The organism is Kluyvera genomosp. 3 (assembly GCF_011765685.1).
Classification (GTDB): Bacteria; Pseudomonadota; Gammaproteobacteria; order Enterobacterales; family Enterobacteriaceae; genus Kluyvera; species Kluyvera georgiana_A.
Genome location: NZ_CP050321.1, coordinates 844,729 through 902,399 on the forward strand (window position 1 = coordinate 844,729; position 57,671 = coordinate 902,399).

Here is a 57,671-nt window from a genome sequence, read left to right on the forward strand (position 1 = left end):
CACAAAGAAGATAGGATCGTAGCCGAAGCCGCCCTGGCCTGCGGGCGCGCGGGTAATCACCCCCGGCCAGGTGCCGTGGCACACCAGCGGCGTGGGGTCTTCGGCGTGGCGCATATACACCAGCACGCAGTGGAACTGCGCCTGACGCTGGTCGTCCGGCACGTCTTTTAAGGTTTCCAGCAGCTTTTCCAGGTTCTGTTGGTCGCTGGCGTCGAGGCCGGAGTAGCGCGCGGAGTAGATCCCCGGCGCGCCGCCGAGAACGTCAACCGCCAGACCGGAATCATCGGCGATGGCCGGTAAGCCGGTCACTTGTGCGGCGTGGCGCGCTTTGAGAATCGCGTTTTCAATAAAGGTCAGCCCGGTCTCCTCGGCTGACTCTACGCCAAGCTCGGTCTGGGCGACGATATCAAGACCAAAATCGCCGAGCAGCGAAGCAAGCTCGCGCACTTTACCGGCGTTACCGGTCGCGAGGACAACTTTTTGCATGGGATATCCTAAAGTTTCAGGGCGTCGACGCCCGATGGGATCTGTTGCGGATGAATAATTTTAACCTGTTTATGCCGCCCCAGTTCACCTTTCTCGATGATGACCTGGCTTTTGGCGACCTTAAACTGCTTGGCGAGATATTTCACCAGATGGGCATTCGCCTGCCCATCAACGGGCGGGGCGGTGATGGCGACTTTTAGTTCGTCGCCATGTACCCCAACAATCGCATCCCGGCTGGCCTTTGGCTGAATATACAGCCGCAGTACCAGCCCGTCATCGCAGGGAGTGACGGCACTCATAGCGCCATCCACAGTCCTGGCAGCAGCATGTTACCGGTGGCTTGCAGCACTTCGGCGATGCCCATATTGATGACATACAGCAGCAGCACCAGCACCATCGGAGAAAAATCGATTCCCCCCATGGACGGCAGCAGCCGGCGGATAGGGCGCAGCAGCGGCTCGGCGAGCTGCATCAGCACGAACTCAACCGGGCTACGACCCTGGCTGACCCAGCTCATGATCGCCATCAGCAGCAGCACCCAGAAGATTAGCAGGCCGATGGTCTTGAGCAGAATCAGCACCGCAGAGATCCAGATAATCGGCTGGAAGGTGATGACCATAAACAGCACGATGGCTTTCACCACGCACAGAATAAAGGCCAGCAGCAGCGAAGCGCTGTCCAACGGGCCCATCGGCGGAATGACGCGACGCAGCGGGCCGACGATCGGTTGCGTGATCTTCACCACGAACTGTGAGAACGGGTTGTAAAAATCGCAGCGCGCCCACTGCATCCAGACGCGCAGCAGTAGCACCATTGTATACAGTTCAATCACTGTAGAGAGCAGGAAGGTCAACGTCTTCATGGCGTTCCTTGGGGTTCCTTATTTTTTTGTGTAATCACGCGCACCAAAAATCGCGGTGCCAATGCGTACCATTGTACTACCTGCCGCAACAGCGGCTTCCATGTCGTCAGACATGCCCAGAGATAGCGTGTCTACGGTCGGGTAGTCTGCTTTCAGTCGCGCGAATGCTACAGCCATTTCGCGGGCAACGGCAAACTGCCGGTCGTACTCTTTTTCCGGCGCGGGAATCGCCATCAGGCCGCGCAGGCAGACATTCGGCAGGGCGGCAATGTCGGCCGCCAGCGCGTCAAGCTCCGCCAACGGAATGCCTGATTTGCTCTGCTCATCGCTGATGTTGATTTGAATCAGCACGTTGAGCGGCGGCAAGTTGGCTGGACGCTGCTCGCTTAAGCGAACGGCAATTTTCAGCCGGTCTATGGTGTGGCACCAGTCGAAGTGCTCGGCAACCAGACGACTTTTATTGGACTGCAGTGGGCCAATAAAGTGCCATTGCAACGAGGTGATTCCCTGCTCGCGAAAGTGGAGAATTTTCTCTACCCCTTCCTGAACGTAGTTTTCACCAAATGCGGTCTGGCCCGCAGCAACGGCTTCTTCGACGGCGCTCGCAGGTTTTGTTTTACTCACTGCAAGCAGCGTTACTTCTTCTGAATCCCGGCCGCAACGCGCTGCTGCCGCTGAGATTTTCTCCCTGACCTGTGCCAGGTTATGCGCAATATCGTTCATATGGGCTGGTGGGTCTATGGATATACAAGAAATCGTGGCGCTTAGTGTAAAGCATAATGTCTCGGATCTACACCTGTGTAGCAGCGCAAACGCGCGCTGGCGCAGGGAGGGTAAGCTGGAAATTGCGCCGTTTACTGCCCCGGATCCCGAAGTATTGATGGCCAGTTGGCTGAGTGAGAGTCAGCAGCAGGCGTGGCAACGACATCGGCAGCTTGATTTTTCCGTCTCGCTTCCCGGCTGTCCACGATTACGTGCCAGTGCGTTTGCCCACAGCCAGGGGACATCGTTGGTACTACGCATTCTGCCCACACAGTGTCCGACGCTGGCTGAACTGCATACGCCGGTGGCGCTGGCTGAGATGTTAAACGAAGAAAGCGGATTGATTCTGGTGACCGGGGCAACGGGTAGCGGTAAATCGACCACGCTGGCGGCGATGGTCGACCACCTCAATCATCATCTGGCGGGGCATATTCTGACGCTGGAAGATCCGGTTGAGTTTCTGCATGCCAGCGAAGGTTGCCTGATTCAGCAACGGGAAGTCGGGCAGCATACAGCCTCTTTCGCGGAGGCGCTGCGGGTGGCGTTACGTCAGGATCCGGACGTCATTCTGCTTGGCGAGCTGCGCGATAGCGAGACGATTCGCCTGGCGCTGACGGCGGCAGAGACCGGCCATCTGGTGCTGGCGACGCTGCATACGCGCGGCGCCGCGCAGGCGATCGAACGTTTGGTTGATGTGTTTCCTGCTCAGGAGAAGGAGCCGGTTCGCAACCAGCTTGCCAGCAGTCTCTGCGCGGTGCTGGCGCAGAAGCTACAGCCTGGCAGTCGGGGTGGGCGAGTGGCGCTGTTTGAAATGCTGATCAACACGCCTGCCGTCAGCAACCTTATTCGCGAGGGTAAAACGCATCAGATTGCTGGAGTGATGCAGACTGGGCTGCAAAGCGGAATGCAGACCTTCAGCCAGAGCTACCAGCAGCGAGTGAACGCCGGGATGCTATAAAAAGGAAAAACGTATAGTTATTCGCCAGCATGATCGTCTGGCGAGCGCCATTGAGAAACAATGAATTCGGCTATCACATAATTGAAGGCAAAAATGTGATGGCCGTTTTATTTTAATGTTCATCGCTGGGATAATAATCAATTTCTCTTTTTGTTTTGTAAATTTAATTATTGTCGCTGTTGCGGGGATGTACTTATTTGTAATTTCTGAGTGATTTTCAAAGGGCGGAAACAAAACTTCCTACGACGTTTATTCTAATATGGTATGAGTCATTACGCCATAGGTATGAGAGCTTTGTAATTAGTTAATTACATTGTGTTGCGTAGGCTTACAAAAAAAGGTTGATATTCTTTTGACACTTCCAAGGTCTTCGTTCTATCCTATTTATGTAATTAGGACTAATCTTATGAAATAAAGTTTCACTTGTCGGTTAGTTCTTATTATTAATGGTATTAGGTTTGCCTTTGCTTTGACTTATTAAATCACCATGATGGTGGATATAGACTATGGAGAGTTTCAAAATGTTTGAAGTAACTGAGAGTGTATCTAATTCCCGGAAGATTATCTTAATCACCCACCCGTCAGTACAAGCAAACGCGTTTGCAAACTATCTTACTGAATTACTTTCAGTTTCTGTCGATGTACATAATATCAACAAACCGCTGATGCAGCGCCTTAGCAAGGGCACTGTGGTATTGTTCGATATTGCTGTTTCCAACAAAAAACTGAACGGCATCTGGCGTGATATTATCCGCACGCAGTTTGATTCCCCTCGCTTGTTAATTATTAACAGTGCGCAGAAGTATGAATTATACGAAATGGCGCAGTGGCCAGCACTGTATGGCGTGTTCCGTCATGACGACGAAGAATCGCGCTTAATTGAGGGCGTCAAAGCGGTCTTAAACGGCGAGCAGACGGCTGAATTGAGCGTGATGCACCCAGCAATGTATGCCGTTGAACATACTCCGGAAAATCACGATAGCGTGCCGTTGACGGAACGTGAATGTGAAATTCTGAATGAATTACGTCACGGTGCGACCAATATGGATATTGCCCGTGCGTTGTTCATCAGTGAAAATACCGTTCGCACGCACCTGTATAACGTATTCCGCAAACTGAGCGTGAAGAATAGAACGCAGGCGGTAAGCTGGGCGAACGAGAATCTGCGCCACTAATCGGCGAGCGATTTCTTCTGGCGTGTTCCCGGGAAATGATTCCCGGGGCTGCCTATGGCTAGTAACCCTGCTCGAAATAACTTTCCAGAATCACCACGGCTGAGGCGGAGTCGACGCTGCCTTTGTTCAACGCTCTGAATCCCCCATGTTCAAACAGCCCGGCGCGAGCCTCAACGGTGCTCAGACGTTCATCATGCAGCGTAATTGGCACGCCAAAACGGCCGTGAATTTTATTAGCAAAATTACGCGCGCGCGCGGTCAACGGTTGCTCGGTACCGTCCATATTCAGCGGGAGACCGACGATGACCGTTTCAGGCTGCCACTCTTTAAGCAGACGGGCAATGACGTTCCAGTCTGGGGTACCGTCCTGCGCCTTGATGGCGGCCAGTGGCCGGGCAGTGCCGGTAATACGTTGGCCAATCGCCACGCCGATGCTGCGCGTGCCAAAATCGAAAGCCAGCAGTGTTCCACTCATTATGCGTGCCCCGCAGCGCCTGACATGGTCAGGATATTAATGCCAATCAGCTTTGCCGCTTCTTTCCAGCGTTCACCAATCGGGGTTTTAAACAGGATATTGAAATCGGCTGGCGCGGTGAGCCAGGCATTATCGAGGATCTCCTGCTCCAGCTGCCCCTTTTCCCAGGAAGCATAGCCCAGCGCGACCAGCACTTCAGACGGTTGGCGCTCGGTACCGAGGGTTTCCAGCACATCACGTGAGGTGGTGACGATCGTATTGTCGGAGATGCGGATGCTGGAAGAGAACGACGCCGGCGGCGTGTGCAGGATAAACCCGCGATCTTCTGCCAGTGGGCCGCCCAGCATGACGGGCTTATCCAGGCGAATCGACGGATCGCGAGGTTCCGGGGCAATCTTCAGTTTTTCGAGGATCCCTTCAACCTGCAAATTTTCCAGAGGTTTATTAATAATAATGCCCATTGCTCCGTCGTCGTTGTATTCGCAGATGTAAACCACGGAACGGCGGAAGATGGGATCCTGGAGGGTTGGCATAGCAATAAGAAAATGATGCTGTAAATTCATTATCAGAGGTTCTTGTCCTGTTTCAAAAAGCAGCAATGCCCAGTATGAGGGGAAAGTGCACGGCTGTCACCTGGCTTGCCTTGCTGAACGCCAGGTTGGCGGCGGGTTCCCTCCCGCCGTATTAAAGCAACGTACTATTTTTGCAGACGTTTTTCGATCGCATCCATCAGCATGCCGGTGATGGAAATCGGATATTCCGCTTCGATTTCACGCACGCAGGTCGGGCTGGTGACGTTAATTTCCGTCAGGCGATCGCCAATGATGTCCAGACCAACGAAGATAAGGCCTTTGGCTTTCAGCGTCGGGCCGACTTTACGGGCGATAGCCCAGTCGCTTTCGCTGAGCGGACGCGGTTCGCCACGACCACCGGCGGCCAGGTTGCCGCGCGTTTCACCACCCTGCGGAATACGGGCCAGGCAGTAAGGCACCGGCTCGCCGTCGATGACCAGCACGCGCTTATCGCCGTCTTTGATGGCCGGCAGGTAGTTCTGCGCCATGCAGTAGCGGCTGCCCAGTTCGGTCAGGGTCTCGGCGATAACGCCAATGTTCGGATCGCCTTCCTTCACGCGGAAGATCGACGCGCCGCCCATGCCGTCCAGAGGCTTCATGATGATGTCGCCGTGTTTTTCCCAGAAGGCTTTCAGCTGGGCTTTGTTGCGAGTGACCAGCGTTTCCGGGGTCAGGTCGGAGAACCACGCGGTGAACAGCTTCTCGTTACAGTCGCGCAGGCTCTGCGGCTTGTTGACGATAAGCGTCCCTTTCTCTTCCGCGCGTTCCAGAATGTAGGTGGCGTAGATAAATTCGGTGTCGAACGGCGGATCTTTACGCATCAGGATAACGTCGAGGTCAGCGAGTTTAATATCCTGCTCGCTGCCGAACTCGTACCATTTGTCGTAATTCTGCTCAACGCTCAGCAGACGTGTACGGGCGTGGGATTCACCGTTGATCAGGTAAAGATCGTTCATCTCCATATAGTGGAGTTCATAGCCGCGACGCTGTGCTTCCAGCAGCATAGCGAAGCTGGTGTCTTTCTTGATGTTGATGCTTGCGATGGGATCCATCACGATGCCGAGCTTGATCATTATTGTTCTCCTTTAACCCAAGTCACCAAAGCGCACCTGCAGTGCGGTGATGGCGGTGAGTGCGGTAGTCTCTGTGCGCAAAACGCGAGGCCCCAACAGAATATCAGTAAACTGGTAGCGTGCGGTCATGGCAATTTCATCCGCCGACAGGCCGCCTTCCGGGCCAATCAGCAGACGTACGCGTTCCACCGGTAGCGGCAGCGTGTTGATGCTGGCGCTGGCGCGCGGGTGCAGGTTGAGCTTTAGCGCATCATCCTGCTCGGCGCACCAGTCTTCTACGTCCATTGCCGGGCGAATCTCCGGAACCTGATTGCGACCGCACTGCTCGCAGGCGGCAATCGCGATTTTTTGCCACTGCTGAATCTTCTTATTCAGACGCTCGGCATCCAGTTTAACGCCGCAGCGCTCGGAAAAAAGTGGCGTAATGAGGCTTACACCCAGTTCTATCGATTTCTGGATAGTGAATTCCATTTTATCGCCGCGCGACATCACCTGGCCGAGGTGAATATGGATGGGAGATTCTCGGTCGTCGAGGGCGCTGCTCTGGATTTCAACCGTCACGTTCTTTTTACCGGCGTCGGTGATCACGGCATCAAAGACGTGGTTGCTGCCATCAAATAGCTGGATGGCCTGGCCTTTACCCATGCGCAAAACGCGCCCGACGTGATTCGCCGCATCTTCGCATAGGGCAACCTGCGTGCCGACGGTGAGTGATTCTGGGTGATAGATGCGAGGGATGCGCATAGTCTGAATTCCATCTGTGGCTAAGCCCTCTCCGCCGGGGAGAGGGCAGGGCAAAATAACAATTGCCGCTAGTGTAGGTTAGCTCTTTTGCGCCTGGCAAGCCTGCAGCACATATGGATTATGGTTGCCCTGAATTTTAGCGATGCGCTGGTCGCGTTCGCACTCCCATTGGCTAACGGGATACATTTTGTTCCAGGCGTTGAACAGCTGAGTTTGCTGGCGGGAAAGGGTCAGCTGATAGCGGTCGCGCATATAGAAGTAGATGCGCGCGATGGCGCCGCGTGAACGTTCTGGCGGCTCGGCGACTTTCTCTTTAAAGTCGACCTTCATGGCGCACTGGCCATACTGACCTTCGCCGCCGTTCCACTGCCCGTACATAAAGTTGCCGCGATCGCCGTTCACCTCGCCGACGGCGGGCTGCAGGTTATGCATATCGCTCTCCATCTTGCGGTATTCCGGATCTTTGGCGCAGTTTTTCCGTCCGCCATCCTGCCAGCACTGGCGCTGATGGCCGAACTGCCACGCCGGAACGACGTGTTCCCACTCGACGCGGCTGGCGCGGTTTTCATTTTTACGCACTTTATAACCGCAGGATTCCAGATCGATAACACCCTTCTTACCCTGCCAGTTAATTTTACAGCCGCAGTAGAAATCGCCGGGCACGTCGCTATTGACTTTTACGCCCGCGCTTTTCGCCTGGGAAAAGCTGTTAATACCCTCGGCTAAGGCCTGACCGGAGAGTGCTGCCGCCACAAACGCCACGGCAAAAGACAAATTACGGTACATCACGAACTCCATCTCAAAACGAGCCCGCAACGTAGCGAATGTGGTTGTCAGATGCAATCAGTCAGGTCAGAAAACTTCCAGATATTTCCGTTAGTTACATTTCGGCAACTAATGGTTCGCCGCAGTGGACGCAGCGATAGGTGGCCTCACCGCGCACCACACGGTTATGGCGGCGGACGGTGAGCTGATGCTGCTGGCAGCGGCAGCGATAGGGGAAGGTATTTTTACGTACCGATTCCAGCTCGAACTGATGGGTGCGCCGCGCGGGTACGCCGAGCACGCTTTCCATCATCCATTTCCACTCTTTACCGTGCGGCGCGACGCGGCCAAAGTGTTTCCACACCAGCAGATGCGCCAGTTCGTGCGGCACCACTTCATCAATAAACGCCTGCTGGTTTTCCTGTAACAGCACGGGATTGAGCCGAATTTCATACTGCTGTAGCCAGGCGGTTCCCGCAGAAGTGCCGCGCTGCTGATAGACCAGCTTCGGTTCAGGGTAGTTACGCCCCAGCGCCAGGTTAGCCTGAGCGAGTTTTTCCCGCAGGCTGCGCATGACATTTTGCTGGATGGCGATAGGAATTCGAGGGGTTTTCATAACGGCTGAGAATAAAACGTGACGCGGGGAGGTGCAAGAAGAAGCTTCCTCCCTGGCGGGAGGAAGCGGGTGAAGGTTAGTCGCGGGCGCCAATTTCACGCAGTGGACGACCTTGCATCAGGTTACGTTCAATATGTTCCAGAGAGACGTTTTTGGTTTCCGGAATTAGCCACAGGGTCAGGAAGATGAACAGTACGTTCAGACCACCGTAAACCCAGAAGGTGTTGGCGCTACCCAGCGAGTTCAGCATGGTCAGGAAGGTTGCGCCGACGATCATGTTCGCAATCCAGTTGGTGGCGGTAGAGCAGGTGATACCGAAATCGCGGCCTTTCAGCGGCTGGATTTCAGAGCACAGCACCCAAATCAGCGGACCGGCGCTCATGGCGAAACCAACGATAAACATCAGCAGCATCAGCACGGCGAAGTACTGGGCAACGGCGGAGTGGATACCGATATGCATCATGGAGCCCAGCACGCCCATGCCCACGGCCATCACGATAAAGCCGAGGATAAGGGTAGGTTTACGACCCCAGCGGTCAACCAGGCCAATCGCGATAAAGGTCGCCAGCACGTTGGTCAGGCCAACGATAACGGTACCCCACATCTGCTCGGTGGTGTTGGTGTAGCCGGCCAGTTCAAAGATTTTCGGCGCGTAGTACATGATGACGTTCATACCGGTGAACTGTTGCATCACCTGCAGCAGCACGCCGAGGAACACCGCGCGACGGAAGTTGCTGTTCTCTTTAAACAGCGCCCAGCCGCTCTGCTTCACCTTCAGGCTTTCGCGGATTTCATCCAGCTCACGTTTGGCTTCGGCGCTGGTATCACGCAGACGCATCAGTACACGTTCGGCATCGTTAAAGCGACGTTTCGCCGCGAACCAGCGTGGGCTGTCCGGCAGGAAGATAACGCCAATCAGCAGTAGCACCGCAGGGATGATGATGACACCCAGCATCCAGCGCCATGCGCCGCTGTAGCTGAAGGCGGTATCGGACAGGTACGCGCCGAGAATACCGATAGTAATCATCAGCTGGTACATGGAAATCATGCTGCCGCGGATTTTTTCCGGCGCAATTTCAGACAGATACAGCGGGGCGGTGTAGGAGGCCACACCCACTGCCAGACCGAGCAGTACGCGGGAAATCAGCAGTACTTCAACGTTCGGCGCCGCGGCGGAGAACAGGGAACCGGCGACAAACAGGATCGCACCGATCATCAGGCTTTTCTTACGGCCCAGCTTGAAGGAGAGCCAGCCGCTGCCGACGGCACCGACGGCGGCACCGAACATCATCGAGCTAACCACCCATTCCTGCGTATGGGCACTGAGTTGGAAATCGGTCGTAATAAACGGTAGGGCACCGGCAATAACGCCGATATCAAGGCCGAACAGCAGTCCGGCCAGTGCCGCCAGAAAACAGACAAAGAAGGTCATTGTCTTGTTCGAGCGCCCCTGTTTTTTATTGTTAGGCATGATGCTCTCCATTGAGTCATTGATTCTATCGATGCTTAGGGTAGGAGACTACGTAGTAAAAAAATGTGATAACAATCACGACTGTGTAATCGGTTACACTAGCATTCGTGTTATGTATGAGTTAAATAACAATTAAATCATATATATGCGTTTATTTTAGTCGGTGATAAAAAAACGATAATGAGATTTTACTGAAACATAACGCAGTAAGGTGAAATGCTGTTTCAATCACGCTATGAAAGGCTTGTCGAATGGAACGCACCAATGTGTAATCGCTTTCATGAAAGTGTTTTGAAATGTAAATTGATACGCAGAGAGGATGAATAGCAGGCATAAAAAAGCCAGCGCGAGGCTGGCTTTTATCGAAGGGAGGGGCGCTTATTTCAGGCCAGCCGCTTCGCGCAGCTGAGCTGCTTTGTCGGTTTTTTCCCATGGGAAAGTTTCGCGACCGAAGTGACCGTAAGCTGCTGTCTCTTTGTAGATCGGGTGCAGCAGATCCAGCATCTGGATCAGGCCGTAAGGACGCAGGTCGAAGAATTCGCGTACCAGACCAATCAGTTGCTCAGCCGGTACTTTCTCAGTCCCGAAAGTTTCCACCATGATGGAGGTCGGTTCAGCCACGCCGATAGCGTAGGAAACCTGAATTTCGCAACGGTCAGCCAGGCCAGCGGCAACGATGTTTTTCGCTACATAACGCGCAGCATACGCCGCAGAACGGTCAACTTTTGATGGATCTTTACCGGAGAACGCGCCGCCGCCGTGACGAGCCATGCCGCCGTAGGTATCCACGATGATCTTACGACCGGTCAGGCCACAGTCGCCCATTGGGCCGCCGATAACGAAACGACCGGTTGGGTTGATAAAGAATTTGGTCGACGCGTTCAGCCATTCGGTCGGCAGAACCGGCTTGATGATCTCTTCCATCACCGCTTCCTGCAGCGATTTTTGATCGATGCTTTCTGAATGCTGAGTAGACAGAACGACAGCATCAATACCGACGATTTTGCCATCGTCGTACTGGAAGGTGACCTGGCTTTTCGCGTCCGGACGCAGCCACGGCAGGGTGCCGTTTTTACGCACTTCAGCCTGACGCTGCACCAGACGGTGGGCGTAGGTGATTGGCGCAGGCATCAGCACGTCGGTTTCGTTGGTTGCATAGCCAAACATCAGGCCCTGGTCGCCCGCGCCCTGTTCCAGCGGATCGGCACGGTCAACGCCCTGGTTGATGTCCGGGGACTGTTTACCAATCGCGCTCAGTACGGCACAAGAATTGGCATCAAAGCCCATATCAGAATGCACATAGCCAATTTCGCGAACGGTGTTACGGGTGATCTCTTCGATATCAACCCATGCGCTGGTGGTGATTTCACCGCCGACCAGCACCATACCGGTTTTGACGTAAGTTTCGCACGCTACGCGGGCTTTCGGATCCTGCTCGAGGATGGCGTCCAGCACGGCGTCGGAAATTTGGTCTGCGATTTTGTCAGGATGCCCTTCGGATACAGACTCGGACGTAAAAAGGTGTTTTGCCATATTTAATATCACCCAATGAGAATTTGGTTAGCTCAAACTGTTGTATTGAATAATCACGATGGAAGATTATACCACGGACTTAAGGGTTGCCGTCACTGGCAGTCTGAGTGTTAATCGGTATAGATGGATTAACATCTGGACGGCTATTTTAGGTCACATCTTCACCTCAATGCCAGTTTTTTTTGAGATAGCTCGCATTCTGTTGCAACTGAGATTGGAAATTTTTCCTGACACCGGCGGCAAGCTGCACATTTATATTTTGCATTTTAGGTGGGTTATCGGTATAAAACGCCGCGCGCGGCTCATACAAAAAAGCACACGTCATTTTTCGTGTTGCCACTTCCAGCCGGGCTAAGACATTTGCTTTGGCTTGAGGTACGTCTTTCGGGGCGGCCGTGGAGGTGATACGAGATAATGAACCGTTGTATTCTGCTGATTCTACCGTGCCGTTCTGGCGCGAATATGTTCCCCGCAACCCGCCATTCTGCTTTGCATACCAGCCGATGTTATACCCATTTCGGCGCTTCTCAGGACTCCCGAGCCGGTAGGTAACGGAACACTGAACAAGGGCGCTCTTGTTACGGCAAGGGTTTTCTCGTGGTTTCGCTGAACCGTCATACCCGGTTCAGGTGCGTGTTTTACAATGATATGAAAAAGAAACCGGTCGCACAGTCGATGCGTCAGCATGTTCTGCTGCCTCATCGGGCTGTTTATGGGTTGTTATCGCAACGTCACGCTGCGATAGTAGTTAACTGTTTTACACTTGTTATAAATAATTGAGGTTCGCTATGTCTGACGACATTTCATTGGATTCGCCTTCGTCAGCAGGCGAACGCGGTGTACTACGTTCCATGCAGGAGGTTGCGATGAGCTCCCAGGAAGCCAGCAAAATGCTACGCACATACAACATTGCCTGGTGGGGCAATAACTACTACGACGTCAACGAACTGGGCCACATCAGCGTCTGCCCGGATCCTGACGTTCCGCAAGCGCGTGTCGATCTCGCCGAGCTGGTTAAAGCCCGTGAAGCACAGGGTCAGCGCCTGCCTGCGCTGTTCTGCTTCCCGCAGATTCTGCAGCATCGTCTGCGCTCGATTAACGCGGCGTTCAAACGCGCGCGTGAATCCTACGGTTACAACGGCGACTACTTCCTGGTTTACCCGATCAAGGTTAACCAGCATCGTCGCGTTATTGAGTCGCTGATCCACTCCGGCGAGCCGCTGGGTCTGGAAGCCGGTTCTAAAGCTGAGCTGATGGCGGTGCTGGCGCATGCGGGCATGACTCGTAGCGTGATCGTCTGTAACGGCTATAAAGACCGTGAATACATTCGTCTGGCGCTGGTGGGCGAGAAGATGGGCCACAAGGTCTATCTGGTCATCGAGAAGATGTCTGAAATCGCTATCGTGCTGGAAGAGGCGGAACGTCTGAACGTGGTACCGCGCCTTGGCGTGCGTGCGCGTCTGGCTTCTCAGGGCTCCGGTAAATGGCAGTCCTCCGGCGGTGAAAAATCTAAGTTTGGTCTGGCGGCCAACCAGGTTCTGCAACTGGTGGAAATCCTGCGCGAACGTGGCCGTCTGGACAGCATTCAACTGCTGCACTTCCACCTCGGTTCGCAGATGGCGAACATTCGCGATATCGCCACCGGCGTGCGCGAATCGGCGCGTTTCTACGTTGAACTGCACAAGCTGGGCGTCAATATTCAGTGCTTCGACGTCGGCGGCGGCCTGGGCGTGGACTATGAAGGTACCCGCTCGCAGTCCGACTGCTCCGTGAACTATGGCCTGAACGAATACGCCAACAATATCATTTGGGCGATTGGCGACGCCTGCGAAGAGCATGGCCTGCCGCACCCGACGGTGATTACCGAGTCCGGCCGTGCGGTGACCGCGCACCACACGGTGCTGGTGTCGAACATTATCGGCGTTGAGCGTAGCGAACATACCGAAGCGACGCCGCCGGCTGACGATGCGCCGCGCGCGCTGCAAAGCATGTGGGAAACCTGGCAGGAGATGCACGAGCCGGATAACCGCCGCTCGCTGCGCGAATGGCTGCATGACAGCCAGATGGACCTGCACGATATTCACGTCGGCTACTCTTCAGGCACCTTTAGTCTTCAGGAGCGCGCGTGGGCAGAGCAGCTGTATCTGAACATGTGCCACGAAGTGCAGAAACAGCTCGACCCAAGCAACCGCGCGCACCGTCCGATTATCGACGAGCTGCAGGAACGTATGGCGGATAAAATTTACGTCAACTTCTCGCTGTTCCAGTCAATGCCGGATGCGTGGGGCATCGACCAACTGTTCCCGGTGCTGCCGCTCGAAGGGCTGAACCAGGCGCCGGAGCGCCGTGCGGTGCTGCTGGACATTACCTGTGACTCTGATGGCGCGATTGACCACTACGTCGACGGTGACGGCATTGCCACCACCATGCCAATGCCGGAATACGACCCGGAGAATCCGCCGATGCTCGGTTTCTTTATGGTCGGTGCGTATCAGGAGATCCTCGGCAACATGCACAACCTGTTCGGTGATACCGAAGCGGTTGATGTGTTCGTCTTCCCTGACGGCAGCGTCGAGGTTGAGCTTTCCGATGAAGGCGATACCGTGGCGGATATGTTGCAGTACGTTCAACTGGATCCCAATAAGCTGCTTACCCAGTTCCGCGATCAGGTGAAAAACACCGATCTGGATCCCGAGCTGCAGCAGCAGTTCCTGGAAGAGTTTGAAGCCGGTCTGTACGGTTATACCTACCTCGAAGACGAGTAATCTCGCTCGCCCGGCGGCGTCTGTCCGCCGGGTTTTCCCACCTGTGTTTCTTCCTTCATCGATAACGATCACAAAATCGTTCGATCAGAATGTGATGTCTATCACTCGATTTTTTCCACAACCGTGATGGTTTTCACTCTTTACGCCCGCGAATAGGCTCAGCCACGATTTGCACCGGCCAGGCGGATTTACTTACCGACGCGTCGACTTCATGCTTAATCATTATCAAGGCTGGCAATCAACGTGGCGATGCGTTGCGGATTGAGCAGGGTAGCAAAGGCGCTGGGATGCGCGTCCCCATGCTGGCTAAACCAGGCCTCCAGCTCGTTATTTTGCTGCCGGAAGTCGCGTAAGGCGACGGCAAGCTGCGTACGGATATCGGCCTGTTCACCGTACTTACGCAGCCACAGTTTGAGGCTAAGCGCCTGGGTAAAGGCGCTGTAGATATGGGTATATTTGAAGGCGCGAATCGCGCCGTCGGCGATAGCGCGCCGGGTGGGCTCGGCCAGGCCGCTGTCGGGCAGTAGCTTCAGCGAACGGCTGTAGAGATAGTCGGCGAGAAAGCGGCTGCGCTGGTTTTCCAGCTCGATAAGCTGGCATTGCTGAACCCCCAGTTCGCGATCGTCGCTGGGCATCAGCGGCTGAAAAGACTGCGTCCAGTTTGCGCCGCGAGTATCGAGATGCAGCAGGTGCAGGGTATGTTCTAAATCAGTTGGCGGGCGGCTGTGGCATTGCAGCACTCGACCCAATAGCGTCGGCGTTTTGCAGCTCCACTCATGGCTGGCGATGACGATATCGCCGAGTGCGTTGAGCGTGTGCTGTGGCGCAGTGGGCGCCTGTTGCTGTAACCAGCGGTGAACGATATGCCGCGGATTGACCTCCGGCTCGTGGATGAGTGGGGCAAGGCCGAACAGGTTAAGTTCATTCTGGCTGCCGTTGAGCGTCAGGTCGGGCATCCATTCCCAGTCGATGCGTACGGTGATCGCTTCGGGTGCGCCGCCGCTATGCTGGTTAAGCCAGGCGAGACGCTGCTGAATCTCCTCAAGCAGATAGCACGGGAGCAGCGTCCAGCCGTATTCCAGGCCCCAGAGGTCCAGCTCGAGCCATTTGCGGTTGCTCTGGATATTAAGCAGGTTGGGGTTGCTGGCAAAGCCCGGACGGTAATCGAGTTCGGTCGCCTTAATCGAGGCGCGCACATCGTCAGGAAGGGTTTCCAGCGCCGTACGCAGCATCTGCCGGGGCCAGGTTTTGTCCTGATAATCGCGCAGGATCAGCAGGCGGCCAAGCTGACGAATGCCTTGATAGAGAGTTTTTAACGACGTTTTCCAGTGTTCATTGCTGATGTCCGGGGTGGATAACGAAAGACGCAGGCCCCGCACTGCCGGAAGCGCGGCGAGAATATGTGGAATAGTGTGCTGGAAAAAATGCTGAATAAATGCGTCGTGATTATTTTCTGAAAGAAAGAACTCAGGAAATTTAGCTTTTAATTCCTGGCTATCGGGCGTGGCTTCGCCCTGTAACCAAAGCTGTAAATGATGTTTCTGGCAATAATCGCCCACCCGCCGTAAATAAATAATGGCATGCTCCTGGGCTAGCGTCAGATTAATTAATTCACTGCCTTTACAGCACCTGGAGGGGGGCGCTAATCGGGCTAATAAAGATTGCTGATGAATAACGATACCCTGAAATTCATAGCGTAGCGCCTGGCCGACGGTGTATTCCACAAAAGACCAGCGCCAGATATCCGGAGAATTAATCTCCATGAACAGTAAAGGCGTTGTGGCTGTCATGGTTCACGCTCCTGTGCCCGATGGGAGCAGGGATGCTAAATCCGCCGCGCTGAAAGGTCAAACGCCGCGGCGACTGTAAACACTAAAATGTGAGCCTGCTCGACCCGCTCACCCTGATTGCGCTTATCACGTTAAATTCGAGGATTTATTATGGCTAAAGGTTCGACGCTGCAACTGGATTTTGAACATTATATTGATAGTGATACCGGGGCAAAAGTCACCCGTTTTACGCCGGTCGACGTTATTTGTCATCGAAATTATTTTTATCAAAAGTGCTTTATCGACGGCGGTCGTAAATTAATTTTTGCCGGAGAATTTGATGGGTATCGTAATTACTATTTACTGGATATCGCCAGCGGCCTCGCGACGCAATTAACCGAAGGGCCCGGCGATAATACCTTCGGCGGCTTTTTATCGCCAGATGAAACCGGGCTTTATTATGTGAAGGCCGAACGGAATTTAATGCGCGTTGATTTAGCCACGCTTCAGGAGACGGTGGTGTATCGCGTGCCGGACGAGTGGGTGGGCTACGGTACCTGGGTGGCGAACTCGGCTTGCGACAAGCTGGTGGGGGTGGAAATCCATCGCGATAGCTGGCGACCGATCAGTGACTGGAAGGTGTTTCAGGAATTCTTCGACGAGCAGCCGCGCTGCCGGGTTATCCGCATCGATCTGCGCACCGGCGAGCGGGAGACGCTGCTGGAAGAGAACCAGTGGCTGGGCCACCCGATTTACCGCCCGAATGACGATAACACCGTGGCGTTCTGCCATGAGGGGCCGCTGGATCGCGTCGACGCGCGCATGTGGCTGATGGATGAGCAGGGCGGCAATATTCGCAAAGCCCGCGAACCCGCGCCGGGAGAGAGCTATACCCATGAGTTCTGGGTGCCTGACGGCTCGGCGCTGATGTACGTCACCTATGTTAAAAACAGCCCGGTGCGCTATTTGTGCCGCATCGACGGCGAAACCGGCCAGGATGAACGCCTGATGGCAATGCCGCCGTGCTCGCACGTGATGAGCAACGACGACGGTTCGCTGGCGGTGGGCGATGGCTCCGGTATCCCTATTGATATCGCCGATAACGCGGGCTATGGCGATACCCGCGATCCGTGGCTGTGGCTGTTCGATCTGCGTCATAAGAAGGCGCACAAAATCGCCTGCCACAGCTCGTCATGGCAGGTGCTCGACGGCGACCGTCAGGTCACCCATCCACACCCGTCCTTTACCCCTGATGAAAAAGCCGTGCTGTTCAGTAGCGACAAAGACGGGAAACCGGCGCTGTATCTCGCCGAAATACCCGACGACGTTTTACAGCAAATTCACGCTTAAACAAGGAGTTCCCGATGCATAAGCTTATCGCCCCGGTGGCGGCGTCATTGATGCTTGCGTGTTCCTGTCTGTCCGCCGCGCAGGCGACCGAAATTCGCATCTCCTGGTGGGGCGGCAACAGCCGCCATCAGGCGACGCTCAATGCCATCAAGCTGTTTGAGGAGAAATATCCGGATATCAAAGTGAAAGCGGAATACGCCGGTTGGGAGGGCTATCTCTCCCGTTTGACGGTACAGATTGCGGGCGGCAACGAGCCGGATGTGATTCAGACTAACTGGAACTGGCTGCCGCTGTTCTCGCGCGACGGTAAGGGCTTTTACGATCTCTATCAGCAAAAGGCGGTGCTCGATCTTCAGCAGTACGATCCGCAGTCGTTGAGCACCACCACCGTCAACGGCAAACTGAACGGGCTGCCGGTGGCGGTGACCGCGCGCAGCTTCTACTACAACAGCAAACTGTGGCAGGAGATGGGCGTCAGCTATCCGCAAAGCTGGGACGAGCTGATGGCGGCAGGGCGCGCCTTTAAAGCGAAGGATGAAGAGAAATATCCGCTGGTGCTCGACTATATGGAGTCGCTGACGCTGGTGCAGTCGTGGATGGTGCAGAAATACAACATTCCGGCTATCGACGAGAGCAAAGGCAAATTTACCTACACGCCGCAACAGTGGCAGGACTTCTTCCAGATCTACAAAGATCTGGTGGATAACCACGTTTTCCCGTCAATGCGCGTGCTTGCCTCCTACGGCAAGAGCAATACCTGGGAGATGAAGCCTTGGATTCAGGGCAAGTGGGGCGGGGTGTATATGTGGAACACCAACGCGGTGATGTACGAAAACAACCTTACCGCGCCGTACAACAAGCTGGAGCTGGGGCCGTTCTTTATGCTGCCGGGGGCGAAAGACGCCGGCTTGTTCTTTAAGCCGACCATGATGTTCAGCATCGGTAAAACCACCAGGCATCCGCAGGAGGCGGCGAAGCTGATTAACTTCCTGATGAACGATCCACAAGGCGTGAAAGCGATGGGGCTCGAGCGCGGCACGCCGCTCAGCAAGGCCGCCTGGGATCAGCTCAAAGCGGATGGTCTGATTCAGGAGGACAACATTACCGTCGCCGGTATCAACTCCTCGCTGGCGCTGCCGCACGATATTCCGACCTCGCCATACTTCGACAACCCGCAGCTGGTGGAACTGTGGCGCAACACGATTGAGAACATCGACCACGGCAAATTCACCGTTCAGGAGGCGGCGGAGCACTTCTCCCGTGGCGCCAGCCGTATTTTAACCAAAGCCATGCGATAACAGTCTGGGTCAGCGTTGAGGCGCTGGCCCACAAAAGGTGAGCGAATGATCAAGTTTAGCGCAACGTTAACGTGCCGTTATGACACGCTTTTTTCGCCGTTTCCGCCAGAAGAGCTTGAACAGGGGCTGGCGTGGTTGGCGCAAAGCGGTTTTGATGCGGCCGAGCTCTGTATCAATGATTATCAGGGGATAGATGTCGCCAGGCTGAAACGGCGGCTGGACAGCTATGGATTAGGCTGTACGACGATCGCTACCGGGCAGGCCCGCAGGCGAGATGGCCTGTCGCTGCTGTCTGGCGATAACGCAGTGGTAGCGCGCACCCGCGCACGGTTGGCTGAACATATTGAAGTCGCTGCGCTACTGGGAAGTCACGTCACTATTGGGTCGTTGCGCGCGCCGGACAGAGAGATGAGCAAAACAGCGTATATGCATGAACTGGCGGAAGCGATGCGCCCCTGCGTGGAGCTGGCTCAGCGCTGCGGCGTAACGCTAGTGCTGGAAGCGCTCAACCGCTACGAAATCAGTCATCTGCACAGCGCGGCGGATATGCTGGAATTTCTTACCCTCAGCGATGCGCCCGATAACGTCGGCGTGCTGTGGGACATCTTCCACGCCAACATTGAGGATCGCGATTTTTCTGCGGCGATTGCGTTGCTGGGGTATCGCCTCAAACACGTCCATTTTGCCGACTCCAACCGCGCCTTTCCTGGCTACGGTCACCTGCCGATTGACGACATTTACCGGGCGCTGAAGCAGGCGGGCTATCATCATGCCGTTTCGCTGGAGTGCCTGTGCGCGCCGTCGGTGGAAACCCTGCTGGAGGAGGCCGGGCCGCTCATTGCCCGTTTACGTCGGCTATAATTCTTATCAGGAGCAAGGAGGGGGCCGATTGTTTTGAACGTACTTGAACCCGTACAGATTAACGGCGATAATCGCCCCCATACAAGCAGTACACCCATTCAAACCCTTCCTCGTCGGGCCTAACGACGCGGAAGGGTTTTTTTATATCGACGTAAAAGAGGTCACAGCCCATGAGCACCTTAGGTCATCAATACGATAACTCCCTGGTTTCCAACGCGTTTGGTTTCCTGCGTCTGCCGATGAACTTTATGCCGTACGACAGCGACGCAGACTGGGTCATTACCGGCGTACCGTTTGATATGGCGACCTCTGGTCGTGCCGGTGGTCGCCACGGCCCGGCGGCGATTCGTCAGGTTTCCACCAACCTGGCCTGGGAGCACAACCGCTTCCCGTGGAACTTCGACATGCGTGAACGTCTGAACGTCGTCGACTGCGGCGACCTGGTTTATGCTTTCGGCGACGCGCGTGAAATGAGCGAGAAGCTGCAGGCGCACGCGGAAAAACTGCTGGCGGCGGGCAAACGCATGCTCTCCTTCGGCGGCGACCACTTTGTCACGCTGCCGCTGCTGCGCGCGCACGCCAAACACTTCGGTAAGATGGCGCTGGTCCACTTTGACGCCCACACCGACACCTATGCCAACGGCTGCGAGTTCGATCACGGCACCATGTTCTACACCGCGCCGAATGAAGGGCTGATCGATCCGAATCACTCGGTGCAGATTGGTATTCGTACCGAGTTCGATAAAGACAACGGTTTCACCGTGCTGGACGCCGGTCAGGTGAACGACCGCAGCGTGGACGACATCATTGCTCAGGTTAAGCAGATCGTCGGTGATATGCCGGTCTACCTGACCTTTGACATCGACTGCCTGGATCCTGCGTTTGCACCGGGTACCGGCACGCCTGTCATTGGCGGCCTGACCTCCGATCGCGCTATTAAGCTGGTGCGTGGCCTGAAGGATCTGAACATCGTTGGGATGGACGTGGTGGAAGTGGCTCCGGCGTACGACCAATCTGAAATCACCGCGCTGGCCGCGGCGACCCTGGCGCTGGAAATGCTCTACATCCAGGCGGCGAAGAAAGGCGAATAAGTATTTGTTGGCGGTTCCCGGCGCGGCCGAGCCAGGCCGGGAACCGTCATCTTACCGATTAAAACGCGTTGAACGGGTACTCCACGTAAACGCGGACTTCGTTACCGCTGACGTTATAGTCGCTGGCGTTGCTGGAAACGCGCAGCACCGAGTAGCGAACTTTGAACTTCAGATCTTTTGCCGGGCCGTCCTGGACCTGGTATTGCACCTGGTTAAACCACTCGTGCTCTTTACCGTTGTTGGTTTCCGCCGTCTTGATGTTATCGCCGCGAACGTACGCAGTGGTCCAGCTCAGGCCCGGTAAGCCCAGTCCGCCAAAGTCCAGCGCATAAGACGCCTGCCATGAACGTTCGTCTTCACCGTTAAAATCAGACCAGTAGGAGTTCGCCAGCCAGATGGTATTGCCGCCGTCACCCACGCCGCCCTGATTCTGGTAGCCGCCATAGTTATAGCCGGTGCTGCCGCTGCTCTGCTGGTAGGCGATTTTAAAGGTGTGAATATCCCAGATATAGCTGGTCGCCAGGCTCCAGATGCTGTTGCTGCGCCCGGTATCCAGCGAGTCCGCATATTCCTGCTCCAGACGGGAGTTATAGCCGTTGAAGTCGAATACCAGCTTCTGGTTTTCGGCCAGCGGCTGAGCGTAGTTCAGGCCGAGGTACTGCTTGTTCAGTACATCTTCCACGTGAGAGGCATACAGCGCGCCGCTCAGTTGATCGTTAAACTGGTAGCTCGCGCCGCCGAAGGTGATGCTTTTCAGGCCGCTGTTGTGGCTGTCATCGCTCTTACGCTGTTCGTCGGTGAAGTAACCGGCGTTCACTTCCAGACCGGCGATCTCTTTCGAGGTCAGCATTGTCCCGGTGTAGGTTTCATACAGCAGACGGGAGTCGTCGGCGTAGAGAATCGGCAGCGTCGGGCGCTGGTTGCCGTAGCTCAGCACGGTGTTAGAAAAGCGCATTTTGGCCGTTGCGCCAAACTTAGCAAGGTCGGACTTTGCACGACCATCGTTGTCCTGCGCGAAGAAGTCGATTCCGCCCGCGCCGCTGTTTCCGCGGCCGCCGTCCAGACGCACGCCGTACTGGGCGATACCGTCGACACCAAAGCCGATGGGTCCCTGAGTAAAGCCGGATTCAAAAGTGGCAATAATGCCCTGGCCCCATTCGCTTTTATCATGCAGCCCATCGCGATAGTCGCGTTTGATATACGCGTTACGCAGGAACAGATCCAGATGACTGTCATCAATAAAACCCTGGCTATCAGATTGCTGGCTCGCAAAAGCCGGCGCAGAGGCAATAATACTTAAGGCAACTAACGTTAATTTCTTTTTCACGGAGGGAACTTCTCTGTTTATAAAACTGTCAAATTGTGTTGTTACAATTTGGATAGTCGCCTGAATAAGTATCAAAAGCAATCATTGTATGAAGAGATGTTTCGCCAGAAATCCCGCGGCGAGGCCCGCCATGCGTGCGTTTGTGGATTGGCTATAGACTATTTGAAAATACGGATAATGAGCTTGATGAAAGGCAAATAATATAATCTTATTTCCTTTTTTAGAGTAATTGTCCGGCTTTTGCGGTTGACGGATATATATTCTTTGCAGCTGTCGGTGTTGTATATTTAACGGTTTGTGCGCTTAAATTATCAATTAGTGCCGTTTACTGGTTTTAATATTTTTTTCTTATTCGCGCAAGGGGGCAATATTGCCCCCCGGTGAATCTTTATTTAATTCCGTCGGCCTGTAAACGCTCGCGGATATGCTGTGCGCGTTCCTGGGACGCTGGGTGATCGTCAAACATGGAGCTTTGACGGCCATCTTCCAGTTTCGATAGCTTCTCAAAGCTGGTGGCGAGACCGGTTGGATTGATGCCGCGTTTTCGCAGCAGGTCATAGGAGTAGTCATCCGCCTCTGACTCCTGACGTTGGGAGAACTGCGAGTTCACCAGCTTCTCGCCCAAATCGCCAAGCTGCGACTGCGACAGGCTGCCGACGATACCGCCCGCGGAAGCTGCCGCTGCGCGCAGGGCGTTGGTCCCAATGGCTACCTGCATGCCTTTCTTCACGTGGCCCAGCGCAACGTGGCCCATCTCGTGACCGATAACCGCTTCCACTTCGTTATCGTTCATCAGGTCCATCAGGCCGCTATACACGCGAATACAGCCGTTGGCCATGGCGAAAGCGTTCACATCCTTCGCCTCGTAGACTTTGTAGTTAACCGGCTGGCCGTTGATGTTGTCGCCAAGCGCGGCGGCGATTTTGTTCAATCGCTGCGTATAGGCGCTGTTGGACGGCGCGATGGTAGCCTTGCTGTCCATATCCTTACAGGCCTGATCGCTCAATGCTTGTACCTGCTGATCGCTCAGGGAGAAGGCCTGCAAAGCGCCGGTGCCTGAACTTAATAAGCCATTTGAATCCATATTCTGACAGCCACTGAGCAACAAAGTAGCGCCAAAAGCCAGAACCATCGCCCGTTTCTTCATGAGATTGCTTCCAAAGTCGTTTATCTGAAAATGCCCTGGAACTGCGCCGCCAGAGTTGAGCTAAGTATAAAGAATATCGCGGCTTACGGGCGAGAGGATTACAACTTGTTAACTACTGTTCCAGAGATTTCTGAAGAGGCAAAAGGATGCTCCATGTACATGCTTTGTCGCATAGGTTACATTGTTGACACTTTTTTCTGGCATAGCCCGTAACGTGCGCGCTTCGTGACGTTAGGGTAGCCTTCAACAGTCCGAACTGGAGTCAAAATGTCCTCACGTAAAGAGCTTGCTAATGCTATTCGTGCGCTGAGCATGGACGCAGTACAGAAAGCCAATTCCGGTCACCCGGGTGCCCCGATGGGTATGGCTGACATTGCCGAAGTCCTGTGGCGTGATTTTCTGAACCATAACCCACAAAATCCGTCCTGGGCTGACCGTGACCGCTTTGTGCTGTCTAACGGCCACGGCTCCATGCTGATCTACAGCCTGCTGCACCTCACCGGTTACGATCTGCCGATGGAAGAACTGAAAAACTTCCGTCAGCTGCACTCTAAAACGCCGGGTCACCCGGAAGTGGGGTACACCGCTGGCGTTGAAACCACCACCGGTCCGCTGGGTCAGGGTATTGCGAACGCCGTAGGTATGGCGATTGCTGAAAAAACGCTGGCGGCGCAGTTCAACCGCCCGGGTCACGACATTGTTGACCACTTCACTTACGCGTTCATGGGCGATGGCTGCATGATGGAAGGCATTTCTCACGAAGTGTGCTCCCTGGCCGGTACCCTGAAACTGGGCAAACTGATTGCTTTCTATGATGACAACGGCATCTCCATCGACGGTCACGTTGAGGGCTGGTTCACCGATGACACCGCCAAGCGTTTCGAAGCCTATAACTGGCACGTGATCCGCGGTATCGACGGCCACGACGCAGACGCGATTAAACGTGCTGTTGAAGAAGCGCGCGCGGTCACCGACAAGCCGTCTCTGCTGATGTGCAAAACCATCATTGGTTTCGGTTCCCCGAACAAAGCCGGTACCCACGACTCTCACGGTGCACCGCTGGGCGCAGACGAAATTGCGCTGACCCGCAAGCAACTGGGCTGGAACTACGGTCCGTTTGAAATCCCGGCTGACATCTACGCTCAGTGGGATGCGAAAGCCGCAGGCCAGGCGAAAGAAGCCGCGTGGAACGACAAGTTCGCCGCTTACGCGAAAGCCTTCCCGCAGGAAGCCGCAGAATTTACCCGTCGTATGAAAGGCGATATGCCGTCTGACTTCGACGCGAAAGCGAACGAATTCATCGCGAAACTGCAGGCTAACCCGGCGAAAATCGCCAGCCGTAAAGCTTCCCAGAACGCGATTGAAGCCTTTGGTCCTCTGCTGCCGGAATTCCTCGGTGGTTCCGCTGACCTGGCACCGTCTAACCTGACTATCTGGTCTGGCTCTAAAGCGATTAACGAAGACACCGCAGGTAACTACATCCATTACGGCGTGCGTGAATTCGGTATGACCGCGATTGCCAACGGTATCTCGCTGCACGGTGGTTTCCTGCCGTACACCTCTACCTTCCTGATGTTCGTTGAATATGCCCGTAACGCGGTGCGTATGGCAGCGCTGATGAAGAAACGTCAGGTGATGGTCTACACCCACGACTCCATCGGTCTGGGCGAAGATGGCCCGACTCACCAGCCGGTAGAGCAGATTGCCTCCCTGCGTGTGACGCCGAACATGAGCACCTGGCGTCCGTGTGACCAGGTTGAATCCGCGATTGCGTGGAAATACGGCGTAGAGCGTCAGGACGGCCCGACCGCGCTGATCCTCTCCCGTCAGAACCTGGCACAGCAGGAACGTACCGAAGCGCAGCTGGCGAACGTGGCTCGTGGTGGTTACGTGCTGAAAGACAGCGACGGCCAGCCGCAGGTGATCCTGATTGCGACCGGTTCTGAAGTTGAGCTGGCGGTTGCCGCTTACGAGAAACTGACCGCTGAAGGCGTGAAGGCGCGCGTGGTTTCCATGCCGTCTACCGATGCATTCGACAAGCAGGATGCGGCTTACCGTGAATCCGTGCTGCCGAAAGCCGTCTCTGCGCGCGTCGCTATCGAAGCGGGCATTGCTGACTACTGGTTCAAATACGTGGGCCTGAACGGTGCGATCGTTGGCATGACCACCTTCGGTGAGTCTGCGCCAGCGGATCTGCTGTTCAAAGAGTTCGGCTTTACCGTAGAAAACGTGGTTGCGAAGGCGAAAGGCCTGCTGTAATCCGTTATTGGGAAGTCAAAAGGCCGCGAATGCGGCCTTTTTTTATGGCGTGGCGTTAACTTGTGGCGGGGATGCTGAGATTGAGCGTCAGGTGGTCATGGCCCCGCAGGACGGTTTTTTCCATCTTTTCCCCCAGCGCGTTGCAGGTGTAGTCGCGCCAGGCTTCCGGTACCTCAAGCGCGTTGGGGGAGGGGTTATACAGCCGTACCAGCGTTTTGCCGTATAGCACGTCAACGCCGCTGACGACCCAGCCTTGCGGCAGTTGGCTCAACAACTGGCGATGGTTGATTTTCCGTTCTGCAATAAACATATCAAAATTGTCCAGGCGCTGAAGACCCGACCGATCGTTCTGCCATTGCCATAGCCGCACCGGTGCGCTGTAGCGCTGTTCACGGATGGCTAACTGCGCCGGAGAATATTCGCCAGCACACAGAGCAAAGTGAAAACTCAGTTCGCCGGACAGATTGCCTTCCGGTGTGGCCTGACGCTGGCCGGAAGCGCGTCCAGGACGGTACAGCAGATCGTCTTTGCCAAGCTGGCCGACGCTGCGAAACAGCGTCAGACGAAGCTGCTGCCCTTGATAGGCATACTCTTTCATACCACGGGCGAAAACGTGAAAGTCGGCGTGAGGGCTGAGCCGGTGCATAAAAGGCTCCGTATCAACCGGCTTTTCCGCATAGCCCGCGCTATCGGCAATGTGTTGATTAGCACGCGTCAGGGTTCCAAATGGCACGTCGGCGCACACCGCATCGATGGTCTTCCCGGTGTTGAACAACAACTGCATACGGTGATCGCGCGCGGTATTTTCAATCGTCAGGTCGCCAAGCAGCATATCGTCTTCAAGGGTCAGCGTGAGCTTGACGTTTACAACGCGCTGGCGTTCACTGCGCGCCAGACGATCGTCGTTAATGCCTTCCGGCAGTAGTAGCGCGGCATGCAGGTGCAGGCTTTGTTGCCACGGATGCTGCTGAGCGTTATCCAGGGTGAAGTGCGAGAAGGTCAGGCCGCTATCGCCGGGCAAGGGCGAAAAGTCGTAGAGATCGCCGTCGTCGCTGATATCGCGTAACTGTAGCAGTGGCGACAGCGTGCGGCCGCTGGCTTTCTCCTGCCAGTGCAGCTGATTGTCCTGCAGGCTCAGGCGATAGTACGCGTTTTCGATCGTCTGTATTTCCTGACTGACGGCAGGAAGCGTTATCGGCTGCTGAACGGGAGTGACGTAAAAGAGCGCAAAACCCAGCGGCGGCACCGGTACGTTGAGCAGATCGACGACGTTTTCGTAATACCAGCACTGTTGTTCCGTCTCCACTTCACCGTCCGGCGTCAGCAGCACGTGACGCGGTAGCTGCACTTGTCGCTGCTGGTGTACGACCACGCGGAGCGGTTCACCGTTTTCGCCCATCAGCGCAAAATGGGCCGCTGGGGTGATCAGCATCTGGCGGCGAACGTCCACATTCGGGCTGCTGGTGCCGTTGACCACCAGAAATCGATAGGGTGTTTTCGCGGCAAGGTTAGCCAGCAACTGACGAGCGTGCAGACTGAATATTGCCTCGCCGATTTGTTGTGCCTGGCGACAGCGGTGGAGCACGTCGCGGTTGGTTTCGTCACTGTTGCAGCCGCCCATACTGTCATGAGCGTGTGATTCCAGCAGCCAGCGCCACGCCTGTTCCAGCATCTCTTCGCCTTCCTCAAAACCGTTGCGTCGCGCCAGAGCCAGCATCGGTTCCGCCAGCCGGGTCAGACACAGTTCCGCATCGTTATTGGCTTTCTTGATATCGTAGCGCGAAGAACCAATGCTCTTGTGCACACGAGCAAGACGAGGAATGCGAAACTCACCGCGCCAGCGCGGCAGCGGTTTATCGGCCAGCGTGGCGAAGTAGCGTTCATAGCTGCTGATTTCCCAGCGATCGTCGCTGAGGGCGTTGACCGCGGCGATCAGCCGGTCGAAATCGGCATCGCAGCTAACCTGATCGCCGCCGATAGGGCAGAGAAGGTCCGATGAGGGCGAGAGCGCCTTCATGCGAGCAATGAGAGGGAACGTCTCTTCATCAAAATGCGCGGGCCGGAAGTTGCGCCAGCGGCCGCCGCGCTCGGGATGGGCGAGCGAGTAGCCAAAGGGTGTAATCACGGTGATGGCGCTATCGCCGTTCAACGCCTCCCAGCACAGCTCTGTCGGCCCCATAATCTGTGGATCGTAGCCACGGCGCAACAGTATGTGCCGTAGTCCAAACGCACGGGCAATCTGCGGTAGCTGCGCGTGGCTGCCAAAGGTGTCTGGTAGATAGAGCACCGACATGCAGTAGCCCGCCTGCTGCGCGTGATGGATGCCGATGCGCAGGTTACGGAACAGTGATTCCGTGGCGATGTTAAACAGGTCCGGCTGGGTGTACCACGGGCCGATTAGCAGCCGTTTATCCCGCACGAGCCGGCGCGCCCGTTCGGCCATGTTCGGTTTAAGACGGATAAAATCGTCAAAAATCGAGCTCTGGCCGTCAAGATGAAAGACAAAGCGGGGATTGTTCTCCAGTGCGATAATCAGTTCGCTAAAGGCTTTCAGCGCAAAAAGCTGCGTATCGAGCGTGGAGAAATACCATTCGCGATCCCAATGGGTGTGCGATACGGCGTGAATCGTTCGGGTGTCGCTCATTGCGGCTTCCCTCTCTCTTTAAAATAGATGCGATACTCTGCGTGAATATCCTCTGCGTACCACATCGGGAAGTTGGTGCCCCAGATGTTGTTATAGAGTTGGCTATAGAGGCTGACTCGCGGGGGAGACGGTTCGCCAAAGCAGAGAATTCGCGGCTGGTAGAGCGCCAGCAGCGGCGCATCCAGCGGCTCCAGCGTCCACTGTTCTGTATGCGCAAGCTCTACTGCGTGCAGGTTAGCGTTACCATTTCTGACCACGTTAAACCAGTCGATGGGATAGCCGAGTTTCTGGCACGTGCTCTGGCCGATGTTGATCAACCCCAACTGGAGCCAGATTTCTTCTGGCAGCCGGTTGGCCTGTTTGCCGAGAATGCTCAGGCGTAGCGAGATCGCGTGGCGAATCTTGCTAAAACCGTACTCCAGGATGATTTCATCGGGCAGCTTTAATTCAATACCCGCGGCCTTGTTGGGTTGGATAATGGCCTGTACATACCAGGCGTCCAGCTCGCCGCGAAAGCGGACCTGTTTAAGCGAGAAACCCACCTGCTGCGTACTCACGGGGCGTGGGGTGAGTTCCAGGCCGGGTTTGGTAAAATCTGAGAGCGCCCACGGCGCGGTGACATCCAGGTTCTGCAGATAGCGGTCGCGAAAATGGTCATATTCCTGTGGCCCGACCTGCCGATAGATCAGACGGGCAAAAGGCGCATCCAGCATCGGCTTGCCGTCGATGTTGAGCGTCGACAGGCTGCCGTCGTTGGCGAGGGCAAAATCATAGTCGCCAAAGGAGAACTGACGTAGTCCGGTCGCCATCCCCTTAACGGTGACGGGACCCGCGCCGGTCATCTCACAGAGCGGCGCCGACAGATGGGCGCAGGCGCTATCAATATAGCGTCGCTGTTCTGCCCATGATTGGCTGAAGTGATGATAGCTGCGGGTGCCCTTGTGGGGCGAGTGTGTAATAAATTGCCCAAGCGCATGATATTTTTCTGGCACGGGGGCGTTAACGCTGTCCTCCTCTCGCGCGGCGCTGAACGCCTCCGGCAGATAATGGCAGTAGTCAGGGAGATGCAGCTTAAGATCCATCCCCCAGGTATGCTCCGGCACCATCAGCAGCGCGTCAAGCGCCTCGGGCGGGCAGGCTATTTCCTGCTGTAGACGGCAGTTTAACCGACGATAGCGGCTGACTTTTCCTGGGTCGGTTGCCAGACCGTGATTCCACGTGTCGCCAATTTCGGCATCGACGACCGGCAGCGTATGGCGGATGGTTTCAACACGAGCGGCGAAGGCGTCCAGCGTCGAGGCGCTAACCAGTGCCTCGGGATAGCGCTGCCGGTAGCGTGCGATCAACTGCATGACTTCACTGGCCGTAGGCGGCGAACAGTTATCTTCGGCATGACAGAACACCAGCAGTTCGTCCAGCGCTTCACACCAGGTTTCGTTGCCGTAGCCGCCGAAAGAGTAGTTGACGATGATATCGCGCTGACCATATTTCCAGATAAACAGCGGCGGAACATCCGGCGGGCAGGAGGCGGCATTGACGCCCAGATGCAAGTAACGCATCCCGGCATCGGCCAGCCACGGTACGATGGCCTGAGTATGGCCCGGTACGTCTGTCATCTTTGCGGCAATCGTCTGGCGATGGAAGCGCTCGTCCAGCGCCTGGCGATAAGAGAGGGCGTGGCGCATCAACGTTGGCGTCAGTAGCTCGCTATGGACGGTAAACGGCAGACCATGCCAGACGATGTCCCCGGCCTCGATAGCATTGCACAGTCGGGCCTTATCTTCGGGCTCTGCGCGCTGGAAATAGCGGTGGATAAGCCATGCCCCGCAGGTCCAGATAAAGTTTTTCTCTCCTCCGGTGTTAACCTCCCGGGCGAGATTCACCACGGCGGGAATAAACTCCGTCAAATATTTATCTTCAATCGACTGGGCGTAATCGGTGAAGCCAATGTCGAGATGGGTTTTGTAGATGATATGAACCCGCTGCATGTTCACTCCCTGAAAATGGGGTTGGTAATCAACTGGGCACTGTGGCCATCGTTTACCCGCAGGAAGGCAAAACGGCTGTCGGCCCAGCGTATGTCTTGTTTCACCACGCCGCCGCGGTGCGGCAATTCATAAACCTGATGCTGGGTATAGAGCAGAACCTGGTGATGAGTGGGGACATTGAGATCGAGATGCAGCGTCAAGCTGGCGCTGGCTTCGCCCGGCCCGGCCTCTCCGGCGGTAAACTGGCGCAGTTGGATATCATCGTGGCTCTGCATGTAGCTTTGACCGTTGGCTATCGCCCGTAGAATATCGTCGCGTTCGTGGCTACGGCTGCGGACGTTGAGCGTGGGGAGCGTAAATTGCTTTTCTTTGTGAAAGTCGCTGCCGGAGGTGACCGCAATGTTTTGCCCCTCGCGCAGTTTCTGGAGCCAGTACTGAAAGGTGGCTTCGTTGTGGGTTGTGGCCTCCCACGGGCCGTTCCATAGCTCCAGCCAGTCGTAGTTGATAAACGGCAGCAGCCACGGACAGTGTTGACAGAAGGGATGATTAATACCGATCCAGGCGCCGTTGCTGCGCGCCTCCGCTATCTTCAGCGTGATGTCCACTTCCGTCGCGCAGGGCAGAAAGCTGAATACCGGCTCGGCGACGCCTACAAAATTGACGTGCCCGAGTTGTGTGGTCAACTCCATGCCGGGAATCAGGCTCAGCGCTGTGTTGATGCCGTCGATTTCCCGGTTTTGCGTCACGGTATTGTGATCGGTAAAACAGAGGAAATCGTGGTTGTGCGTGCGGGCTCTGGCAATCAATTCGCTGATGCTCAGCTTGCCGTCACTGTGCTCGGAGTGCAGGTGGGTGTCTCCGCGCAGCCAGCGCTCTGTTTTGTGATAGCGAACGATCTCGACGTGAATATGGCATACGGTGGTGATTTTATGCAGCCCCAGCAGTACGTATCCTCTCCCGTGAGGCAGTGCGCCACGCCGATAGCCGGGCGTGGCGAAGGTTTCGCTGACGACGATCTGCCGACGCGCGCCGCCGCTCCAGCCGAGGAGTTCTTCACCTACTTTCAGGCCCAAATCCACCGCGTTGCCATCGGCAAAGCGGTAGCTGATTTCCAGGCGTTCAACATCAGGCGTCAGTTCGAACGGCAGCGTCAGGAGTCGTTTTTGTTCGTAGGGATGAGCCAGGTATTCGATGCGCTCCGTGGTCATGTTATCCATTACTCCTCCTCAAGCCATTCTTTGCAGTCGCCAGCAATCATCACCACCTCGGCGCCGTAGATGATTTGCCAGCCTTTTTCACCGACGCGCACCACGCCTTTTGCGCGCAGAGTCTTCTTCCATACGTCATCGCCTGCGACGCGAGCGGGATCGCGCACTTCAACGCGCAGGCGGGAAATACAGTTATCAAACTGCGCGATATTTTCCTTGCCGCCGAAGGCCGCAATAATTTGCATCGCAAATGCATCGGCCTGTGGTTGTTCTGAGACCGGGGTGGTTTTATTTTTAAAATCTTGCTTACTGAAAAGCTTAACGTCATCTTCTCCAGCGTCTTCCTCCTCTCGGCCTGGAGTCATCACGTTAAAGCGGATGATTAAATAGCGGAATAAAACGTAATAGATGATAAAAAACAGCGGGATTAACCATAGGTATCCCCATAGATTTAATTTCCCCGGCTGGAGTAATACAGGGAGAATATCTTTCAGGCAGCCGCCATAAATAGAAACGTTAGCCATTTCGGTTAAAACAAAGAGTAAACCGGTGAGCGGCACGTGAACCAGATAAAAAAGCCAGGGGGCGACGAACAGAAAGGTATATTCGATGGGCTCAGTTACGCCAAAAAGGATCATGGTTGCCACCACGGGCAGCAAGAGACCGGCGACGACCTTTTTATGCTGGGAACGGGAGCAGTGATACATCGCCAGCGCCGCGCCGGGCAGCGCGCCGAAGTGGGTCACGACGCGCCCCGACTGGAAACCGCGGACCAGCAGCTCCTGGGTTTCGTTGCACCCCAATTGCGCCATATAAATGTTGGTGGTTCCGCTGACCAGCTTGCCGCACACTTCCATCGAACCGCCGAGTTCGGTCAAACGAATGGGCGTCGTGATCAGGTGATGCAGACCAACCGGCAGCAGCGATTTGTCGGCGACCGCCCAGATAAAGGTGCCAAATAATCCGGAATCGCCGATAAGCTTACTGAACTGCGCCAGCATCCAGCCTATGGGGGGCCAGATAAGATAAAGCGCAGAGCCCATCAGCGCGCCGACGACCAGCGTCACAATAGGCACGGTACGAGTGCCGGCGAAAAATGACAGCACCATCGGCAGCTTAACGTTATACAGACGGTTGTGCAGCCAGGAGGTCGCGAGACCGACTGCCATGCCGCCGAAAACGCTCATCCGATAGGTGAACATCCCTAATTCGGTGGTATAAATGGAGGCTTCCTGTACCGCAGCAACGGGGTCAAGGTGGCGCTGGTTGATAAACCAGTTTGCCGTAGTGGTTTGTTCGTTCAGCCCGTGCAGCGTCAGTAGCGTGCTGAGGATGAAATGCATCGACATAAAGCACACGGCGCCGGAGAATGCCGCCCAGCCTTTCTCTTTTTTGGCCAGGCCGAAAGCCACGCCGATGGAGAAAAACAGCGGAAGGTTTCTGAATACCACATCGCCCGTTGCTTTCATTACGCTGAACGTAATAAAGAACAGCGACTCTTTATCAAATAGCACGCCAAGATGTAACGCCTCCAGCGTTTCTTTATTTGTAAACGCGCTGCCGAATCCCATAAACATTGAACCAATGGTTATAATGGATATCGGGACTAGCATCGCTTGCCCGATCATTTGCATTTGCTGCTTCATAAATCATCCTTGTGAATATTTTAATGGGTGACGCCAGTGAATTTTTCCTAATGCACGTCGTGATTCGCGTTAAAATATTTTGTTTCAATGAATATATTTTGCAGGTTTATATTTCCTGCTCGATATTGATTAATTAGAGCGTGTGCTTTTTTCAGGCATTTTTATAATGGCTGGTGAGTTTATCATTACGAAAAGAGGATTCTGTGACTCGCGCAGCGATAAGCTAATCTTTAGCTAATAATATTAGCGCCATGCTGGCCCGTTGTTGGCTTTGCCCGGCAATGGGGACCGCCAGTTAAGGCGGTGAGGAGTCGATGGAATTTCTTCGGCGATTATTCCTGTAAAAATGTGATGCGCGTCAGATTACTGGCGCGTTTGTCTGGACAAACATTCCTTTTATTCCACATTTCGCTTATTCTAGCTGAAGCGTTTCAGTCGATAGATTGTTCGACATTTAACCAATCAGTCACGGTTTGTGGCGGGTAAGGTTTCCCTGAACGAGCGGCTGCATTACTCTGTTTGCCACTTTGCTTCGGGATAACCTTGCAGGAGACCTATGAGCGTACGCGTAGCGATTAATGGCTTCGGTCGCATTGGCCGTAATGTGGTTCGTGCTTTGTATGAATCCGGACGCCGTGCGGAGATCACCGTGGTTGCCATTAACGAACTGGCTGATGCCGCCGGCATCGCCCATTTGTTGAAATATGACACCAGCCACGGGCGTTTTGCCTGGGATGTTCGCCAGGAGCGCGAGCAGCTGTTTGTCGGCGACGACGCCATCCGTCTTCTGCACGAACGGTCTATAGAAGCACTGCCCTGGCGTGAACTGTCGGTGGATGTGGTGCTCGACTGTACCGGCGTATATGGCAACCGTGAAGACGGCGAAGCGCATATCGCCGCTGGCGCGAAGAAGGTGCTCTTTTCACATCCTGGCAGCAACGATCTCGACGCCACCGTCGTCTATGGGGTCAATCAACACGAATTGCGTGCGGAACATCGTATTGTTTCCAACGCCTCCTGTACCACGAATTGCATAATTCCCGTCATTAAATTGTTGGATGATGCTTATGGCATTGAGTCCGGTACGGTTACCACCATTCACTCTGCGATGCATGACCAGCAGGTGATAGACGCCTATCATCCGGATTTACGCCGGACGCGCGCGGCAAGCCAGTCGATTATTCCGGTTGATACTAAACTTGCTGCGGGGATTGCCCGTATTTTCCCGCAGTTTGGTGACCGTTTTGAGGCGATTGCGGTGCGTGTGCCGACCATCAACGTGACGGCAATTGACCTGAGCGTGACGGTGAAAAAACCTGTAAAAGCGAATGAAGTCAACCAGTTGCTGCAAAAAGCAGCACAGGGTGCATTTCATGGTATAGTTGACTATACGGAATTACCGTTGGTCTCCACTGATTTTAACCACGATCCGCACAGTGCCATTGTCGATGGCACGCAGACGCGGGTCAGCGGTGCTCACCTGATCAAAACGCTGGTCTGGTGTGATAACGAATGGGGCTTTGCTAACCGAATGCTCGACACCACGTTAGCAATGGCCGCTATTGGTTTCAGGCTCGACGCTTGAGCGTCGACAAAACTTTAAGTATCAACGAGAGGATTCACCATGTCTGTAATTAAGATGACCGATCTGGATCTGGCTGGTAAACGCGTTTTCATCCGTGCGGATCTGAACGTACCGGTTAAAGAAGGGAAAGTAACCAGCGACGCGCGTATCCGTGCTTCTCTGCCGACCATTGAGCTGGCGCTGAAACAGGGTGCGAAAGTGATGGTGACTTCTCACCTGGGTCGTCCGACCGAAGGCGAGTACAACGAAGAATTCTCTCTGCTGCCGGTTGTTAATTACCTGAAAGACAAACTGTCTGCTCCGGTTCGTCTGGTTAAAGATTACCTGGACGGCGTTGAAGTTGCTGCCGGTGAGCTGGTTGTTCTGGAAAACGTTCGCTTCAACAAAGGCGAGAAGAAAGACGACGAAGCGCTGTCCAAAAAATACGCTGCACTGTGCGACGTATTCGTGATGGACGCCTTCGGTACTGCACACCGTGCACAGGCTTCTACTCACGGTATCGGCAAGTTTGCTGACGTTGCGTGCGCAGGCCCGCTGCTGGCGGCTGAACTGGACGCACTGGGTAAAGCGCTGAAAGAGCCGGCTCGCCCGATGGTTGCTATCGTTGGTGGTTCTAAAGTTTCTACCAAACTGACCGTTCTGGACTCGCTGTCTAAAATCGCTGACCAGCTGATCGTTGGCGGTGGTATCGCGAACACCTTCGTTGCCGCTCAAGGCCACAACGTGGGTAAATCCCTGTACGAAGCTGACCTGGTTGACGAAGCTAAGCGTCTGCTGACCACCTGTGATATCCCGGTTCCGACCGACGTTCGCGTAGCGACCGAGTTCTCTGAAACCGCAACCGCGACCCTGAAATCTGTAAACGACATCAAAGATGACGAGCAGATTCTGGATCTGGGCGACGCTTCCGCAGAGAAACTGGCTGAAATCCTGAAAAACGCCAAAACCATCCTGTGGAACGGCCCGGTCGGCGTGTTCGAATTCCCGAACTTCCGTAAAGGCACTGAAATCGTTGCTAACGCGATCGCAGACAGCGAAGCATTCTCTATCGCAGGCGGCGGCGACACTCTGGCAGCAATCGACCTGTTCGGTATTGCTGACAAAATCTCCTACATCTCCACTGGCGGCGGCGCATTCCTCGAATTCGTGGAAGGCAAAGTACTGCCGGCAGTAGCTATGCTCGAAGAGCGCGCTAAGAAGTAATTCAGTTCAGGCGGGGAAACCCGCCTGTTTTTCAGCGCGCGTAACAGCTCGCGAACCTTCTTCAACGGCCGAAGATACAGATACAGGACTACGTAACATGTCTAAAATTTTTGATTTCGTAAAACCGGGCGTCATCACTGGCGACGACGTTCAGAAAGTGTTCCAGGTAGCAAAAGAAAACAACTTTGCTCTGCCGGCAGTTAACTGCGTGGGCACCGACTCCATCAACGCCGTACTGGAAACCGCTGCAAAAGTTAAAGCGCCGGTTATCGTACAGTTCTCCAACGGCGGCGCTGCGTTCATCGCAGGTAAAGGCGTGAAAACCGACGTTCCTCAGGGTGCTGCAATCCTGGGCGCTATCTCCGGTGCGCATCACGTTCACCAGATGGCTGAGCACTACGGTGTTCCGGTTATCCTGCACACTGACCACTGCGCGAAGAAACTGCTGCCGTGGATCGACGGTCTGCTGGACGCTGGCGAAAAACACTTCGCTGCAACCGGTAAGCCGCTGTTCTCTTCCCACATGATCGATCTGTCCGAAGAGTCTCTGCACGAGAACATCGAAATCTGCTCCAAATACCTGGCGCGTATGTCCAAAATGGGCATGACCCTGGAAATCGAACTGGGTTGCACCGGTGGTGAAGAAGACGGCGTGGACAACAGCCACATGGACGCTTCTGCCCTGTACACCCAGCCGGAAGACGTTGATTACGCGTACACCGAGCTGAGCAAAATCAGCCCGCGTTTCACCATCGCCGCTTCCTTCGGTAACGTACACGGCGTTTACAAGCCGGGTAACGTGGTTCTGACCCCGACCATCCTGCGTGATTCTCAGGAATACGTGTCCAAGAAACACAACCTGCCGCACAACAGCCTGAACTTCGTCTTCCACGGCGGTTCCGGTTCTACTGCCCAGGAAATCAAAGATTCCGTAAGCTACGGCGTAGTGAAAATGAACATCGATACCGACACCCAGTGGGCAACCTGGGAAGGTATCCTGAACTACTACAAAGAGAACGAAGCTTACCTGCAGGGCCAGCTGGGCAACCCGAAAGGCGAAGACCAGCCGAACAAGAAATACTACGATCCGCGCGTATGGCTGCGTGCCGGCCAGACTTCCATGATCGCTCGTCTGGAGCAGGCTTTCACTGAACTGAACGCGAAAGACGTTCTGTAAGAAAAGCCTTATTTTTGCCGAAAGCCCGCCGTATGGCGGGCTTTTTTATTGCCTTTTCAATACGATGGATGGGCATTAAAACGTGATCAACTTGGCAAAAATCTCATTTTTTGTTTACCCTTTATACCTGCCTGCACTTTTGCAGGCCGTTTTTAGTTTCCCATCCGGGTATCCATAAGGAATATTGAATGGAAGATTTAAACGTTGTCGATAGCATAAACGACGCCGGTTCATGGCTGGTGCGCAACCAGGAATTACTGCTGAGCTATGCGGTCAATATCGTTGCGGCAATCGCGATAATCATTGTGGGGATGATCGCCGCGCGCGTTATCTCCAACACCGTCAACCGCCTGATGCTGGCGCGTAAAATTGACGCCACCGTCGCCGATTTTCTCTCCGCGCTGGTGCGCTATGCGGTGATTGCCTTCACGCTGATTGCCGCGCTTGGGCGCGTGGGCGTGCAGACCGCTTCGGTCATCGCCGTACTCGGTGCCGCCGGTTTGGCCGTGGGTCTGGCGCTGCAAGGTTCGCTGTCCAACCTGGCGGCGGGCGTGCTGCTGGTGATGTTCCGCCCGTTCCGCGCGGGCGAGTATGTCGATCTGGGCGGCGTGGCCGGTACCGTGCTGAATGTGCAGATTTTCTCCACCACCATGCGTACCGTCGACGGTAAAATTGTGGTGATCCCGAACGGCAAAATTATCGCCGGCAATATTATTAACTTCTCGCGTGAGCCTGCGCGCCGTAATGAATTTATTATCGGCGTCTCTTACGATGCGGATATCGATAAGGTTAAGCAGATTCTGACGACGATTCTGGAGTCGGATAAGCGCGTGCTGAAAGATCGCGAAATCACCGTGCGTCTGAATGAGCTGGCGCCGTCATCGGTTAACTTTGTCGTACGCGCGTGGAGCCTCAGCGGCGATCTGCAAAATGTCTACTGGGACGTGCTTGAGCGCATCAAACGCGAGTTTGACGCCAACGGCATCAGTTTTCCTTACCCGCAGCTCGATGTGAATATGAAGCCGGGAACCCCTTCCGCAGAGTAACGTCTTGCTGTTCAAAAATGCCGGACTGATGTTCGGCATTTTTATGCGTAACGACATTAGAAATATTTATATCCTATTAAAATTATCAATTTCCTCTAATAATTTTATCGCGTTATAGTCAGCGCCATTCCTGAACAACATAAAGAAAACTATCGTGATATCTTATTATTTTCAAGGTCTTGTACTTGGCGCGGCCATGATACTTCCGCTCGGGCCACAGAATGCGTTCGTGATGAATCAGGGCATTCGTCGCCAGTACCATCTGATGATTGCGCTTCTCTGCGCGGTGAGCGATCTGCTGCTTATCTGCGCAGGTGTCTTCGGCGGCAGCGCGCTGTTGATGTCTTCGCCGTGGCTGCTGGCCCTGGTCACCTGGGGCGGCGTGGCGTTTCTGCTGTGGTATGGCTTCGGGGCGCTGAAAACCGCGATGGGGAGCAATATTGAACTGGCGACCGCCGAGGTGATGAAGCAGGGGCGCTGGAAAATTATCGCCACGATGCTGGCGGTCACGTGGCTCAACCCGCACGTTTATCTCGACACCTTTGTGGTGCTGGGCAGCTTAGGCGGCCAGTTGGATGCGGTGCCGAAGCGCTGGTTTGCGCTGGGGACCATCAGCGCCTCATTCCTCTGGTTCTTCGCGCTTGCGCTGCTGGCGGCCTGGCTGGCGCCGCGTTTGCGCACGGCGAAAGCGCAGCGCATTATTAACCTCGTGGTAGGCATCGTAATGTGGTTTATCGCTTTTCAGCTGGCGAAAGAAGGCGTTGGGCATCTGCACGCGCTTCTTAACTAGGCCTCATCTGATGGACTTTCTCCTGGCAGCGGCTAAGCTTGCAGGCAAGACCCCCGTTGTCGGGTGATAACCAAGGAGATACAACAGTGAAGTTTAAAGTGATGGCTTTGGCCGCAGCAATCGGGTTTAGCGCAATGTCCGTACAGGCAAACGAGTTGCCTGATGGCCCGCATATTGTGACGTCGGGGACGGCGAGCGTAGCGGCGGTGCCGGATATCGCGACGCTGGCCATCGAAGTGAATATTGCCGCGAAAGATGCGGCGAGCGCCAAGAAACAGGCCGACCAGCGCGTTGCGCAATATCTCTCTTTCCTTGAGCAAAACGGCGTGGCGAAAAACGATATCAGCTCCGCCAACCTGCGTACCCAGCCAGACTATGATTATCAGAATGGTAAAAGCGTGTTGAAGGGGTACCGTGCGGTGCGTACGGTCGAAGTCACGCTGCGCCAATTGGATAAGCTGAACTCGCTGCTGGATGGCGCGTTAAAAGCTGGGTTAAACGAGATTCGTTCTGTATCGCTGGGTGTAGCGAAACCGGATGCTTACAAAGACAAAGCGCGTAAAGCGGCAATTGATGATGCTATTCATCAGGCGCAATCTCTCGCTGCAGGCTTCCACAGCAAACTGGGGCCGGTTTACAGCGTGCGTTACCACGTCTCTAACTACCAGCCAAGCCCGATGGTTCGCATGATGAAGGCCGATGCCGCGCCGGTTTCCGCCCAGGAAACTTACGAGCAGCCGACTATTCAGTTTGATGACCAGGTGGATGTCGTCTTCCAGTTGCAGCCAGAACAGGCTGCGGCACCAGCAGCCGCTCCGGCACCAGCCGCTGCGAAGTAATCCTGCCAACCCCTCGCGACGCGAGGGGTTTTTCTTTGCTTTAGTCCTGACGCAACACTTTATGCCCATAAGCCAACAGCGCATCGGTGACTTTGCGCATCATACGGCTTTCCGGCGCAAAGCGGTGCCAGTACAGCATCCGGCGCTGGAACAGTCCTGGCGTAAGGTCGATAAGCTCACCGTTGGCTAACTCTTTCTCAATTTGCAGATGTGGAATCATGCAGCAGGTGGTGCCTTGACGCGCCAACTGTACGAAGGCTTCCGATGAGTTAACGATATGGCACGGCACGCTGCCCGGCGGCAGGTCAAAGTTTTGCTGTAAAAACGCCTGATGCATATCGTCCAGATGGTCAAAGGCCACGGCGGGCGCTTTCAGCAGCGCAGAGCGAGTTACGCCGTTCGGGAAGTAGCGCTCGGCGAACGCTTTGGAGCCGACAAACAGATAGTCCAGCGCACCGAGCTGATCGACCAGGCAGCTTGGCAGCGCCTGCGGCTGAATACTCACCGCGCCAACCACTTCACCGCGACGCAGGCGCTCCTGGGTACGGGTTTCGTCCTCAACCTGAAGGTTCAGGCGAATAGGGGAGTTTGCCAGCACGTCTGCGAGGGCCGGCAGCAGCCAGGTTGCCAGACTGTCGGCGTTGACCGCCAGCGACAGCAGCAGCGGCGTGGAGCCGGTTTGCTCGTCGCCCAACCACTCTTCTTCCAGCAGCTCAACCTGACGCAACAACGCCAGCAGCTTTTGTCCTTGTTCTGTTGGGCGTGGTGGGACGGTGCGAACCAGCAGCGGCTGCCCGAACATATTCTCAAGCTGCTTAATGCGCTGAGAAACGGCGGACTGAGTGATGCACAGTTTCTGCGCGGCGCGCTCAAACCCACGTTCCCTGATAACGGCATCCAGCGCCTGTAGTGTTCTGTAGTCCGGACGTTTCATTGCTCTGAAATACTCCCCTGTAGGTGTTATCAAGCACTATGACATAAATTTACCCTGGATACAGACGAAATTAATTTGCCATTTACTGTGAAGTTCTTCACGAGTTACATCTTTTATTCGTCTGGCCCATGGGTCGAATTATGCCGGGGTTCTGTTCTATAATGCGCGGCAGTTGATGACACCACAGGCGATAACGATCATGACGCAGGATGAACTGAAAAAAGCAGTAGGCTGGGCGGCCCTTCAATACGTACAGCCGGGTACGATTGTCGGCGTAGGCACGGGCTCTACCGCGGCGCACTTTATTGATGCGCTGGGCACGATGAAAGGACAAATCGAGGGCGCGGTCTCAAGCTCTGATGCCTCAACCGAGAAGCTGAAAAGCCTCGGCATCACCGTTTTCGACCTGAACGAAGTTGACCGTCTGGGCATTTACGTGGACGGTGCGGATGAAATTAACGGTCACATGCAGATGATTAAAGGCGGCGGCGCGGCGCTGACGCGTGAGAAAATCATCGCCTCGGTGGCCGATAAGTTTATCTGCATCGCCGATGCTTCCAAGCAGGTGGATATCCTGGGCCAATTCCCGCTGCCGGTAGAAGTGATCCCGATGGCGCGCAGCGCCGTGGCGCGCGAGCTGGTGAAGCTTGGCGGTCGTCCAGAATATCGTCAGGGCGTGGTGACCGATAACGGCAACGTGATCCTCGACGTGCATGGCCTGGTGATTCTCGATGCCATCGCGCTGGAAAATGCGATCAACGGCATCCCTGGCGTTGTGACCGTGGGCCTGTTCGCCAACCGCGGCGCCGACGTCGCGTTGATTGGTACCGCCGACGGCGTGAAAACCATTACTAAATGATCTGACTCAGGGGAATGACAAATTCCCCTGTTTTTTTTATTGAGGCTGAATTTGGTGACTTGTGTCACATTTCAATCTTCCGCCTGATTAACATCCCACATTTATCTTCCTGTTTAGCATTTTATGCTGGCATTTCCCTCTGCGTGAGGCTTCCTCATGTTGCCGACGCAAACGTTCATATTGCCGCAATAATTTTTTTTGATATGTTGCTTAGGTGAACTTTCGTTCACCACAACATCAGTAAAACAAAGACGGGACGGGGAAATGGCTAAGGTATCACTGGAAAAAGACAAAATTAAATTTCTGCTGGTTGAAGGCGTGCACCAGAAGGCGCTGGATAGCCTTCGCGCAGCAGGTTACACCAATATCGAATTTCACAAGGGTGCGCTGGATAGCGAACAGCTGAAAGAGTCTGCCCGTGATGCCCACTTCATCGGCCTGCGTTCCCGTACTCAACTGACGGAAGAGATCTTCGCTGTTGCTGAGAAACTGGTTGCCGTAGGCTGCTTCTGCATCGGCACCAACCAGGTGGATCTGAAAGCCGCGGCTAAACGCGGCGTACCGGTGTTCAACGCGCCGTTCTCCAATACGCGTTCCGTTGCTGAGCTGGTGATTGGCGAACTGCTGCTGCTGCTGCGCGGCATTCCGGAAGCCAACGCCAAAGCACACCGCGGCGTGTGGAACAAACTGGCCGCGGGCTCCTATGAAGCGCGTGGTAAAAAATTGGGCATTATCGGTTACGGCCACATCGGTACCCAGCTCGGCATTCTGGCGGAATCGCTGGGGATGCATGTCTACTTCTATGATATTGAAAGCAAATTGCCACTAGGTAACGCGACTCAGGTGCAGCATCTATCCGACCTGTTGAACATGAGCGATGTGGTGAGTCTGCACGTACCGGAGAACGCCTCCACCAAAAATATGATGGGCGCGGAAGAGCTGGCGCTGATGAAGCCTGGTTCGCTGTTGATTAACGCCGCGCGTGGTACGGTGGTGGACATTCCGGCGCTGTGCGACGCGCTGGCGCGTAAGCATCTGGCGGGGGCTGCCATCGACGTCTTCCCAACCGAGCCGGCGACCAACAGCGACCCGTTCACCTCGCCGCTGTGCGAATTCGACAACGTGATCCTGACGCCGCACATCGGCGGTTCAACTCAGGAAGCGCAGGAGAATATCGGCCTGGAAGTAGCGGGTAAACTGATTAAGTACTCTGACAACGGCTCTACGCTGTCTGCCGTGAACTTCCCGGAAGTATCGCTGCCGCTGCACGGCGGTCGTCGTCTGCTGCATATCCACGAAAACCGTCCTGGCGTGCTGACCGCGCTGAACCAGATTTTCGCTGAGCAGGGCGTTAACATCGCCGCGCAGTATCTGCAAACTACGCCGCAGATGGGCTACGTGGTTATAGATATTGAAGCCGAAGAGGATGTGGCGCAGAAAGCGCTGCAGAGCATGAAGGCGATTCCTGGCACCGTTCGCGCCCGCCTGCTGTACTGATTTTCCCGCACTGATGAAACGGGCAGGCCATAGGTCTGCCCGTTTTTTTTCGCTTTTATGCAACGCGTACATTCACTTTACGTGCCTCGCCGCAAACGGTGATTAAAGGCATTGCCGCGCATTGTGTCTTAGCCAAAGGGATTTACGATGGGGGCTCAGCAGGGGGCTGAAACGGCAAAGCCCCTACCGAAGCAGGGGCCCTGAAAGGAAAGGGACAATGATGAGACTCTTCATCATACTGCTGATTCTGTTAATCATCGCTCTGCCAGCATATTAACAGTATGAACGCAGGAGAGAGGTTCGCCTCCCTCACCCTTTACCGAGGAATGTAGGTCAAAAAAACGACGCTGTCAATTGCCTGAAAGGGCCTACCACTGCCAGACTTTTGACGGTGTGATCACCGCGGGAAGAGGGATATCCCACTGCTCGACCGGCAGCGTGTCAACCTGCTGGCAATCGTGGGCGTAGCCGACGGGCTGGATGCCGTGCTGCTGCCAGTTTTGCAGTGTACGGTCATAAAAACCGCCGCCCATGCCTAACCGCTGCCCTTGTTCATCAAAGGCGACCAGCGGCGTTATCAGCACGTCGAGATTAGCGAGCGGCAGAACGTCACGCACATCAAGCCTCGGCTCGTGGATTTTCAAGCGGTTAACGACCAGCTCACTGTGCGGGTGGTAGTGCAGAAACAGCAGGTTGCCAGGGCTGAACGGATGAAGCACCGGCAGGTATACGCGTTTGCCCGCGCGCCAGAGCTGTTCAATTAAAGGCTGGGTATCGAGCTCGCCGTCAAAAGACAAAAACAGCGCAACGGTTTTTGCCATCACCACCGGAGGCCAGGCCATCATGCGATCTGCGGCTTGTTCGCCGTAGAGAATTTGCTGCTGGAGTGTGAGCGCACGACGACGTTGCCGGATAATCTGGCGAATGTTTTGTCGGGAGTTTTGTTGCTCAGATGAGTGCGTCATAAGACCGGGTAGGTAGAAGGGAATCTCCGAGATGCCGCCGCAGGCTGTAACCCTTGAACCCTTGGTTCAAGGTGAATGCGTCGTCACAGTTTTAAGGCTTCTCGGACGGACCGAGCATGCTCACCAACCATGGAGCGCCACATTCTTGTGGTATGAAATATCGGCTCAGGGGACTGGCCCGCTTGCGAACATCTCAGAGAAATTTTTTCTTCACAGTCACTCTACCATAGTAAACTGCAAAGTGTTATTCAAAGTTTGGTGCTGATTTATCGGATATGCGACCCTGGTCAAGCAATGCCTGTTCAATGGTCTGTTGTAACATCCGAATGCGCTGTTCCATGCTTGAAGCATAGTCACGCGTTTTCGCCCTTTCCTGAGTTAACTCGTAGCTGATGTTCAACGCGGCGATGAAAACCAGCTGCTCAGTATTTGTGACTCTAGTGCGTTCTTTCAGATCTTGCAACCGCTGATTCAGATCGTCCGCGGCCTGATTCAAAGCATCTCTTTGTTCAGGCGGGCAATTCACTCGCAGTGAACGGCCAAAAATTTGGATATCGACGGGTTGTGCAGACATGCCACCTTCCTGCTGATTGACTGCGCGTCCTTCACTCTCAGGATGTGAAGGGGCGACACTATAGCTACCCTGGTATGAACTTACAAGCCCTTTTCTGGTATCTCCAGGGTCCAAAGTGGTAGCATACCATGAATTCCACCCAACAATGACGAATGCGCATGTCTATACAGAACGAAATGCCTGGTTACACCCTGCTGAACCAGCTGTTAAACCAACAAGGGGTAGGCCTGACGCCTGCGGAAATGCACGGCCTGCTCAGCGGTCTGCTTTGCGGCGGAAACAACGACAGCTCATGGCAGCCGCTGGTTCACGACCTGACTAACGAAGGTCTGGCGTTTGGCCACGAGCTTGCTGAATCACTGCGCTCCATGCATTCGGCCACCAGCGACGCACTGGAAGATGACGGCTTCCTTTTTCAGCTTTATCTGCCTGAAGGCGACGACGTCAGCGTGTTTGACCGCGCCGATGCGCTCTCCGGCTGGGTGAATCACTTCCTGCTTGGCTTGGGTATGGTTCAGCCGAAGCTGGATAAAGTGAAGGGAGAAGCGGGCGAAGCCATTGACGATCTTCGAAATATTGCGCAACTTGGCTATGAAGAAGATGAAGATCAGGAAGAGCTGGAGATGTCGCTGGAAGAAATTATCGAATACGTTCGCGTAGCGGCGCTGCTGTGCCACGATACTTTCACCCACCCGCAGCCGACGGCACCGGAAGTCCGGAAACCAACCTTACACTAAACATAATACCTGCTCTGCTCGTCGCAGCGCGAAGGGATTGAAAGGAGATGTCATGACACAGCAAGCGTTTCTCCGCCGCCGCCAGGCACTGCTGGCGCAAATGAAGCCAGGCAGCGCGGCGTTGATTTTTGCCGCGCCAGAGGTGACGCGCAGCGCGGATTCTGAGTATCCCTATCGCCAGAATAGCGATTTCTGGTACTTCACCGGCTTTAACGAGCCGGAAGCCTTGCTGGTGCTGATTAAAAGCGATGACACCCACAATCACAGCGTGCTGTTCAACCGCGTTCGCGACCTGACGGCGGAAATCTGGTTTGGCCGCCGCTTAGGGCAGGACGCGGCGCCGGAAAAACTGGGCGTTGACCGCGCGCTGGCATTCAGTGAAATCAACCAGCAGTTGTTCCAGTTGCTGAACGGCCTTGACGTGATTTATCACGCGCAGGGGGAATATGCCTGGGCTGATGAGATTGTCTTCACCGCGCTGGATAAACTGCGCAAAGGTTCGCGCCAGAATCTGACCGCGCCGGACGCGATGATCGACTGGCGTCCGATGGTGCACGAAATGCGCCTGTTCAAGGACAGCGAAGAGATTGATATCCTGCGCCGCGCCGGTGAAATCAGCGCGCTGGCGCATACTCGCGCCATGGAAAAATGCCGTCCTGGGATGTTTGAATATCAGCTGGAAGGCGAGATTCTGCACGAATTTACTCGCCACGGCGCGCGCTACCCGTCTTACAACACCATCGTCGGCGGCGGTGAAAACGGCTGCATTCTGCACTACACCGAAAATGAATCGGAACTGCGCGATGGCGAGCTGGTGCTGATTGACGCGGGCTGCGAATACAAAGGCTACGCCGGTGACATCACCCGTACCTTCCCGGTAAATGGCAAATTCACCCCGGCGCAGCGCGCTATTTACGACATCGTGCTGGCGTCGCTGTACAAGGCGCTCGAGCTGTACCGTCCGGGCACTTCCATTCAGGAAGTTACCGGCGAAGTGGTGCGTATCATGGTGACCGGGCTGCACGGTCTGGGGATCCTCAAAGGCGAGATTGATCAGTTGATCGCCGATAACGCGCACCGCCCGTACTTTATGCATGGCCTGAGCCACTGGCTGGGGCTGGACGTTCACGATGTGGGCGTATACGGCGCTGACCGCTCTCGCGTACTGGAGCCAGGCATGGTGCTGACCGTTGAACCGGGCTTGTATATTGCGCCGGACGCGGACGTACCGGCGGAGTACCGCGGCATCGGTGTTCGTATTGAAGACGACATCCTGATTACCGAAGACGGTAATGAAAACCTGACGGCGAGCGTCGTGAAGAATGCGGACGACATTGAGGCGCTGATGGCGGCGGCACGCCAGCTATGAGCCTGATTATTGTCGGCGGCGGGATGACCGGCGCCACGCTGGCGCTGGCGGTATCGCAGCTGACGGCGGGTCGTCTGCCGGTGCATCTGGTTGAAGCAGCGGATATCGACGCCGCACAGCATCCGGGCTTTGATGCCAGGGCGATCGCGCTGGCTGCGGGCACCTGCCAACAGCTGACGAAGATTAACCTGTGGCAGGCCATTGCCGACTGCGCCACGCCGATAACCACCGTTCACGTGAGCGATCGCGGCCACGCCGGGTTTGTTACGCTGGAGGCGCAGGACTATCGTCTGGCGGCGCTGGGCAACGTGGTTGAACTCCACGACGTTGGTCAGCGATTGTTCGGCCTGCTGCGCCGCGCTCCCGGTGTGACGCTACACTGCCCATCGCGCGTTGCGCAGGTTGAGCGGCAGACTGACGGCGTCAGCGTCACGTTGGATAACGGCGAAACGCTGCACGGCAAGCTGCTGGTGGCGGCCGATGGCTCGCGATCAACGCTAGGTGAACGGTGCGGAATTCACTGGCAGCAGGAGCCGTATAACCAGCTGGCGGTGATTGCGAACGTCACTACCGCTATCCCGCATCAGGGGCGCGCGTTTGAACGCTTTACCGAACATGGCCCGCTGGCGATGCTGCCGATGTCGCAGAACCGCTGTTCACTGGTGTGGTGCCATCCGCGGGAACGCCATGATGAAGTGCTCGGCTGGTCCGATTCACGTTTCTGTGACGAATTACAACGTGCGTTCGGCTGGCGTTTAGGTCGTATCACTCAGGCCGGTGCGCGAAACGTATACCCTCTCTCCCTGACCACCGCGACACGTACGGTTTCGCACCGTCTGGCGCTGGTAGGTAATGCCGCGCAAACGCTGCATCCTATCGCCGGACAGGGGTTTAACCTTGGCTTGCGCGATGTGATGACGCTGGCAGAAAACCTGGCGCAGGCGCATGCCGCGCGTCAGGATATCGGCGACTATGCGTTGCTCTGCCAGTACCAGCGTCAGCGGGCGGAGGATAAAGCCGCCACCATCGGCGTTACCGATGGGCTGGTGCATCTGTTTGCTAACCGTTGGGCCCCGCTGGTTGTCGGGCGCAACGTGGGGCTGATGGCGATGGAATTATTTACCCCTGCCCGTGATGTGCTGGCGCAGCGGACGCTGGGCTGGGTTGCCCGTTAAGAGCTGTAAGGAGTGAATGTGCAAAGTGTTGATGTTGCCATCGTAGGCGGTGGTATGGTCGGGCTGGCGGTGGCCTGCGGTTTACAGGGCAGCGGCCTGCGGGTTGCCGTGCTGGAACAATCGTTACCGCAAGCGTTGGCCGCCGATGCGCCGCCTGCGCTGCGCGTATCCGCCATTAATGCCGGCAGCGAGAAGCTGCTGTCAAAGCTGGATGTCTGGCAGGCGATTGTCGCCCAGCGCGCCAGCCGCTACCACGGCATGGAAGTGTGGGATAAAGACAGTTTTGGCCGCATTGCATTTGACGATCGCAGCATGGGTTACAGCCATCTGGGGCATATCGTTGAAAATGCGGTTATTCATCATGCACTGTGGCAGAAAGCCGAGCGTAGCGCGGATATCACCCTGATGGCGCCTGCGGAATTGCAGCAGGTCGCCTGGGGCGAAAACGAAGCGTTTCTGACGCTGAAAGACGGCGGCATGCTGACCGCACGTCTGGTGGTAGGGGCCGATGGCGCCAACTCCTGGCTGCGTAGTAAAGCCGATATTCCGCTGACTTTCTGGGACTATCGCCATCACGCGCTGGTGGCGACCGTTCGCACTGATGCGCCGCACGAGGCGGTAGCGCGTCAGAGTTTCCACGGCGACGGCATTCTGGCTTTTCTGCCGCTCAGCGATCCGCATTTGTGTTCTATCGTCTGGTCGCTGTCGCCGGAAGAGGCGCAGCGGATGCAGCAGGCGGAGGAAAGCGAGTTCAACAAAGCGCTGAATATTGCTTTTGATAACCGTCTTGGCCTGTGTCGGGTGGAGAGCGAGCGGCAGGTTTACCCGCTGACCGGGCGTTACGCGCGTCAGTTTGCCGCGCACCGTCTGGCGCTGGTTGGCGACGCGGCGCACACCATTCATCCGCTAGCGGGGCAGGGGGTGAATCTGGGCTTTATGGATGCCGCCGAGTTGATTGAAGAGCTGAAACGTCTGCACGCGCAGGGGAAAGATATCGGCCAGCATTTTTATCTGCGTCGCTACGAACGCAGCCGCAAACACAGCGCCGCGCTGATGCTGGCGGGAATGCAGGGCTTCCGCGAACTGTTTGCCGGTGAGAACCCGGCGAAAAAACTGCTGCGCGATATTGGTCTTAAACTCGCCGATACGCTGCCCGGCGTAAAACCACAGTTGATCCGTCAGGCAATGGGCCTCAATGACCTGCCGGAGTGGCTTCGTTAAGTCGCTCACACTTTTACTCCCGGTGGTTCCACCGGGAGTCTTCCCCCTCATTTGAAAAATTCTAATTTCACCCATTTTTTCGCATTAGTTTTATTAATCCATAAAATTTTATGTTACGGGAAAGTCGCCCTATTTTTCGCAGGAAATATTATCTTATGCTGAATTGTTAACCATTATTGTTAATTAAATGTGGTGTAATTCGCTTTTTTCCAGTTGATTCCTCTGTATGCTTTTTGGCGACTTTTGGTCATAAGCTAATGTGATGTCCCTTTTTTCCTGATGGTTTAGCTCGGTGTTCGGTGGTAAGTTCAGGGAAAAGAGAACGTTTGCGTCGGTGCCTGGACGGGCGTCGGCGCGTGTTTTTGTGGTGCGATATATTCAACGAGGACATGATGGCTCAACAAACGCCTTTGTATGACCAGCACGTGTTATGTGGCGCGCGTATGGTGGATTTCCACGGCTGGATGATGCCGCTGCACTATGGGTCGCAGATTGATGAGCACCATGCGGTGCGTACCGACGCCGGGATGTTCGATGTGTCGCATATGACGATCGTCGATTTACACGGACCGCGCACCCGCGAGTTTCTACGCTATCTGCTGGCCAACGACGTGGCGAAGCTCACCAAACCCGGCAAAGCGCTTTATAGCGGGATGTTGAACGCATCGGGCGGCGTGATTGATGACCTGATCGTTTACTACCTCACCGAAGATTTCTTCCGCCTCGTCGTTAACTCCGCCACCCGCGAAAAAGACCTCTCCTGGATTACCCAACACGCTGAACCCTATGCCATTGATATCACCGTCCGCGACGATCTGTCGCTGATTGCGGTGCAGGGGCCAAACGCGCAGGCGAAAGCGGGCACGCTGTTTAGCGATGAACAGCGCCATGCGGTAGAAGGCATGAAGCCGTTCTTCGGCGTGCAGGCGGGCGATTTCTTTATCGCCACCACCGGCTATACCGGCGAAGCGGGCTATGAAATTGCCCTGCCGAAAGCGCAGGCGGCGGATTTCTGGCAGCAGCTGGTCCAGGCGGGCGTGAAGCCTTGCGGCCTGGGCGCACGCGATACGCTGCGTCTGGAAGCCGGTATGAACCTGTACGGACAGGAGATGGACGAAGGCATCTCTCCGCTGGCGGCCAATATGGGCTGGACCATCGCCTGGGAACCGGCCGATCGCAACTTTATCGGTCGCGACGTGCTGGAGATCGAACGTGAGAAAGGCACCGAACAATTGGTGGGCCTGGTGATGACCGAAAAAGGCGTGCTGCGCGGCGAACTGCCGGTACGTTTTACCGATGCTAACGGCAATGCGCGTGAAGGTGTGATCACCAGCGGGACTTTCTCGCCGACCTTAGGCCATAGTATTGCGCTGGCTCGCGTCCCTCAGGGCACTGGCGAGACGGCGATTGTGCAAATCCGTAACCGTGAAATGCCGGTGAAGGTCACCAAACCTGTTTTTGTACGTAACGGCAAGGCCGTGGCGTAACCGATTATTATTCTGGAGATTTTTTGATGAGCAACGTACCAGCAGAACTGAAATACAGCAAAGAACACGAATGGCTGCGCAAAGAAGCCGACGGCAGCTACACCGTGGGTATCACCGAGCACGCGCAGGAATTACTGGGCGACATGGTGTTTGTTGACCTGCCGGAAGTCGGCGCGACCGTCAGCGCGGGCGACGACTGCGCGGTGGCGGAGTCTGTGAAAGCGGCTTCCGATATCTACGCGCCAATCAGCGGCGAAATCGTTGCGGTTAACGAAGAGCTGGGTGATTCACCGGAGCTGGTAAACAGCGAACCGTACGCCGGCGGCTGGATCTTCAAGATCAAGGCCAGCGATGAAGCGGAAGTCGCCGCACTGCTGGACGCGACCGCATACGAAGCCCTGTTAGAAGACGAATAACGGTTTTCCCCCTCTCCCTCCGGGAGAGGGCCGGGGTGAGGGTATGTTCGCACTGTCACCCCAAACCTCTTCCTCTGGAAGATGAAATCTTAAAATCACCGCACGTTTCAGGAACCATCGCTCATGACACAGACTTTAAGCCAGCTTGAAAACCGTGGCGCGTTTATTGAACGTCACATCGGGCCGGACGCCCAGCAGCAGCAAGAGATGCTCAAAACGGTTGGCGCGGATTCACTCAACGCACTGATTGAACAGATCGTGCCGAAAGATATCCAGCTTGCCACGCCGCCGCAGGTAGGCGAGGCCACCACAGAATTCGCCGCGCTGGCGGAGCTGAAGGCGATTGCGGGTCGCAACAAGCGCTTTAAGTCGTATATTGGCATGGGTTACACCCCGGTGCAGCTGCCGCCGGTTATCCTGCGCAATATGCTGGAAAACCCGGGCTGGTACACCGCTTATACTCCGTATCAACCGGAAGTGTCTCAGGGCCGCCTTGAAGCGCTGCTTAACTTCCAGCAGGTCACGCTGGATCTGACCGGTCTTGATATGGCTTCCGCTTCCCTGCTGGATGAAGCGACCGCCGCCGCGGAAGCGATGGCGATGGCCAAGCGTGTGAGCAAGCTGAAGAACGCGAACCGCTTCTTCGTCGCGGCTGACGTGCATCCGCAAACGCTGGACGTCGTTCGTACTCGTGCGGAAACCTTTGGTTTTGACATTATCGTCGATGATGCCGACAAAGCGCTGGAACACCAGGATGTCTTTGGCGTGCTGCTGCAGCAGGTGGGCACTACCGGCGAAGTGCATGATTACAGCAAACTGATTGCTGAACTGAAATCCCGCAAAGTGGTGGTGAGTGTTGCCGCAGACTTTATGGCGCTGGTGCTGTTAACCGCACCGGGCAAACAGGGCGCGGACATTGTTTTCGGCTCTGCCCAACGCTTCGGCGTTCCGATGGGCTACGGTGGCCCGCACGCGGCATTCTTTGCCGCTAAAGATGAATTCAAACGCGCCATGCCGGGCCGTATTATCGGCGTATCGAAAGATGCGGCGGGCAATACCGCGCTGCGCATGGCGATGCAGACTCGCGAGCAGCACATTCGCCGCGAGAAAGCCAACTCCAACATCTGTACTTCGCAGGTGCTGCTGGCCAACATTGCCAGCCTGTACGCGGTCTTCCACGGCCCGGTTGGTCTGAAACGCATCGCGAACCGCATTCACCGCCTGACCGATATTCTGGCGACCGGCCTGCAGCAGAAAGGGCTGAAACTGCGCCATGCGCACTTCTTCGATACCCTGTGCGTGGAAGTGGCGGATAAAGCGGCGGTGCTGGCACGCGCGCAGGCTGCCGAAATTAACCTGCGTAGCGACATTATTAATGCCGTCGGCGTGACCCTGAACGAAACCACCACCCGTGAAGACGTGCTGGCGCTGTTTAACGTGATCCTCGGCGAAAACCACGGCCTGGATATCGACACGCTCGATAAAGACGTGGCGCTCGACAGCCGTTCCATTCAGAGCAGCATGCTGCGTGATGATGCGATCCTCGCGCATCCGGTCTTTAATCGCTACCACAGCGAAACCGAGATGATGCGCTATATGCACTCGCTGGAGCGTAAAGATCTGGCGCTGAACCAGGCGATGATCCCGCTGGGTTCCTGCACCATGAAGCTGAACGCCGCAGCGGAGATGATCCCCATCACCTGGCCGGAATTTGCCGAACTGCACCCGTTCTGCCCGGTTGAGCAGGCCGAGGGCTATCATCAGATGATCGGTCAGCTTTCCGAGTGGCTGGTGAAACTGACCGGCTACGACGCGCTGTGCATGCAGCCGAACTCGGGCGCACAGGGCGAATACGCCGGTCTTCTGGCGATTCGTCACTATCATGAAAGCCGCAACGACGGTCATCGTGATATCTGCCTGATCCCAAGTTCTGCCCACGGTACTAACCCGGCTTCTGCACAGATGGCGGGTATGCAGGTGGTAGTGGTAGCCTGCGATAAGAACGGCAACATCGATCTGGCGGATCTGCGCGCGAAAGCGGAGCAGCACGCAGACAATCTTTCCTGCATCATGGTGACCTATCCGTCCACCCACGGCGTGTACGAAGAGACCATCCGTGAAGTGTGCGAAATCGTGCACCAGTTCGGCGGCCAGGTTTACCTCGATGGCGCGAATATGAACGCTCAGGTGGGGATTACTTCTCCGGGCTTTATCGGCGCGGACGTTTCGCACCTCAACCTGCACAAAACCTTCTGCATTCCGCACGGCGGCGGCGGCCCGGGCATGGGCCCTATCGGCGTGAAATCGCATCTGGCACCGTTCGTGCCGGGCCACAGCGTGGTGCACATTGAAGGCATGCTGACCCGTCAGGGCGCGGTGTCCGCGGCGCCGTTCGGTAGCGCGTCGATTCTGCCCATCAGCTGGATGTATATCCGCATGATGGGCGCGGAAGGTCTGAAGCAGGCAAGCCAGGTGGCGATCCTCAACGCTAACTACATTGCGACCCGCCTGAAAGACGCTTATCCGGTGCTGTATACCGGCAGCCAGGGGCACGTGGCGCATGAATGTATTCTGGATATTCGTCCGCTGAAAGAAGAGACCGGCATCAGTGAGCTGGATATTGCTAAGCGCCTGATTGATTACGGTTTCCACGCACCGACCATGTCCTTCCCGGTGGCGGGTACCCTGATGGTTGAGCCGACGGAATCTGAAGGCAAAGCTGAACTGGACCGCTTTATCGACGCGATGCTGGCGATTCGCGGTGAAATCGACCGTGTGAAAGCGGGCGAGTGGACGCTGGAAGATAACCCGCTGGTGAACTCTCCGCACACCCAGAATGAGCTGGTGGCCGAGTGGAATCACGGCTATAGCCGCGAGCTGGCCGTCTTCCCGGCGGGCATGGCGAACAAATACTGGCCGACCGTAAAACGTCTTGATGACGTGTACGGCGATCGTAACCTGTTCTGCTCCTGCGTACCGATGAGCGAATACCAGTAATCAACTGATTGCACTATCTTTTAAAGGCGCTACGGCGCCTTTATTTTTTGGGAGAAATGCATGGCTCTTGCATTAGTGACCGGCGCCAGCCGGGGAATTGGCCGGGCTACCGCGCTACAGCTGGCACAGGAAGGGTATACGGTGGCGGTGAATTACCACCAGAACGCGCAGGCGGCGGGAGAGGTCGTCAATGCCATTACAGCGGCAGGCGGTAACGCCTTTGCGGTGCAGGCGGATATTGGCGATGAAGCACAGGTGGAAGCGATGTTTGCCCTGCTCGACAAGCAACCGGAACCGTTGATGGCGTTGGTAAATAATGCCGGGGTGTTGTTCACCCAAAGCCGCGTAGAGGCGTTAACCGCAGAGCGGATTAATCGAGTGTTAACCACCAACGTGACCGGCTATTTCCTGTGCTGTCGGGAAGCGGTAAAGCGTATGGCGATACCGCACGGCGGGAAGGGCGGAGCGATCGTCAACGTCTCCTCGGCTGCCGCGCGGCTTGGATCGCCGGGCGAGTACGTCGACTATGCCGCGTCGAAAGGGGCGATTGATACGCTGACCACCGGGCTGTCGATTGAAGTGGCGGCGCAGGGGATCCGCGTGAACGGCGTCAGGCCGGGCTTTATCTATACCGATATGCATGCCGACGGCGGCGAGCCGGGGCGCGTTGACCGGGTAAAATCCGTTCTGCCGATGCAACGCGGCGGGCAGCCGGAAGAGGTGGCGCAGGCGATTGTCTGGCTGCTGAGCGACAAGGCGTCTTACGTGACAGGAAGTTTTATTGAGCTGGCGGGCGGGAAGTAGTGCGGTTTGCTCCCTTCACCCCGGCCCTCTCCCCAAAGGGGCGAGGGAGAAAAGATACGTCAGCATTTGCTCGAACGGGCCCCTCTCCCCTTGGGGAGAGGGTTAGGGTGAGGGGAAAACCGCTTACAGATTCTCGCCGTTGCTGGCAATCACCGCTTTATACCACTCAAAACTCTTCTTACGTGAACGCGACATATCCCCCGTACCATCGTCGTGCTTGTTCACATAGATGAAGCCATAGCGCTTGCTGTACTGCCCGGTGGTGAACGACACGCAGTCGATGCAGCCCCATGGCGTGTAGCCCATCAGGTCGACGCCGTCATAGGTTACCGCTTTCATCATCTCTTTAACGTGCGCGCGCAGATAATCGATACGGTAGTCATCGTTGATGCTGCCGTCTTCTTCCACTTTATCATAGGCGCCGAAGCCATTTTCCACGATAAACAGCGGCTTCTGATAGCGCTCGTACAGCTCGCACAGTGAATAGCGCAGGCCGACCGGGTCAATCTGCCAGCCCCAGTCGGAGGCTTTTACGTGCGGGTTCGGCACGCTGCCTTCAAAGCCGGAAATGGCATCGCCGCTGCCGCCTTCTGCCTTCACTGCGTTGGTCATGTAGTAGCTAAATCCAAGGTAGTCGCAGGTGCCTTCACGCAGAATGGCCTCATCGCCGGCTTCCATCTTGATGTTGAAGCCACGGCGTTCCCATTCGTTGAGCACGTAGCTCGGGTAGTAGCCGCGCAGCTGCACGTCGGTAAACACATAACGTTCACGCATCGATTCCTGGGCGAACATCACATCTTCCGGCTTGCAGGAGAATGGATAGAGCGCCACCATCGCCAGCATGCAGCCGACTTTCATCTCCGGGTTGATGCGACGCGCGGCTTTCACGGCGAGGGCGCTGGCCACGAACTGATGGTGCAGCACCTGGTACATGGTCTCTTCCGGATTTTCATGTTCGGTGTAGACCACGCCGGAGCAGCAGTAGCCGAACAGCGGCGCGCGCCAGTTGCGCTGGTTGTTAATTTCATTGAAGGTCATCCAGTATTTGACCTTGCTCTTGTAGCGCTCAAACACCACTTCCGCGAAACGCACAAAGAAATCAACAACTTTACGGTTAGTCCAGCCGCCGTACTGCTGCACCAGGTGCAGCGGCATTTCAAAGTGGGAGAGGGTAATCACCGGCTCAATGTTGTATTTGAGCAGCTCATCGAACATATCGTCGTAGAATTTCAGCCCTTCTTCGTTGGGCTGGCTTTCATCGCCGTTCGGGAAGATACGGGTCCACGCAATCGACGTGCGGAAGCATTTGAAGCCCATCTCGGCGAACAGTTTGATGTCTTCTTTATAGTGGCCGTGGAAGTCGATGGCTTCGTGGTTGGGATAGTATTTACCCGGCACTACTTCCTGAGTAATTTCGCGCGGTACGCCGTGCGCGCCGCCGGTGAGGACGTCACAGATGCTGGGGCCTTTACCGCCTTTATTCCAGCCGCCTTCAACCTGGTGCGCGGCAACTGCGCCACCCCATAAAAAATCTTTCGGTAAGGTCAGTTTTTTCATCTTTGCTATGGCTCATCGATTAGGCTTAATAAATCTGAGTCTAACAAAGGAATATTAAATGTCACGATATAACAAATTACCCCACAGGGCATATGTTACATCGAAAAAACACCCTGTATTTTTATGCTAATTTCTTCGCCAGTTTGCGGCCTAAGGATTCCAGAATATAGATAACCGGAATCTGCGTCGTAATATCGTAAACGCCTGCAATACGCGTTTGTGATACGTGCCAGGAGAGATTGAAATCCGCCAGCTTCGCCAGGCGCGAGTGTTCATGGCTGGTGATCGACATGACTTTGCAGTGGTGCAGGCTAAACTGGCTGGCGAAACGCAGGATCTCTTCGGTTTCGCCAGAGACGGAGAGAACGATCGCCAGCGCATTTTTGGCCATATCATTGGTGACCGGAAAATAAGGATCATCGATATGGTTGCTGAATTTCCCAATATTAGAAAAGAACCTGGCGCCATATTTTGCTAATGACCCCGAAGTTCCCGCACCGACAAAAATAATACGCTCAGAGGCGAGAATAACGTCGACTGCGCGGTCGAGCAGTTTATCAAACTCATCATTATTGACGCTTTTGAAAAAGCTGATAATTTCACTGGCGCCGAAATTAGTCTGCTGCGGTTCTTCCTGCTCCAGATATAATTTGAAGCGAACGCGAAACTCCGAGTAGCCATCGCAGTTGAGCTTGCGGCAGAAGCGCATCACCGTGGTGGTGGAGACGCCCGCCGCGTCGGCCAGTTCACGAATGGTCATGTACATTACCGTGTCGCGATTTTTGATGACATAGTGATAGACCATCATCTCAAGATTATTGAGGCTGGCGATAGCGGCGTGGGAGAACATGCTCACGGTGGGTGGATACTCGTTAATTTGAAAACCTAAAGGGAATAATACCATGCAGCCTAACGACATCACTTTTTTTCAGCGCTTTCAGGATGACATTGTTGCCGGTCGCAAGACTATTACGCTGCGTGATGCGGCAGAATCCCATTTCAAAACCGGCGATATTTTACGTGTCGGGCGCTATGAAGATGACGGGTACTTCTGCACGATTGAAGTCCTTGCCACCTCAACCGTAACCCTGGATACCCTCACCGAACGTCACGCTGAACAGGAAAACATGACGCTTCCGCAGCTTAAACAGGTGATTACCGATATCTACCCTGGTGAGAGCACCTTTTATGTTATTGAATTTAAATATATTAAATGAAATTGCGTACACCTGTTAGTTGAATGAGCTTGTTAACTTATTGATTATTCTTAATTTACAAAAAATCATCTTTTTATTTTAGCTTACATGTGTTCACTGGAACCATTCTCAGTTACGCTAGTGCCGTTGCTTGATTTGTCGTTCGCCCGGAGCGCGTAATGGATAAGAAACCACTCATTCATCAGGGATACTCTCTGGCAGAGGAAGTTGCCAATAGCATTAGTCACGGTGTCGGTTTTGTGCTCGGCATCGTCGGGCTCGTTTTGTTGCTGGTGCAGGCCGTTGGCGCTAACGCCAGCGCGACTGCTATCACCAGCTATAGCCTGTATGGCGGCAGCATGATCCTGCTGTTTCTCGCCTCGACGCTGTACCACGCC

General features: G+C 55.3%; 52 protein-coding genes and 1 other RNA gene (2 of these 53 only partly in view). 27 read left to right on the top strand and 26 right to left on the bottom strand.

Features of this window, described 5'->3' with window-relative positions; translation table 11 throughout:
* The 4 genes in view from GY169_RS04025 to GY169_RS04040 are tightly spaced (at most 18 nt apart) and all read right to left on the bottom strand, a layout consistent with a single transcriptional unit that may run on beyond the window.
* Positions 1-486: the 5' portion of an XTP/dITP diphosphatase gene (locus tag GY169_RS04025; RefSeq protein WP_167575042.1), read on the bottom strand. Its footprint begins 108 nt before the window's first position; the window shows 486 of its 594 coding nt (coding positions 1-486); its start codon is at positions 484-486; its stop codon lies off the left edge, out of view.
* An 8-nt stretch (positions 487-494) separates the two neighbouring features.
* The gene (gene yggU, locus GY169_RS04030) at positions 495-785 is read right to left on the bottom strand and encodes a DUF167 family protein YggU (protein WP_064542635.1); all 291 of its coding nucleotides are present in this window, start codon (positions 783-785) and stop codon (positions 495-497) included.
* Positions 782-1,348 carry a YggT family protein gene (locus tag GY169_RS04035; protein ID WP_163446017.1) on the bottom strand — a complete coding sequence of 189 codons (567 nt, stop codon included), beginning with the start codon at positions 1,346-1,348 and terminating at the stop codon, positions 782-784. Before GY169_RS04035 ends, yggU begins: the two co-directional genes overlap by 4 nt.
* 18 nt (positions 1,349-1,366) lie before the next feature.
* Positions 1,367-2,071, bottom strand: coding sequence for a YggS family pyridoxal phosphate-dependent enzyme (locus GY169_RS04040; RefSeq protein ID WP_163446018.1), 705 nt, complete (start codon positions 2,069-2,071; stop codon positions 1,367-1,369).
* A gap of 16 nt (positions 2,072-2,087) precedes the next feature.
* Here GY169_RS04040 and GY169_RS04045 point away from each other — a divergent pair, with 16 nt between their 5' ends.
* Positions 2,088-3,068, top strand: coding sequence for a type IV pilus twitching motility protein PilT (locus GY169_RS04045; RefSeq protein ID WP_167575043.1), 981 nt, complete (start codon positions 2,088-2,090; stop codon positions 3,066-3,068).
* A gap of 521 nt (positions 3,069-3,589) precedes the next feature.
* Positions 3,590-4,243, top strand: coding sequence for a LuxR C-terminal-related transcriptional regulator (locus GY169_RS04050; RefSeq protein ID WP_163446020.1), 654 nt, complete (start codon positions 3,590-3,592; stop codon positions 4,241-4,243).
* A 58-nt stretch (positions 4,244-4,301) separates the two neighbouring features.
* On the opposite strand, the gene ruvX is transcribed toward GY169_RS04050, so the two are convergent.
* From ruvX to GY169_RS23525, 9 genes are all read right to left on the bottom strand, one after another.
* Positions 4,302-4,718, bottom strand: coding sequence for a Holliday junction resolvase RuvX (gene ruvX, locus GY169_RS04055; protein WP_163446021.1), 417 nt, complete (start codon positions 4,716-4,718; stop codon positions 4,302-4,304).
* Positions 4,718-5,281 carry a YqgE/AlgH family protein gene (locus GY169_RS04060; protein WP_163446022.1) on the bottom strand — a complete coding sequence of 188 codons (564 nt, stop codon included), beginning with the start codon at positions 5,279-5,281 and terminating at the stop codon, positions 4,718-4,720. The genes ruvX and GY169_RS04060 overlap by 1 nt, the downstream gene beginning before the upstream one ends.
* Before the next feature lie 134 nt (positions 5,282-5,415).
* Positions 5,416-6,363, bottom strand: a complete 948-nt coding sequence (gene gshB / locus GY169_RS04065) for a glutathione synthase (protein ID WP_035892023.1) — start codon at positions 6,361-6,363, stop codon at positions 5,416-5,418.
* Between the two features lie 12 nt (positions 6,364-6,375).
* Positions 6,376-7,107 (bottom strand): 16S rRNA (uracil(1498)-N(3))-methyltransferase, encoded by a 732-nt coding sequence (gene rsmE / locus GY169_RS04070; protein ID WP_163446023.1) that lies wholly within the window; start codon positions 7,105-7,107, stop codon positions 6,376-6,378.
* 78 nt (positions 7,108-7,185) lie between these two features.
* Positions 7,186-7,893: a deoxyribonuclease I gene (gene endA, locus GY169_RS04075; protein WP_167575044.1), complete on the bottom strand. Its 708-nt coding sequence runs from the start codon at positions 7,891-7,893 to the stop codon at positions 7,186-7,188.
* Positions 7,894-7,987: 94 nt separating this feature from the next.
* Positions 7,988-8,488 carry a SprT family zinc-dependent metalloprotease gene (locus GY169_RS04080; RefSeq protein ID WP_163446025.1) on the bottom strand — a complete coding sequence of 167 codons (501 nt, stop codon included), beginning with the start codon at positions 8,486-8,488 and terminating at the stop codon, positions 7,988-7,990.
* Between the two features lie 76 nt (positions 8,489-8,564).
* On the bottom strand, positions 8,565-9,959 hold the full coding sequence (locus GY169_RS04085) for a sugar porter family MFS transporter (protein WP_064542669.1): 1,395 nt from the start codon (positions 9,957-9,959) through the stop codon (positions 8,565-8,567).
* Between the two features lie 378 nt (positions 9,960-10,337).
* Entirely contained in the window at positions 10,338-11,492 is a 1,155-nt protein-coding gene (gene metK, locus GY169_RS04090) for a methionine adenosyltransferase (protein ID WP_064542672.1), read from the bottom strand.
* A gap of 166 nt (positions 11,493-11,658) precedes the next feature.
* On the bottom strand, positions 11,659-11,967 hold the full coding sequence (locus GY169_RS23525; RefSeq protein WP_249022756.1) for a hypothetical protein: 309 nt from the start codon (positions 11,965-11,967) through the stop codon (positions 11,659-11,661).
* Positions 11,968-12,140: 173 nt separating this feature from the next.
* On the opposite strand from GY169_RS23525, the gene yqgB reads away from it, so the two are divergent.
* Both yqgB and speA read left to right on the top strand, forming a co-directional pair.
* Entirely contained in the window at positions 12,141-12,272 is a 132-nt protein-coding gene (gene yqgB, locus GY169_RS04105; RefSeq protein ID WP_163446027.1) for an acid stress response protein YqgB, read from the top strand.
* 8 nt (positions 12,273-12,280) lie between these two features.
* A complete protein-coding gene (gene speA / locus GY169_RS04110; protein WP_163446028.1) occupies positions 12,281-14,257 on the top strand; it encodes a biosynthetic arginine decarboxylase in 1,977 nt (658 codons plus the stop codon).
* Between the two features lie 215 nt (positions 14,258-14,472).
* Here speA and GY169_RS04115 read toward each other — a convergent pair whose 3' ends face one another.
* Entirely contained in the window at positions 14,473-16,047 is a 1,575-nt protein-coding gene (locus tag GY169_RS04115) for a hypothetical protein (RefSeq protein ID WP_167575045.1), read from the bottom strand.
* A 150-nt stretch (positions 16,048-16,197) separates the two neighbouring features.
* Between GY169_RS04115 and GY169_RS04120 the strand changes: the two genes are divergently transcribed.
* The 4 genes from GY169_RS04120 (at position 16,198) to speB (ending at position 20,626) form a co-directional block, all read left to right on the top strand.
* Entirely contained in the window at positions 16,198-17,376 is a 1,179-nt protein-coding gene (locus tag GY169_RS04120) for an oligogalacturonate lyase family protein (RefSeq protein WP_167575046.1), read from the top strand.
* A gap of 14 nt (positions 17,377-17,390) precedes the next feature.
* Positions 17,391-18,674 (top strand): ABC transporter substrate-binding protein, encoded by a 1,284-nt coding sequence (locus GY169_RS04125; protein WP_167575047.1) that lies wholly within the window; start codon positions 17,391-17,393, stop codon positions 18,672-18,674.
* Between the two features lie 45 nt (positions 18,675-18,719).
* Complete coding sequence (locus GY169_RS04130; RefSeq protein ID WP_167575048.1) at positions 18,720-19,535, top strand: sugar phosphate isomerase/epimerase family protein; 816 nt, start codon at positions 18,720-18,722, stop codon at positions 19,533-19,535.
* Positions 19,536-19,705: 170 nt separating this feature from the next.
* Positions 19,706-20,626: an agmatinase gene (speB, locus tag GY169_RS04135; protein ID WP_064542680.1), complete on the top strand. Its 921-nt coding sequence runs from the start codon at positions 19,706-19,708 to the stop codon at positions 20,624-20,626.
* 58 nt (positions 20,627-20,684) lie between these two features.
* Here speB and GY169_RS04140 read toward each other — a convergent pair whose 3' ends face one another.
* Complete coding sequence (locus tag GY169_RS04140; RefSeq protein WP_163446033.1) at positions 20,685-21,953, bottom strand: OprD family porin; 1,269 nt, start codon at positions 21,951-21,953, stop codon at positions 20,685-20,687.
* Positions 21,954-22,341: 388 nt separating this feature from the next.
* The gene (locus tag GY169_RS04145; RefSeq protein ID WP_163446034.1) at positions 22,342-23,100 is read right to left on the bottom strand and encodes a M48 family metallopeptidase; all 759 of its coding nucleotides are present in this window, start codon (positions 23,098-23,100) and stop codon (positions 22,342-22,344) included.
* A 267-nt stretch (positions 23,101-23,367) separates the two neighbouring features.
* Between GY169_RS04145 and tkt the strand changes: the two genes are divergently transcribed.
* Complete coding sequence (gene tkt, locus GY169_RS04150) at positions 23,368-25,359, top strand: transketolase (RefSeq protein WP_163446035.1); 1,992 nt, start codon at positions 23,368-23,370, stop codon at positions 25,357-25,359.
* Between the two features lie 55 nt (positions 25,360-25,414).
* Here tkt and GY169_RS04155 read toward each other — a convergent pair whose 3' ends face one another.
* From GY169_RS04155 to GY169_RS04170, 4 genes are read right to left on the bottom strand one after another with little or no spacing between them, the layout of a single operon-like run.
* A complete protein-coding gene (locus tag GY169_RS04155) occupies positions 25,415-28,003 on the bottom strand; it encodes a hypothetical protein (protein WP_167575049.1) in 2,589 nt (862 codons plus the stop codon).
* Positions 28,000-29,991 carry a DUF5054 domain-containing protein gene (locus GY169_RS04160; RefSeq protein ID WP_167575050.1) on the bottom strand — a complete coding sequence of 664 codons (1,992 nt, stop codon included), beginning with the start codon at positions 29,989-29,991 and terminating at the stop codon, positions 28,000-28,002. The genes GY169_RS04155 and GY169_RS04160 overlap by 4 nt, the downstream gene beginning before the upstream one ends.
* 2 nt (positions 29,992-29,993) lie before the next feature.
* The gene (locus GY169_RS04165) at positions 29,994-31,208 is read right to left on the bottom strand and encodes a CehA/McbA family metallohydrolase (RefSeq protein WP_167575051.1); all 1,215 of its coding nucleotides are present in this window, start codon (positions 31,206-31,208) and stop codon (positions 29,994-29,996) included.
* Positions 31,208-32,845, bottom strand: a complete 1,638-nt coding sequence (locus GY169_RS04170) for a PTS transporter subunit EIIC (RefSeq protein WP_167575052.1) — start codon at positions 32,843-32,845, stop codon at positions 31,208-31,210. The genes GY169_RS04165 and GY169_RS04170 overlap by 1 nt, the downstream gene beginning before the upstream one ends.
* A gap of 556 nt (positions 32,846-33,401) precedes the next feature.
* On the opposite strand from GY169_RS04170, the gene epd reads away from it, so the two are divergent.
* The 6 genes from epd (at position 33,402) to GY169_RS04200 (ending at position 39,485) form a co-directional block, all read left to right on the top strand.
* Positions 33,402-34,430 (top strand): erythrose-4-phosphate dehydrogenase, encoded by a 1,029-nt coding sequence (gene epd, locus GY169_RS04175; RefSeq protein ID WP_163446041.1) that lies wholly within the window; start codon positions 33,402-33,404, stop codon positions 34,428-34,430.
* A gap of 39 nt (positions 34,431-34,469) precedes the next feature.
* A complete protein-coding gene (pgk, locus tag GY169_RS04180; protein ID WP_064542708.1) occupies positions 34,470-35,633 on the top strand; it encodes a phosphoglycerate kinase in 1,164 nt (387 codons plus the stop codon).
* A gap of 97 nt (positions 35,634-35,730) precedes the next feature.
* A complete protein-coding gene (gene fbaA / locus GY169_RS04185; RefSeq protein WP_163446042.1) occupies positions 35,731-36,810 on the top strand; it encodes a class II fructose-bisphosphate aldolase in 1,080 nt (359 codons plus the stop codon).
* A 188-nt stretch (positions 36,811-36,998) separates the two neighbouring features.
* On the top strand, positions 36,999-37,856 hold the full coding sequence (gene mscS / locus GY169_RS04190; protein ID WP_163446043.1) for a small-conductance mechanosensitive channel MscS: 858 nt from the start codon (positions 36,999-37,001) through the stop codon (positions 37,854-37,856).
* A gap of 154 nt (positions 37,857-38,010) precedes the next feature.
* Positions 38,011-38,646, top strand: coding sequence for an arginine exporter ArgO (argO, locus tag GY169_RS04195; RefSeq protein ID WP_163446044.1), 636 nt, complete (start codon positions 38,011-38,013; stop codon positions 38,644-38,646).
* Between the two features lie 86 nt (positions 38,647-38,732).
* Positions 38,733-39,485, top strand: a complete 753-nt coding sequence (locus GY169_RS04200; protein ID WP_167575053.1) for an oxidative stress defense protein — start codon at positions 38,733-38,735, stop codon at positions 39,483-39,485.
* Positions 39,486-39,525: 40 nt separating this feature from the next.
* On the opposite strand, the gene argP is transcribed toward GY169_RS04200, so the two are convergent.
* Positions 39,526-40,419, bottom strand: coding sequence for a DNA-binding transcriptional regulator ArgP (gene argP / locus GY169_RS04205; protein WP_163446046.1), 894 nt, complete (start codon positions 40,417-40,419; stop codon positions 39,526-39,528).
* A gap of 199 nt (positions 40,420-40,618) precedes the next feature.
* Between argP and rpiA the strand changes: the two genes are divergently transcribed.
* Together rpiA and serA are read left to right on the top strand one after the other, a co-directional pair.
* A complete protein-coding gene (gene rpiA / locus GY169_RS04210; RefSeq protein WP_167575054.1) occupies positions 40,619-41,278 on the top strand; it encodes a ribose-5-phosphate isomerase RpiA in 660 nt (219 codons plus the stop codon).
* 264 nt (positions 41,279-41,542) lie between these two features.
* Complete coding sequence (gene serA / locus GY169_RS04215) at positions 41,543-42,775, top strand: phosphoglycerate dehydrogenase (protein WP_064542727.1); 1,233 nt, start codon at positions 41,543-41,545, stop codon at positions 42,773-42,775.
* Positions 42,776-43,143: 368 nt separating this feature from the next.
* On the opposite strand, the gene GY169_RS04220 is transcribed toward serA, so the two are convergent.
* The 3 genes from GY169_RS04220 to zapA form a co-directional block, all read right to left on the bottom strand.
* Positions 43,144-43,740: a 5-formyltetrahydrofolate cyclo-ligase gene (locus tag GY169_RS04220; protein ID WP_163446048.1), complete on the bottom strand. Its 597-nt coding sequence runs from the start codon at positions 43,738-43,740 to the stop codon at positions 43,144-43,146.
* 19 nt (positions 43,741-43,759) lie between these two features.
* Positions 43,760-43,943: non-coding RNA, 6S RNA (gene ssrS / locus GY169_RS04225), on the bottom strand.
* 41 nt (positions 43,944-43,984) lie between these two features.
* The gene (gene zapA, locus GY169_RS04230; RefSeq protein ID WP_064542733.1) at positions 43,985-44,314 is read right to left on the bottom strand and encodes a cell division protein ZapA; all 330 of its coding nucleotides are present in this window, start codon (positions 44,312-44,314) and stop codon (positions 43,985-43,987) included.
* Between the two features lie 158 nt (positions 44,315-44,472).
* Between zapA and GY169_RS04235 the strand changes: the two genes are divergently transcribed.
* The 8 genes from GY169_RS04235 to GY169_RS04270 all read left to right on the top strand — a co-directional run bounded on the left by GY169_RS04235 (position 44,473) and on the right by GY169_RS04270 (position 54,520).
* The gene (locus GY169_RS04235; protein ID WP_163446049.1) at positions 44,473-45,051 is read left to right on the top strand and encodes a YecA family protein; all 579 of its coding nucleotides are present in this window, start codon (positions 44,473-44,475) and stop codon (positions 45,049-45,051) included.
* Between the two features lie 52 nt (positions 45,052-45,103).
* Positions 45,104-46,420 (top strand): Xaa-Pro aminopeptidase, encoded by a 1,317-nt coding sequence (pepP, locus tag GY169_RS04240; RefSeq protein WP_167575055.1) that lies wholly within the window; start codon positions 45,104-45,106, stop codon positions 46,418-46,420.
* Complete coding sequence (gene ubiH / locus GY169_RS04245) at positions 46,417-47,595, top strand: 2-octaprenyl-6-methoxyphenyl hydroxylase (RefSeq protein ID WP_167575056.1); 1,179 nt, start codon at positions 46,417-46,419, stop codon at positions 47,593-47,595. The genes pepP and ubiH overlap by 4 nt, the downstream gene beginning before the upstream one ends.
* Before the next feature lie 18 nt (positions 47,596-47,613).
* Positions 47,614-48,816 carry an FAD-dependent 2-octaprenylphenol hydroxylase gene (gene ubiI, locus GY169_RS04250; protein ID WP_167575057.1) on the top strand — a complete coding sequence of 401 codons (1,203 nt, stop codon included), beginning with the start codon at positions 47,614-47,616 and terminating at the stop codon, positions 48,814-48,816.
* A 392-nt stretch (positions 48,817-49,208) separates the two neighbouring features.
* Complete coding sequence (gene gcvT, locus GY169_RS04255; protein ID WP_167577240.1) at positions 49,209-50,303, top strand: glycine cleavage system aminomethyltransferase GcvT; 1,095 nt, start codon at positions 49,209-49,211, stop codon at positions 50,301-50,303.
* Positions 50,304-50,329: 26 nt separating this feature from the next.
* Positions 50,330-50,719 (top strand): glycine cleavage system protein GcvH, encoded by a 390-nt coding sequence (gcvH, locus tag GY169_RS04260; RefSeq protein WP_064542751.1) that lies wholly within the window; start codon positions 50,330-50,332, stop codon positions 50,717-50,719.
* 123 nt (positions 50,720-50,842) lie between these two features.
* Positions 50,843-53,716: an aminomethyl-transferring glycine dehydrogenase gene (gcvP, locus tag GY169_RS04265; RefSeq protein WP_167575058.1), complete on the top strand. Its 2,874-nt coding sequence runs from the start codon at positions 50,843-50,845 to the stop codon at positions 53,714-53,716.
* 60 nt (positions 53,717-53,776) lie between these two features.
* A complete protein-coding gene (locus GY169_RS04270; protein ID WP_167575059.1) occupies positions 53,777-54,520 on the top strand; it encodes an SDR family oxidoreductase in 744 nt (247 codons plus the stop codon).
* Between the two features lie 123 nt (positions 54,521-54,643).
* On the opposite strand, the gene bglA is transcribed toward GY169_RS04270, so the two are convergent.
* Together bglA and GY169_RS04280 are read right to left on the bottom strand one after the other, a co-directional pair.
* Complete coding sequence (gene bglA, locus GY169_RS04275; RefSeq protein WP_167575060.1) at positions 54,644-56,077, bottom strand: 6-phospho-beta-glucosidase BglA; 1,434 nt, start codon at positions 56,075-56,077, stop codon at positions 54,644-54,646.
* A 121-nt stretch (positions 56,078-56,198) separates the two neighbouring features.
* The gene (locus GY169_RS04280) at positions 56,199-56,927 is read right to left on the bottom strand and encodes a MurR/RpiR family transcriptional regulator (protein ID WP_065355987.1); all 729 of its coding nucleotides are present in this window, start codon (positions 56,925-56,927) and stop codon (positions 56,199-56,201) included.
* 52 nt (positions 56,928-56,979) lie between these two features.
* Here GY169_RS04280 and yqfB point away from each other — a divergent pair, with 52 nt between their 5' ends.
* Both yqfB and trhA read left to right on the top strand, forming a co-directional pair.
* On the top strand, positions 56,980-57,294 hold the full coding sequence (gene yqfB / locus GY169_RS04285; RefSeq protein WP_167575061.1) for a N(4)-acetylcytidine aminohydrolase: 315 nt from the start codon (positions 56,980-56,982) through the stop codon (positions 57,292-57,294).
* 158 nt (positions 57,295-57,452) lie between these two features.
* Positions 57,453-57,671, top strand: partial view of a PAQR family membrane homeostasis protein TrhA gene (gene trhA / locus GY169_RS04290; protein WP_167575062.1) — the beginning only. Its footprint extends 444 nt past the window's final position; the window shows 219 of its 663 coding nt (coding positions 1-219); it begins with the start codon at positions 57,453-57,455; the stop codon falls past the right edge of the window.

What these genes read in the sequence shown, in the direction of transcription:
- yggU (WP_064542635.1), bottom strand. Translation starts at nt 785, where the DNA reads ATGAGTGCCGTCACTCCCTGCGATGACGGGCTGGTACTGCGGCTGTAT.
- GY169_RS04035 (WP_163446017.1), bottom strand. Translation starts at nt 1,348, where the DNA reads ATGAAGACGTTGACCTTCCTGCTCTCTACAGTGATTGAACTGTATACA.
- GY169_RS04040 (WP_163446018.1), bottom strand. Translation starts at nt 2,071, where the DNA reads ATGAACGATATTGCGCATAACCTGGCACAGGTCAGGGAGAAAATCTCA.
- GY169_RS04045 (WP_167575043.1), top strand. Translation starts at nt 2,088, where the DNA reads ATGGATATACAAGAAATCGTGGCGCTTAGTGTAAAGCATAATGTCTCG.
- GY169_RS04050 (WP_163446020.1), top strand. Translation starts at nt 3,590, where the DNA reads ATGTTTGAAGTAACTGAGAGTGTATCTAATTCCCGGAAGATTATCTTA.
- ruvX (WP_163446021.1), bottom strand. Translation starts at nt 4,718, where the DNA reads ATGAGTGGAACACTGCTGGCTTTCGATTTTGGCACGCGCAGCATCGGC.
- GY169_RS04060 (WP_163446022.1), bottom strand. Translation starts at nt 5,281, where the DNA reads ATGAATTTACAGCATCATTTTCTTATTGCTATGCCAACCCTCCAGGAT.
- gshB (WP_035892023.1), bottom strand. Translation starts at nt 6,363, where the DNA reads ATGATCAAGCTCGGCATCGTGATGGATCCCATCGCAAGCATCAACATC.
- rsmE (WP_163446023.1), bottom strand. Translation starts at nt 7,107, where the DNA reads ATGCGCATCCCTCGCATCTATCACCCAGAATCACTCACCGTCGGCACG.
- endA (WP_167575044.1), bottom strand. Translation starts at nt 7,893, where the DNA reads ATGTACCGTAATTTGTCTTTTGCCGTGGCGTTTGTGGCGGCAGCACTC.
- GY169_RS04080 (WP_163446025.1), bottom strand. Translation starts at nt 8,488, where the DNA reads ATGAAAACCCCTCGAATTCCTATCGCCATCCAGCAAAATGTCATGCGC.
- GY169_RS04085 (WP_064542669.1), bottom strand. Translation starts at nt 9,959, where the DNA reads ATGCCTAACAATAAAAAACAGGGGCGCTCGAACAAGACAATGACCTTC.
- metK (WP_064542672.1), bottom strand. Translation starts at nt 11,492, where the DNA reads ATGGCAAAACACCTTTTTACGTCCGAGTCTGTATCCGAAGGGCATCCT.
- yqgB (WP_163446027.1), top strand. Translation starts at nt 12,141, where the DNA reads ATGAAAAAGAAACCGGTCGCACAGTCGATGCGTCAGCATGTTCTGCTG.
- speA (WP_163446028.1), top strand. Translation starts at nt 12,281, where the DNA reads ATGTCTGACGACATTTCATTGGATTCGCCTTCGTCAGCAGGCGAACGC.
- GY169_RS04115 (WP_167575045.1), bottom strand. Translation starts at nt 16,047, where the DNA reads ATGACAGCCACAACGCCTTTACTGTTCATGGAGATTAATTCTCCGGAT.
- GY169_RS04120 (WP_167575046.1), top strand. Translation starts at nt 16,198, where the DNA reads ATGGCTAAAGGTTCGACGCTGCAACTGGATTTTGAACATTATATTGAT.
- GY169_RS04125 (WP_167575047.1), top strand. Translation starts at nt 17,391, where the DNA reads ATGCATAAGCTTATCGCCCCGGTGGCGGCGTCATTGATGCTTGCGTGT.
- GY169_RS04130 (WP_167575048.1), top strand. Translation starts at nt 18,720, where the DNA reads ATGATCAAGTTTAGCGCAACGTTAACGTGCCGTTATGACACGCTTTTT.
- speB (WP_064542680.1), top strand. Translation starts at nt 19,706, where the DNA reads ATGAGCACCTTAGGTCATCAATACGATAACTCCCTGGTTTCCAACGCG.
- GY169_RS04145 (WP_163446034.1), bottom strand. Translation starts at nt 23,100, where the DNA reads ATGAAGAAACGGGCGATGGTTCTGGCTTTTGGCGCTACTTTGTTGCTC.
- tkt (WP_163446035.1), top strand. Translation starts at nt 23,368, where the DNA reads ATGTCCTCACGTAAAGAGCTTGCTAATGCTATTCGTGCGCTGAGCATG.
- GY169_RS04155 (WP_167575049.1), bottom strand. Translation starts at nt 28,003, where the DNA reads ATGAGCGACACCCGAACGATTCACGCCGTATCGCACACCCATTGGGAT.
- GY169_RS04160 (WP_167575050.1), bottom strand. Translation starts at nt 29,991, where the DNA reads ATGCAGCGGGTTCATATCATCTACAAAACCCATCTCGACATTGGCTTC.
- GY169_RS04165 (WP_167575051.1), bottom strand. Translation starts at nt 31,208, where the DNA reads ATGGATAACATGACCACGGAGCGCATCGAATACCTGGCTCATCCCTAC.
- GY169_RS04170 (WP_167575052.1), bottom strand. Translation starts at nt 32,845, where the DNA reads ATGAAGCAGCAAATGCAAATGATCGGGCAAGCGATGCTAGTCCCGATA.
- epd (WP_163446041.1), top strand. Translation starts at nt 33,402, where the DNA reads ATGAGCGTACGCGTAGCGATTAATGGCTTCGGTCGCATTGGCCGTAAT.
- pgk (WP_064542708.1), top strand. Translation starts at nt 34,470, where the DNA reads ATGTCTGTAATTAAGATGACCGATCTGGATCTGGCTGGTAAACGCGTT.
- fbaA (WP_163446042.1), top strand. Translation starts at nt 35,731, where the DNA reads ATGTCTAAAATTTTTGATTTCGTAAAACCGGGCGTCATCACTGGCGAC.
- mscS (WP_163446043.1), top strand. Translation starts at nt 36,999, where the DNA reads ATGGAAGATTTAAACGTTGTCGATAGCATAAACGACGCCGGTTCATGG.
- argP (WP_163446046.1), bottom strand. Translation starts at nt 40,419, where the DNA reads ATGAAACGTCCGGACTACAGAACACTACAGGCGCTGGATGCCGTTATC.
- rpiA (WP_167575054.1), top strand. Translation starts at nt 40,619, where the DNA reads ATGACGCAGGATGAACTGAAAAAAGCAGTAGGCTGGGCGGCCCTTCAA.
- serA (WP_064542727.1), top strand. Translation starts at nt 41,543, where the DNA reads ATGGCTAAGGTATCACTGGAAAAAGACAAAATTAAATTTCTGCTGGTT.
- GY169_RS04220 (WP_163446048.1), bottom strand. Translation starts at nt 43,740, where the DNA reads ATGACGCACTCATCTGAGCAACAAAACTCCCGACAAAACATTCGCCAG.
- zapA (WP_064542733.1), bottom strand. Translation starts at nt 44,314, where the DNA reads ATGTCTGCACAACCCGTCGATATCCAAATTTTTGGCCGTTCACTGCGA.
- GY169_RS04235 (WP_163446049.1), top strand. Translation starts at nt 44,473, where the DNA reads ATGTCTATACAGAACGAAATGCCTGGTTACACCCTGCTGAACCAGCTG.
- pepP (WP_167575055.1), top strand. Translation starts at nt 45,104, where the DNA reads ATGACACAGCAAGCGTTTCTCCGCCGCCGCCAGGCACTGCTGGCGCAA.
- ubiH (WP_167575056.1), top strand. Translation starts at nt 46,417, where the DNA reads ATGAGCCTGATTATTGTCGGCGGCGGGATGACCGGCGCCACGCTGGCG.
- gcvT (WP_167577240.1), top strand. Translation starts at nt 49,209, where the DNA reads ATGGCTCAACAAACGCCTTTGTATGACCAGCACGTGTTATGTGGCGCG.
- gcvH (WP_064542751.1), top strand. Translation starts at nt 50,330, where the DNA reads ATGAGCAACGTACCAGCAGAACTGAAATACAGCAAAGAACACGAATGG.
- gcvP (WP_167575058.1), top strand. Translation starts at nt 50,843, where the DNA reads ATGACACAGACTTTAAGCCAGCTTGAAAACCGTGGCGCGTTTATTGAA.
- GY169_RS04270 (WP_167575059.1), top strand. Translation starts at nt 53,777, where the DNA reads ATGGCTCTTGCATTAGTGACCGGCGCCAGCCGGGGAATTGGCCGGGCT.
- bglA (WP_167575060.1), bottom strand. Translation starts at nt 56,077, where the DNA reads ATGAAAAAACTGACCTTACCGAAAGATTTTTTATGGGGTGGCGCAGTT.
- GY169_RS04280 (WP_065355987.1), bottom strand. Translation starts at nt 56,927, where the DNA reads ATGTTCTCCCACGCCGCTATCGCCAGCCTCAATAATCTTGAGATGATG.
- yqfB (WP_167575061.1), top strand. Translation starts at nt 56,980, where the DNA reads ATGCAGCCTAACGACATCACTTTTTTTCAGCGCTTTCAGGATGACATT.